This is a genomic window from Arthrobacter sp. DNA4 (assembly GCF_024362385.1).
GTDB lineage: Bacteria > Actinomycetota > Actinomycetes > Actinomycetales > Micrococcaceae > Arthrobacter.
Map to the genome: position 1 here is coordinate 2,619,678 of NZ_CP101466.1, position 57,671 is coordinate 2,677,348.

The 57,671-nt window shown below is 65.1% G+C and carries 47 protein-coding genes, 2 tRNA genes, 3 pseudogenes and 1 riboswitch (2 of these 53 cut by a window edge); of the genes and pseudogenes, 12 read left to right on the top strand and 40 right to left on the bottom strand.

All coding sequences use genetic code 11. From position 1 onward, the window contains the following. Both NMQ03_RS12040 and NMQ03_RS12045 read right to left on the bottom strand, forming a co-directional pair. Positions 1-130, bottom strand: partial view of a DUF4352 domain-containing protein gene (locus NMQ03_RS12040; RefSeq protein ID WP_255172404.1) — the start only. The gene continues 530 nt to the left of window position 1, outside the view; the window shows 130 of its 660 coding nt (coding positions 1-130); its start codon is at positions 128-130; the stop codon falls past the left edge of the window. Between the two features lie 51 nt (positions 131-181). Beyond that, the gene (locus NMQ03_RS12045; protein ID WP_255172405.1) at positions 182-844 is read right to left on the bottom strand and encodes a hypothetical protein; all 663 of its coding nucleotides are present in this window, start codon (positions 842-844) and stop codon (positions 182-184) included. Positions 845-1,108: 264 nt separating this feature from the next. Between NMQ03_RS12045 and NMQ03_RS12050 the strand changes: the two genes are divergently transcribed. The 6 genes and pseudogenes from NMQ03_RS12050 to NMQ03_RS12075 all read left to right on the top strand — a co-directional run bounded on the left by NMQ03_RS12050 (position 1,109) and on the right by NMQ03_RS12075 (position 12,104). Then, the gene (locus tag NMQ03_RS12050; protein ID WP_255172406.1) at positions 1,109-3,139 is read left to right on the top strand and encodes a hypothetical protein; all 2,031 of its coding nucleotides are present in this window, start codon (positions 1,109-1,111) and stop codon (positions 3,137-3,139) included. Next, positions 3,139-4,767 (top strand): class I SAM-dependent DNA methyltransferase, encoded by a 1,629-nt coding sequence (locus tag NMQ03_RS12055; protein WP_255172407.1) that lies wholly within the window; start codon positions 3,139-3,141, stop codon positions 4,765-4,767. The genes NMQ03_RS12050 and NMQ03_RS12055 overlap by 1 nt, the downstream gene beginning before the upstream one ends. Beyond that, a complete protein-coding gene (locus NMQ03_RS12060) occupies positions 4,764-5,990 on the top strand; it encodes a restriction endonuclease subunit S (protein WP_255172408.1) in 1,227 nt (408 codons plus the stop codon). The genes NMQ03_RS12055 and NMQ03_RS12060 overlap by 4 nt, the downstream gene beginning before the upstream one ends. Positions 5,991-6,072: 82 nt before the next feature. Next, positions 6,073-9,264: pseudogene (locus tag NMQ03_RS12065) on the top strand (type I restriction endonuclease subunit R). Between the two features lie 162 nt (positions 9,265-9,426). Further along, entirely contained in the window at positions 9,427-10,887 is a 1,461-nt protein-coding gene (locus NMQ03_RS12070) for a hypothetical protein (protein ID WP_255172409.1), read from the top strand. Then, positions 10,884-12,104 (top strand): hypothetical protein, encoded by a 1,221-nt coding sequence (locus tag NMQ03_RS12075; RefSeq protein ID WP_255172410.1) that lies wholly within the window; start codon positions 10,884-10,886, stop codon positions 12,102-12,104. The genes NMQ03_RS12070 and NMQ03_RS12075 overlap by 4 nt, the downstream gene beginning before the upstream one ends. Before the next feature lie 325 nt (positions 12,105-12,429). On the opposite strand, the gene nrdF is transcribed toward NMQ03_RS12075, so the two are convergent. The 8 genes from nrdF to NMQ03_RS12115 all read right to left on the bottom strand — a co-directional run bounded on the left by nrdF (position 12,430) and on the right by NMQ03_RS12115 (position 20,880). Next, positions 12,430-13,404, bottom strand: a complete 975-nt coding sequence (gene nrdF, locus NMQ03_RS12080) for a class 1b ribonucleoside-diphosphate reductase subunit beta (protein WP_255172411.1) — start codon at positions 13,402-13,404, stop codon at positions 12,430-12,432. Between the two features lie 89 nt (positions 13,405-13,493). Then, entirely contained in the window at positions 13,494-15,614 is a 2,121-nt protein-coding gene (gene nrdE / locus NMQ03_RS12085; protein WP_255175597.1) for a class 1b ribonucleoside-diphosphate reductase subunit alpha, read from the bottom strand. Between the two features lie 20 nt (positions 15,615-15,634). Continuing rightward, the gene (gene nrdI, locus NMQ03_RS12090; protein WP_255175598.1) at positions 15,635-16,105 is read right to left on the bottom strand and encodes a class Ib ribonucleoside-diphosphate reductase assembly flavoprotein NrdI; all 471 of its coding nucleotides are present in this window, start codon (positions 16,103-16,105) and stop codon (positions 15,635-15,637) included. A 104-nt stretch (positions 16,106-16,209) separates the two neighbouring features. Then, positions 16,210-16,455 carry a glutaredoxin-like protein NrdH gene (nrdH, locus tag NMQ03_RS12095; protein ID WP_013601222.1) on the bottom strand — a complete coding sequence of 82 codons (246 nt, stop codon included), beginning with the start codon at positions 16,453-16,455 and terminating at the stop codon, positions 16,210-16,212. Positions 16,456-16,823: 368 nt separating this feature from the next. Then, positions 16,824-17,345 (bottom strand): TspO/MBR family protein, encoded by a 522-nt coding sequence (locus NMQ03_RS12100; RefSeq protein WP_255172412.1) that lies wholly within the window; start codon positions 17,343-17,345, stop codon positions 16,824-16,826. Between the two features lie 36 nt (positions 17,346-17,381). Then, a complete protein-coding gene (locus NMQ03_RS12105) occupies positions 17,382-18,758 on the bottom strand; it encodes a class I SAM-dependent methyltransferase (RefSeq protein WP_255172413.1) in 1,377 nt (458 codons plus the stop codon). Then, positions 18,755-19,486, bottom strand: coding sequence for a DUF1365 domain-containing protein (locus tag NMQ03_RS12110; protein WP_255172414.1), 732 nt, complete (start codon positions 19,484-19,486; stop codon positions 18,755-18,757). The genes NMQ03_RS12105 and NMQ03_RS12110 overlap by 4 nt, the downstream gene beginning before the upstream one ends. Further along, positions 19,483-20,880 (bottom strand): NAD(P)/FAD-dependent oxidoreductase, encoded by a 1,398-nt coding sequence (locus NMQ03_RS12115; protein ID WP_255172415.1) that lies wholly within the window; start codon positions 20,878-20,880, stop codon positions 19,483-19,485. The genes NMQ03_RS12110 and NMQ03_RS12115 overlap by 4 nt, the downstream gene beginning before the upstream one ends. Positions 20,881-20,976: 96 nt before the next feature. Here NMQ03_RS12115 and NMQ03_RS12120 point away from each other — a divergent pair, with 96 nt between their 5' ends. The 3 genes from NMQ03_RS12120 to NMQ03_RS12130 are packed head-to-tail and all read left to right on the top strand — an operon-like array spanning position 20,977 to position 23,208. Continuing rightward, positions 20,977-21,894, top strand: a complete 918-nt coding sequence (locus tag NMQ03_RS12120) for a LysR family transcriptional regulator (RefSeq protein ID WP_188573030.1) — start codon at positions 20,977-20,979, stop codon at positions 21,892-21,894. A gap of 45 nt (positions 21,895-21,939) precedes the next feature. Beyond that, positions 21,940-22,446, top strand: coding sequence for a DUF2004 domain-containing protein (locus NMQ03_RS12125; RefSeq protein WP_255172416.1), 507 nt, complete (start codon positions 21,940-21,942; stop codon positions 22,444-22,446). A gap of 45 nt (positions 22,447-22,491) precedes the next feature. Then, the gene (locus tag NMQ03_RS12130; RefSeq protein WP_255172417.1) at positions 22,492-23,208 is read left to right on the top strand and encodes a DUF4386 family protein; all 717 of its coding nucleotides are present in this window, start codon (positions 22,492-22,494) and stop codon (positions 23,206-23,208) included. Positions 23,209-23,230: 22 nt separating this feature from the next. Here NMQ03_RS12130 and metE read toward each other — a convergent pair whose 3' ends face one another. The 8 genes from metE to NMQ03_RS12170 all read right to left on the bottom strand — a co-directional run bounded on the left by metE (position 23,231) and on the right by NMQ03_RS12170 (position 32,001). Next, positions 23,231-25,561: a 5-methyltetrahydropteroyltriglutamate--homocysteine S-methyltransferase gene (metE, locus tag NMQ03_RS12135; protein WP_255172418.1), complete on the bottom strand. Its 2,331-nt coding sequence runs from the start codon at positions 25,559-25,561 to the stop codon at positions 23,231-23,233. 80 nt (positions 25,562-25,641) lie between these two features. Then, entirely contained in the window at positions 25,642-26,607 is a 966-nt protein-coding gene (locus NMQ03_RS12140) for a methylenetetrahydrofolate reductase (RefSeq protein WP_255172419.1), read from the bottom strand. Between the two features lie 325 nt (positions 26,608-26,932). After that, positions 26,933-27,127 (bottom strand): hypothetical protein, encoded by a 195-nt coding sequence (locus tag NMQ03_RS12145; protein ID WP_255172420.1) that lies wholly within the window; start codon positions 27,125-27,127, stop codon positions 26,933-26,935. A gap of 195 nt (positions 27,128-27,322) precedes the next feature. Further along, positions 27,323-27,646 carry a hypothetical protein gene (locus tag NMQ03_RS12150; protein ID WP_255172421.1) on the bottom strand — a complete coding sequence of 108 codons (324 nt, stop codon included), beginning with the start codon at positions 27,644-27,646 and terminating at the stop codon, positions 27,323-27,325. Then, positions 27,643-29,628: a VWA domain-containing protein gene (locus tag NMQ03_RS12155; protein ID WP_255172422.1), complete on the bottom strand. Its 1,986-nt coding sequence runs from the start codon at positions 29,626-29,628 to the stop codon at positions 27,643-27,645. Before NMQ03_RS12155 ends, NMQ03_RS12150 begins: the two co-directional genes overlap by 4 nt. Next, the gene (locus NMQ03_RS12160; protein WP_255172423.1) at positions 29,619-30,095 is read right to left on the bottom strand and encodes a hypothetical protein; all 477 of its coding nucleotides are present in this window, start codon (positions 30,093-30,095) and stop codon (positions 29,619-29,621) included. Before NMQ03_RS12160 ends, NMQ03_RS12155 begins: the two co-directional genes overlap by 10 nt. Then, entirely contained in the window at positions 30,085-30,987 is a 903-nt protein-coding gene (locus tag NMQ03_RS12165; protein ID WP_255172424.1) for a DUF58 domain-containing protein, read from the bottom strand. The genes NMQ03_RS12160 and NMQ03_RS12165 overlap by 11 nt, the downstream gene beginning before the upstream one ends. A gap of 6 nt (positions 30,988-30,993) precedes the next feature. Beyond that, entirely contained in the window at positions 30,994-32,001 is a 1,008-nt protein-coding gene (locus NMQ03_RS12170) for a MoxR family ATPase (protein WP_255172425.1), read from the bottom strand. A 109-nt stretch (positions 32,002-32,110) separates the two neighbouring features. Here NMQ03_RS12170 and NMQ03_RS12175 point away from each other — a divergent pair, with 109 nt between their 5' ends. Next, positions 32,111-32,338 (top strand): hypothetical protein, encoded by a 228-nt coding sequence (locus NMQ03_RS12175; RefSeq protein WP_255172426.1) that lies wholly within the window; start codon positions 32,111-32,113, stop codon positions 32,336-32,338. Here the strand turns inward: NMQ03_RS12175 and NMQ03_RS12180 are convergent. The 6 genes from NMQ03_RS12180 to NMQ03_RS12205 form a co-directional block, all read right to left on the bottom strand. Next, positions 32,335-33,165 carry a carbohydrate ABC transporter permease gene (locus NMQ03_RS12180; RefSeq protein WP_255172427.1) on the bottom strand — a complete coding sequence of 277 codons (831 nt, stop codon included), beginning with the start codon at positions 33,163-33,165 and terminating at the stop codon, positions 32,335-32,337. The two genes, NMQ03_RS12175 and NMQ03_RS12180, sit on opposite strands and share 4 nt — an antisense overlap. Beyond that, positions 33,162-34,043 (bottom strand): carbohydrate ABC transporter permease, encoded by an 882-nt coding sequence (locus NMQ03_RS12185; protein ID WP_255172428.1) that lies wholly within the window; start codon positions 34,041-34,043, stop codon positions 33,162-33,164. Before NMQ03_RS12185 ends, NMQ03_RS12180 begins: the two co-directional genes overlap by 4 nt. A 2-nt stretch (positions 34,044-34,045) precedes the next feature. Continuing rightward, complete coding sequence (locus NMQ03_RS12190; protein ID WP_255172429.1) at positions 34,046-35,398, bottom strand: extracellular solute-binding protein; 1,353 nt, start codon at positions 35,396-35,398, stop codon at positions 34,046-34,048. A 7-nt stretch (positions 35,399-35,405) separates the two neighbouring features. After that, on the bottom strand, positions 35,406-36,605 hold the full coding sequence (locus tag NMQ03_RS12195; RefSeq protein WP_255172430.1) for an ROK family transcriptional regulator: 1,200 nt from the start codon (positions 36,603-36,605) through the stop codon (positions 35,406-35,408). Between the two features lie 181 nt (positions 36,606-36,786). Beyond that, positions 36,787-37,959, bottom strand: a complete 1,173-nt coding sequence (locus NMQ03_RS12200) for a class I SAM-dependent methyltransferase (protein WP_255172431.1) — start codon at positions 37,957-37,959, stop codon at positions 36,787-36,789. 50 nt (positions 37,960-38,009) lie between these two features. After that, the gene (locus NMQ03_RS12205; RefSeq protein ID WP_255172432.1) at positions 38,010-39,092 is read right to left on the bottom strand and encodes an FAD-dependent oxidoreductase; all 1,083 of its coding nucleotides are present in this window, start codon (positions 39,090-39,092) and stop codon (positions 38,010-38,012) included. A 46-nt stretch (positions 39,093-39,138) separates the two neighbouring features. Here NMQ03_RS12205 and NMQ03_RS12210 point away from each other — a divergent pair. Further along, positions 39,139-40,525, top strand: a pseudogene (locus NMQ03_RS12210) (class I SAM-dependent methyltransferase). A gap of 93 nt (positions 40,526-40,618) precedes the next feature. Here NMQ03_RS12210 and mctP read toward each other — a convergent pair. From mctP to NMQ03_RS12285, 15 genes and pseudogenes are all read right to left on the bottom strand, one after another. Then, a complete protein-coding gene (mctP, locus tag NMQ03_RS12215) occupies positions 40,619-42,295 on the bottom strand; it encodes a monocarboxylate uptake permease MctP (RefSeq protein WP_255172433.1) in 1,677 nt (558 codons plus the stop codon). Then, the gene (locus NMQ03_RS12220; RefSeq protein WP_255172434.1) at positions 42,292-42,663 is read right to left on the bottom strand and encodes a DUF3311 domain-containing protein; all 372 of its coding nucleotides are present in this window, start codon (positions 42,661-42,663) and stop codon (positions 42,292-42,294) included. Before NMQ03_RS12220 ends, mctP begins: the two co-directional genes overlap by 4 nt. 192 nt (positions 42,664-42,855) lie before the next feature. Continuing rightward, positions 42,856-42,931: transfer RNA gene (locus tag NMQ03_RS12225), tRNA-Ala, on the bottom strand. Positions 42,932-43,170: 239 nt separating this feature from the next. Further along, positions 43,171-43,243, bottom strand: a tRNA-Ala gene (locus NMQ03_RS12230). A 114-nt stretch (positions 43,244-43,357) separates the two neighbouring features. Further along, the gene (gene rsfS, locus NMQ03_RS12235; RefSeq protein WP_224026297.1) at positions 43,358-43,759 is read right to left on the bottom strand and encodes a ribosome silencing factor; all 402 of its coding nucleotides are present in this window, start codon (positions 43,757-43,759) and stop codon (positions 43,358-43,360) included. A gap of 41 nt (positions 43,760-43,800) precedes the next feature. Continuing rightward, a pseudogene (locus NMQ03_RS12240) lies at positions 43,801-45,052 on the bottom strand (hypothetical protein). Between the two features lie 7 nt (positions 45,053-45,059). Continuing rightward, positions 45,060-45,674, bottom strand: a complete 615-nt coding sequence (gene nadD, locus NMQ03_RS12245) for a nicotinate-nucleotide adenylyltransferase (RefSeq protein WP_236561008.1) — start codon at positions 45,672-45,674, stop codon at positions 45,060-45,062. A 55-nt stretch (positions 45,675-45,729) separates the two neighbouring features. Beyond that, the gene (locus tag NMQ03_RS12250) at positions 45,730-45,969 is read right to left on the bottom strand and encodes a hypothetical protein (protein ID WP_159631808.1); all 240 of its coding nucleotides are present in this window, start codon (positions 45,967-45,969) and stop codon (positions 45,730-45,732) included. A gap of 78 nt (positions 45,970-46,047) precedes the next feature. Further along, entirely contained in the window at positions 46,048-47,430 is a 1,383-nt protein-coding gene (locus tag NMQ03_RS12255) for a glutamate-5-semialdehyde dehydrogenase (RefSeq protein WP_255172435.1), read from the bottom strand. Positions 47,431-47,456: 26 nt separating this feature from the next. Beyond that, positions 47,457-48,608, bottom strand: coding sequence for a glutamate 5-kinase (gene proB / locus NMQ03_RS12260; RefSeq protein ID WP_255172436.1), 1,152 nt, complete (start codon positions 48,606-48,608; stop codon positions 47,457-47,459). Beyond that, positions 48,598-50,187, bottom strand: coding sequence for a GTPase ObgE (gene obgE, locus NMQ03_RS12265; protein ID WP_255172437.1), 1,590 nt, complete (start codon positions 50,185-50,187; stop codon positions 48,598-48,600). The genes proB and obgE overlap by 11 nt, the downstream gene beginning before the upstream one ends. Before the next feature lie 117 nt (positions 50,188-50,304). Further along, positions 50,305-50,568 carry a 50S ribosomal protein L27 gene (rpmA, locus tag NMQ03_RS12270; RefSeq protein WP_009372867.1) on the bottom strand — a complete coding sequence of 88 codons (264 nt, stop codon included), beginning with the start codon at positions 50,566-50,568 and terminating at the stop codon, positions 50,305-50,307. Between the two features lie 61 nt (positions 50,569-50,629). Next, entirely contained in the window at positions 50,630-50,938 is a 309-nt protein-coding gene (rplU, locus tag NMQ03_RS12275) for a 50S ribosomal protein L21 (RefSeq protein WP_255175599.1), read from the bottom strand. Between the two features lie 263 nt (positions 50,939-51,201). Then, entirely contained in the window at positions 51,202-52,722 is a 1,521-nt protein-coding gene (gene thiD, locus NMQ03_RS12280) for a bifunctional hydroxymethylpyrimidine kinase/phosphomethylpyrimidine kinase (RefSeq protein WP_255175600.1), read from the bottom strand. A 7-nt stretch (positions 52,723-52,729) separates the two neighbouring features. Then, positions 52,730-52,827: riboswitch (TPP riboswitch) on the bottom strand. A gap of 183 nt (positions 52,828-53,010) precedes the next feature. Continuing rightward, positions 53,011-56,445 (bottom strand): Rne/Rng family ribonuclease, encoded by a 3,435-nt coding sequence (locus tag NMQ03_RS12285; RefSeq protein WP_255172438.1) that lies wholly within the window; start codon positions 56,443-56,445, stop codon positions 53,011-53,013. Between the two features lie 438 nt (positions 56,446-56,883). Here NMQ03_RS12285 and NMQ03_RS12290 point away from each other — a divergent pair, with 438 nt between their 5' ends. Beyond that, positions 56,884-57,552 (top strand): vitamin K epoxide reductase family protein, encoded by a 669-nt coding sequence (locus tag NMQ03_RS12290; protein WP_255172439.1) that lies wholly within the window; start codon positions 56,884-56,886, stop codon positions 57,550-57,552. A gap of 98 nt (positions 57,553-57,650) precedes the next feature. Here NMQ03_RS12290 and ndk read toward each other — a convergent pair whose 3' ends face one another. Beyond that, positions 57,651-57,671 carry the 3' end of a nucleoside-diphosphate kinase gene (gene ndk, locus NMQ03_RS12295; RefSeq protein ID WP_255172440.1) on the bottom strand. Its footprint extends 396 nt past the window's final position, so 21 of the gene's 417 nt are visible here — the last part of the coding sequence; the start codon falls outside the window, past its right edge; it ends in the stop codon at positions 57,651-57,653.

Below are 57,671 nucleotides of genomic sequence, written 5' to 3' on the forward strand. Positions count from 1 at the left end.
AGCAGGAGCCCATGAGAATGCCCACCAAGAGGACGCCTGCGGGGACGACGAAGCGCTTCTTCTTGTAGAACGGTCGGACTGCCGGCGTCTGGGCAGCCAGCGGGACAGGGGCAAAGTTTTGGTTGGTCATGATGGTGCCTTTCAAGTGATGCGATTGGATGATGCTGCGGAGTAGCAGTGGCTACTGCTTTTCCCATTTGCCGCAGCGGGTTGAGTTGAAGTCCTGCCCTGCCGAGAGGGTGACGACGGGCCGGCCGCCGCCGGGGATGTCGTTTTCGATGATGTCGCTGCCGTTGCTGCCGCTGCGGTAGATCCCCCAGTAGCAGGTGGAGCCGACGGACGCCGCTGCCCGGTACGTGCCGGGTTCGATGTCCGTGCCCACCGTCCAGGTCCCGTCGCCAACCGTGCGCGCCGCTTTCGCCTTTTCGGCCCCGGTCACGGCGTCCTCCCGGACCTTGACCGCTGCCTCAGCCGTCTTCACGGCAGCATCTGCCTTGCCGACTTCGGCTTCCCGGGCCGCGACCTTGGATTCACGGGAAGCCATGCCGTTCTCAAGCGTGTCGTACTTGCCTTTCAGTGAGGCGTAGCTGGCAAGTGCAACGTCCCGCTCGGTCTCGACTGTGGACTTCTCGCCAGCGAGGGACTTATACGCGGTGCTTTCCTTAGGATCCGGCAATGCCGTTCCAAGCGCCGTTCCGCCGTCAAACAGCACGACGGCGGCCGCCGCCAGAAGGGCAGGCTTCTTCCGGCCACGCTTGGCCACCTGGGCAGGAGTCGCATGCCCGGCTTGGTACACCTGATCAGTGTCCTGGATCTCCCCCGGTCCGATGTCGTTGTTCAACACTTAGTTCTCCCCATTTCACGAGTGCTGCAGGTCGGCGGCGGGATACCTCCCCCCAATGTGCGGTTTCCCGCCACCGCCACAGCTCCGGAGGATCACCTCCTGGCTGCAGGAAAAAGCTATTGCCTGCTTGGTCACTGCCACTCCAAAGAAGCTGATAAGGGGGGTTATCAGGCTCAGTCCGCAAATGTCTGTCCACTCAGTTAGGCTCTCGGACGAACCAACGAAAAGGGGGCAGCAATGGACACAGCGACGACAACAATGCGAATGACATTGTCGGACGTGGCATCCCTCGCACAGGTGCAGCGCCCCGTTGTCTCCATGTGGAGGAGGCGCAGCAGCGCAGGGCCCCTCCCATTCCCGGTACCCGCGGAAACGGTAAACGGCGTCGAACTCTTCGACGCCGACGAAGTCACCGCATGGCTGCAGGCCACCGGCCGGGGCAACAATCCTGAGGCAAGGAACGACGTCGCCGTCCACGCGAAACCTACGGCCAGCGGCTCGCTAAAGGACGGCCGCAAGACCTTCGACGGCCTGACAGCACTGCTCGCACTGAAAGTCATCACCGGACACGCGCTGGGCAACCGGAGTGCATCCGGTCTCCTAGACGAGGCCGATGAGGCAGATCCTGATGACCTGTTCCTGTACTCCGAGCTGGAGGCCCTGGGCTCCGCACTTCCTGGGCTGGCCAGCTTCGCCGACAGGCTGGTGGACAGCGCCTACAGCGCTCCGGCGGCGTTCGAGAAACTTCTGACCCACCGCTTCAAGGAGGGCCTGAGGGAGCATGCGGACACCGCTCTCACGGCTGCTGCCCTCAGCCTCGTCAGCGCAGCAGCCATAGAACTTGCGGCCACGCTGGAAAGCCGGCCCGTCTTCGTGGACGCCACACCGGGCGGGAGCGACGTTATGCTCAGCATCTCCCAGCAGTTCAGCGAGTCAGAGTCCGTCACCTTTTTAGCAGCGGATCACGACGGCGGCGCCTCGCGTCTGGCGCGCCGGCGCCTGGCTGTGCACGGTACGGACAGTGGGCCCGTCAAGGTCGATGGCAAGGGCGCTTTCGCCGTCACCGGTTCCGCAATCCATGTGGCGCAATATCCCGCGCCCGGCGAACCCGGCCTGAACACCAAGGGCATCCTGTCCGGCATCGAGAACATCGTGCTGCAAATGGACGACTTCCAACGGGCGGTTGTAATGGCTCCAGCCCGGGTCCTGACCGATGCACTTGCCGGTGAAGCGGACAACATCCGCGCCGACCTGCTGCGGTCCGGCCGCGTGCGGGCCATCATCCGGCTCACCCCCGGGCTCCTTCGGGCAAAACCACGCGAGCCGCAGGCGCTGTGGGTGCTGGGGCCGTCCTTTGCCAACGTACCCATCGCAGACCGCTGGACCATGGTGGCAGATCTCAGCACTTCCCCGCTGACCGTCGACGTAATCCAGGACCTGATCAGCGACATCGTCGCGTCGATGGGAAACCGGGCCACAATCCGCGCTCACTCCTTCCGGTTCGCCCGGCTGGTACAGACTCGGATTCTGCTCGCGGGAGTAGCGCCCTGGTCACCGGGCCTGGCCAAGAGGAGCCCGGCGGCGGTGCCGGACGCAGAGGCCGCGCTCCGCGTCGACGAACTCGTCCGGGCCCTGGCCACAGGGGCAGGTAGTGACACCAGGCTTGTCGGTGTGCAGCCCGCGCCTGCCTACTCATCCCCCGCTCCAGCCTCGGTACGGGAACTCATGGGCTCTGGGCACCTGAAGTATGTGAAGGGCATCCGGGTCGAAGAGCAACACACCAACACGACGGCGGGAAGCAGGATCCTTGGCCGAGAGGAACTGCTGGACCCGGACAATGCCCCACCCCGCTTCATCACCCTGCTGGAGTTCGCCGCCAACTACCCCACCGGGCGCCTCACCGAACCCGGCGACGTTGTCTTCTGTACCAGCCCGCGGCCCCTGGCGATGGTGGACGAGGAGGGCGGCGGCGTCGTCGTCTTTCCCGCCCGGATCCTGAGGATTGACCAGGGTGACCCGGGTGGCCTGCTGCCCGCCGTCGTCGTACGTGACATCAACGGCCTCAACCCGGCGGACAAGTCCTGGCGGAGCTGGCAGCTGCGCCGCGCAGTCGAAGCCCAACGCCAGCCGCTCACCGACGCCCTGCAGAGCCTGCAACACGAGCAGGCCCGGGCACGGGAACGACTCAAACAGCTGGAAGAACTCGCTACCCTGATTACGGACGGCGTAGCGGGCGGAAGCCTCACCCTGACAGACCCTATTACCCACGCCGTGCCAGAAGAAGGAACTGCATAATGCCCCCGAAAGTGAAGGTGGTCCTCGCCCCGTCCACCATGAAGGAACTCAAGGACACGCTTTGGAAGGCGGCGGACAAGCTCCGCGGTTCGATGGATGCCTCGCAGTACAAGGATGTGATCCTGGGGCTGGTGTTCCTGAAGTACGTGTCGGACGCGTTCGAGGAGCGGCAGGAGCAGATCCAGGCCGAGCTGGAGGCGGACGGGCTCAACGAGGAGCAGATCGCCCAGCTGATCGACGACGTGGACGAGTACACCGGCCGCGGCGTGTTCTGGGTCTCGCCCCGCGCACGCTGGACCTACCTGGCGGAGCATGCCAAGGGCCTGGATGCGGTGGACGGTGCGGCGCCCAAGTCCATCGGGCTGCTGATCGACGAGGCCATGGAGCTCATCATGGCCGACAACAAGTCCCTGGCTGCCACGCTTCCCAGGATCTACAACCGCGACAACGTGGACCAGCGCCGCCTGGGCGAGCTGCTGGACCTGTTCAACTCCGCGCGATTTACCGGGCAGGGCGCCAGCAAAGCGCGCGACCTGCTGGGCGAGGTGTACGAGTACTTCCTGGAGAAGTTCGCCAAGGCTGAGGGCAAGCGAGGCGGCGAGTTCTACACTCCGGCCGGCGTAGTCCGGGTGCTGGTGGAGGTGCTGGAACCGCACCGCGGACGGGTGTATGACCCGTGCTGCGGTTCCGGCGGCATGTTCGTGCAGGCCGAGAAGTTCCTGGCCGCACATAACATGGAGGGCTCGGACATCTCCGTCTACGGCCAGGAGCTCAACGAGCGCACCTGGCGGATGGCAAAGATGAACCTGGCCATCCACGGGCTCAACGCCAACCTGGCGTCCCGCTGGGGCGACACGTTCGCCCGCGACCAGCATCCGGAGCTGACAGGCAACAACGGCGCGGACTTCATCATGGCCAATCCGCCGTTCAACATCAAAGACTGGGCCCGCTCCGAGTCCGACCCGCGCTGGAAGTACGGCGTCCCGCCGGCCGGCAACGCCAACTACGCCTGGATCCAGCACATCATTTCCAAGCTGGCGCCGGGTGGTTCTGCGGGTGTGGTCATGGCCAACGGCTCCATGTCCTCCAACTCCGGCGGCGAGGGTGAGATCCGTGCCCAGCTGGTCGAGGCCGACCTCGTCTCCTGCATGGTGGCCCTACCCACCCAGCTGTTCCGCAGCACTGGCATCCCGGTGTGCACGTGGTTCTTCGCGAAGGACAAGACCGCCGGACCGCGCGGCTCCGTCGACCGGACCGGGCAAGTGCTCTTCATCGACGCGCGGAACCTGGGCCACATGGTGGACCGCGCCGAACGCGCCCTGTCCGATGACGACATCGCCAAGATCGCCAACACCTACCACGCCTGGCGAGGCACAGCTTCGGCGGTTGAGGCCGGGTCAAGGTACGACGACGAGGCGGGCTTCTGCTATTCGGCCAGCCTGGCGGAGGTCAAGGCTGCGGACTATGCGCTAACGCCGGGACGGTATGTGGGTGCTGCTGATGTTGAGGACGACGGTGAGCCGATCGAGGAAAAGATCGTTCGACTGTCGAAGGAATTGTTCGAGCAGTTCGAAGAGTCCGAAAGGCTGGCGGCGATTGTGCGCGAGCAGTTGGGGAGGGTTTTGTGAATGACTGGAAAGTTGCTCGTCTGGGTAGCGTCGCACATGTTGTGCATGGCTGGGCATTCAAAGGAGAGGGGTTTGCGCCCGATACCGACGCCAGCCTCCCGATCGTCGTATCGATCGGTAATTTCGATTACGGGGGAGGTTTCCGCTTTTCCGACTCTGCAGTGAAGCGTTATGCAGCACAGTATCCACAGGAATACGAACTAAAGGCGGGCGATCTCCTTTTGGTCATGACGTGCCAGACTGAGGGAGGCGAGATTCTTGGCGTACCCGCTATGGTCCCAGACGATGGTCGCACCTACCTCCACAATCAACGACTAGGAAAATTGGTCATAGATCGGCCGGACCTGTTAGACCACCAGTTCATGTATCAGTTGGCACGAACTCCTGACTTTAACCGGCAACTCTTCGTGACTGCGACCGGCAGCAAAATCCTTCACACTTCGCCGAACCGGATCGAGGCGACGACATTCCCTTGTCCGCCGCTTGGCGAGCAGCAGGCCATTGCAGAGGTCCTAGGCGCCCTCGACGACAAGATCGCCGCCAGCACCAAACTCACTACCACCACAGCTAACTTAGCGACGTCACACTTCTCTCACGCAAATCAGTACGCAGATCGGTCATTCTCGCTTTCGGATTTGGTTTCAACGCAGTACGGGATCACGACGTCAGCCCACGATGAACCGGGTCCGAAATTTTTGCGCGTCACGGACATCAACAAAAAGCCATGGATCGAGTGGGATAGCACCCCCAATTGCACAGTTAGTGACGCGGAGCTGCACAAGTATAGAGTTTCCGCTGGAGACATTTTGGTGGCGCGTATGGCAGACCCAGGCAAGGCGGCTTTCATCGACGTCGGCGATCCTGAAGCCGTTTTCGCGTCTTACCTCGTTCGTCTTAAGACACTCGATCCTGATCAAGCCCTTTATCTTTACTACTTCATGCGGTCTCCGCAGTATCTGGAGTATGCCCAAGGAGCAATGAGTGGATCCGTCCAGAAGAACATGAACGCAAAGGTCATCGTTGCGACGAGTGTAGGACTTCCCGAGCCAAGCCGAATCCTACAATTCAACGAAACCGTCGTGCCGTTGCGCAGACTGATCCAGTCATATCTAGACGAAAATCGGAGGCTAACGTCCACACGCGACGCGCTGCTCCCCCAACTCATGTCCGGGAAGCTCCGGATAAAGGACGCGGAGAGAGTTCTGGAAGACGCCGGGGTGTAGGCGCGTAGCACTCTTGTAGTGGTCAGCCGGGGATAGCCGTCCTGAGTATGCTGAACAACAAATCGATTGTGGGGGAATCACCGTGACAGCACCAGCAGTAGCCTTTTCAGAAGCTGACTGGGAGGGCGCCGCGAAGGAGCGGCTTGGCGAGCTTGACTGGAAGCCGTTGGAGGGCCATTCGATTGCACCCGGCACGGGGGAACGCGAATCCTGGGCCGAGCTCCTCATCCGGCCCCGGCTCCTCGCCGCCCTCCAGCAGCTCAACCCAGATGTTCCCGCCCAGTACCTCCAGCAGGCTCTAGCGGAGATCGCTTCACCGAAGTCGAACGACGCGATGGCCGAGAACCACCGCATCCACAACTGCCTCGTCGACGGGTACCGGCTGACCTATATCGATTCCGACGGCAACGAAGCCAATCCCACCATCCGTATCCTGAGCCAGGCGCCGGACCAGAACGACTGGCTCGCCGTCAATCAGGTCACCCTGGTGCAGGGCGACTACAAACGTCGCTTCGATGTCGTGCTCTACTGCAACGGCATGCCCGTCAGCATCATCGAACTCAAGAAGGCCGGCAGCGCCCATGCCGACCTGCCCGGCGCCCACGCCCAGCTCCAGACCTACCTCCATGAATTCCCCACGGCGTTCCGCTTCTGCGTCTTCACCCTCGCCACCGACGGGATCCAGGCCAAGTACGGAACGCCGTTCACCTCCTTCAACCACTTCTCGCCATGGAACGTTGACGACGACGGCGTCCCTGTCCCTCAGGGCTACATGGTCGATGGCGATGCGGTCACCGCCCTGGACACTGCGCTGGATGGCCTCTACAACCAGGAACGCTTCCTGCAGCTGGTCCGGAACTTCACCGCGTTCGACCAAGGATCCGGCGGACTGGCCAAGCGGATCGCCAAGCCGCACCAGTACTACGCCGTCACCAAGGCCGTGGCCAGCACCATCGAGGCGGTAGAGAGCAATGGCAAGGCCGGTGTCGTTTGGCACACCCAGGGCTCCGGTAAGTCCATGGAAATGGAACTGTATGCCAACATGGTGGCGCGGGCGCCCAAGCTGAAGAACCCCACCGTCGTGGTCATCACGGACCGGAACGAGCTCGACGGTCAGCTGTTCGAGGGCTTCGACCGCAGCCTGCTGCTCGCCGAATCGCCCCGGCAGATCAGGAAGCGGTCCGAACTGCGGGACGAGCTGAGCAACCGGACCACCGGCGGCATCTACTTCACCACGCTGCAGAAATTCGGCCGCAGCAAGTCCGAGAAGGATGCCGGCGCCGACCACCCGCTGCTGTCCGCCCGTCGGAACATCATTGTTGTTGTGGACGAGGCGCACCGCTCGCACTACGACGACTTGGACGGCTACGCCCGGCACCTGCGCGACGCACTCCCCCACGCCACCCTCATTGCTTTTACTGGAACTCCGATTTCCTTCGACGACCGGAACACGCAGGACGTCTTCGGCGAGTACATCGACATCTACGACCTCTCGCGGGCGGTGGAGGACGGCGCCACCGTGCCCGTGTACTTCGAGCCGCGGCTGATCAAGGTGGGGCTTTCCGAAGGCGTCACGGAGGAGGACCTGGACAAATCCGCCGATGAACTGACCCTCGGGCTCGACGACACGGAACGGGCGCGCATCGAGGCGAGTGTCGCCGTCGTCAACGCTGTCTATGGTGCGCCGCAGCGCATCGCAGCACTGGCCGAAGACTTGGTGGCGCACTGGGAAAACCGGCGCGAGCGGATGGGCAAGTTCATCGAAGCGCCGGGCAAGGCGATGATCGTGGGCGGGACGCGGGAGATCTGCGCGAAGCTGTACTCCGCGATTGTGGAGCTGCGCCCGGACTGGCATTCGGAGGACCTGTCGAAGGGCAAAATCAAGGTGGTTTACTCGGGCGACGCGACCGATGTGCCGCCGGTGTCCGACCATGTGCGCCGGGATTCGCTGAATGCTCAGGTGAAAGAGCGGCTCAAGAACGTTGACGACGAGCTGGAGCTGGTGATCGTCAAGGACATGATGCTCACCGGCTACGACTCTCCTCCGCTGCACACCCTGTACCTGGACCGCCCGCTCAAGGGCGCGCTGCTGATGCAGACGCTGGCACGCGTGAACCGTACGTTCCGCGGCAAGGAGGACGGGCTGCTGGTGGCATATGCGCCGCTGGCGGAGAACCTGGCGAAGGCGCTGGGCGAGTACACGCAGTCGGACCGGGCGAACAAGCCAGTGGGCAAGAACATTGATGAGGCTGTTGGTCTGACGGTGTCACTGGTCGAGACCCTTCGGTCCCTTCTTGCCTGCTTCGACTGGAAGTCAGTGTGGATGAAGGGCGGGCCGAAGTCATTCCTGAACGCCGTAACCGGCGCGGTCAGCTACCTGCGCAATCCTGGGACCCCAGGCAACCAACCGGCTGAGGGCGAGGAATCGCTTGCGGCGAAGTACCGCAAGTTCTCCAGCCAGCTGTCGCGTGCGTGGGCGCTGTGCTCAGGTTCCGAGACGCTGGCTGAGTTGCGTCCGGAGATCCAGGTGTACGAAGAGGTCCGGGTCTGGATGGCGAAGTACGACGCCGCGGACCGGCAGGCCAGCGGTGAGCCCGTCCCGGAGGACATCCAGCGGCTGCTGGGGAACCTGATTGCGTCGGCGACGTCCTCCGGCGAGGTGTTGGACATTTAGGATGCCGCCGGCATGCCCAAGCCGTCCCTGGATGACCTGACGCCGGAGTTCATCGCCAAGACGCAGAAGGCTCGGAACCCGCAACTTGCCATCGAGGCTCTCCGGAAGCTGATAGCCGACGAGTCTGCATCTTCCACCCGGAACAACGTGATCCGGCAGCGGGCGTTCTCGGAGCGGATCACCGAGCTGATGAAGAAGTACACGAACCAGCAGTTGACGTCCGCTGAGGTAATCGCGGAGTTGGTTGAGCTGGCGCGTGAGGTCGCTGCGGAAGGTAAGCGTGGGGAGCACTTCACTCCCCCGCTGAACTCGGATGAACTGGCGTTCTACGATGCGGTGGCCCAGAACGAGTCAGCAGTGGAGGTCCAGGGCGAAGGCGTCCTGGCTGACATTGCCCGGGAACTGGTCTCGGTGATGAGACGGGACGTGCGGACTGACTGGACCGTTCGCGACGACGTCCGGGCGAAGCTTCGCTCCTCGATCAAACGGCTTCTGGTGCGGTTCGGCTACCCGCCGGACAAGCAGCCGGAGGCCATCAAGTTGGTTATGGAGCAGATGGAGTCGATGGCTCCGCGCTTCGCTGACGCCCGTGGACTCTAATGGAAGCATTGCAATACAACGATTCGAGCGGGTGATCAGATAGTGGCAGATTTCATTGATCGACTGCGCGCGCAGCCATTTATCCTTCGAAACGAGGACACGCTCCGGTATGTAAAAAGGATGTGTAAGGACTTTCCGGCCGCGGCTTTCCACCGTTCTGTAATGGCTATTCTTGGATGCGACTACTCCTACGCCAGGAAAGACGAGCAGACTGGTGTCTGGCATGCTGTTATGGAACTGAACGCGCCTCTCCAACTTATGCTCGGGCTGAACTCCGGAATACACATCGCTTTCACTCCCTATCATGAGCTGCAAAGCAGGACCATAGAGGGTATGAGGTCAAAGGACATCGAGAGACCTCGTAACGACGCGATTTACTTGCTGCACACGAAGGACATATACGCACAGCGGAAACTGGACGACTGGACCTTTCGAGAGACTTATTCTGTTCTAACGCTCAATACTGGCGGGAGTCCAGAAGATGCGGCTCAAGACTTGTTAGCGCGGATCGTAATAGCGTCCGCACGCAATAATCCCTATGACAGGACCACCCCTGTTTCAGGTGATGAATTCTTCGGTCGACACGAGACGCTGCGCGGGCTCGTCACGGAGCTTAGATCAGGCCGAGTGTGCGGAGTGTTCGGATTGAGGAAGACGGGTAAAACAAGCCTCTTGAGCGAATTGGGGAGGCTGTTTGTCTTGGGTGACCCTCAAGGCAGTCTCTACGTTCTACAAGACCTCGAGGTTCTACCCAGCGGAGCCGAACAAAAAATTCCTCAGCTCATCTCTGATGTGGCCAATCAGCTGAAGATTTCGTTTGGCAAGCACGGCATGCGCACGCATGAACTGGCTTCGATAACCAATTGTTCGACGGTTGGAGATCTCCGCCAAGCCATTGGTGCGGCGCTTAGACGTGGAGTTGGCCCTACAAAATCAGTGGTACTAGCTTTGGACGAGGTGGAGTCTCTAGTCGGCGCGGAGACTCAAACGTCCGAGGTGCAAACTGGTGTTCCGGAGTTTTTCGGTGCTCTTCGCGCCCTCGTCCAAGAGAACAGCAACTTCAACGTAGTACTGTCAGGCATAACGACGGCCCCGATAATGTACCCGACACTGTATGGGAGAGAAAATCCTCTCTTTGCCTGGGCGAAGCCTACTTTCCTAGCTGAGATCTCTCGGACTGAGTCTGATCGCATGATACAAGCGTTGGGCTCCAGAATGGCCGCTCGGTGGACACACGACGCACTGAGCCGGGTATACACAGCCACAGGTGGGCAGGTTTTTCTTACAAGGTCACTTGCCTGCTTTGCCGCTGCTAAGTTGTCCAATGACATCGCCAGCCGAGAAATTTCCGGTGCGCTTGTACAAGAATGCTTTAGGCAGTGGAGAAGGACCGCCGTCAGTCTCGTTGATGGAATGATTGACAGCCTGAACCGATTCTACCCATACGAGCTTTCAGTACTAGAACTGGGTCTCGAACTCCCAAATTTCAACGAACTGGAAGACGACTTTTCGAACGAAATCTCGAATTTGATAAATCTTGGCGTTTTGATCGATGACGGCCAGAACATCGCTTTGGCGCAGTGGACACAATTGGGTTCGAAATTCAGGGGGAAAAGCAAATGAGCATTCCCTGGTATCAGCCACTCCTCGAATCCGTAGAAGTGAAGAGACACCTCTTCTGGCATTCATCGCCCCTAAATGCTACCGAGGACTTTATCCAGGGTCTAAACAACTCAAACCTTGGGAACCACGAAATCAAGATCATCGACTGTTTGAAGCTTCCAATATTGCCTAGTCATGACCTAGATGCCTCATCAATTCAACGTATGGAAGCAGATATTCTGATCGTAACCAACTTCGACGTCTTGTTGAGCCTGACCCATGGCAAGACTTGGATGAGACAGCTACGGCCAGTTATGGTTGACCATCTTCGACGAGGTTCACGATTGGTCGTCGCAAGCAATTCCCCACAAAGTCATTATCCCGCCATTGACGGTTCCAGCCTTGCCACGGACTGCGTGCAGCACATAGGAGACCGCTGGAGGGCGGATCAACTCCGGCACCACGGTTCTGATCAAGACATGAAGAAACTCATGTCACTGTCGGCGGGTATGCCCGGACCGGCATCAGAAATCTTGAAACAGTACCCCGACATAGCCAAAGCCAATACCAAGGACGCACTTCGGCGCCTCAGGAAACGAATCACAGACACAATGATTCAGTGCGGTTCGGATTGCATTTCTTGGCTTGAGACTGCCGTTCTTCTCAGAGGAGTTCGAACGACGCCTTACGAAGAAATTCCGGCAAATGTTGCGACTACCCTTTATGCTGCGGGACTGGGCAGCGTTGATTTCCAGAGTGATTGTTTCCAATTGCTGCCTGGTGTTTCTGATACAACCGTCAAAGATTGCATCGAAATTGCAGAGCGAAGCTTCCTTGACGCCCCCCCACAATGGGTCACTATCGCTGGGTCACTATTCAAGTTCGAGAGAACAGCCCGAGCGCTTTTGGTGGAATCGACGCCCTCAGCCGAGGCACTTGTTGAGCTACTTGAAGCGCACAGTGAGAAGATTCGTCGGAATTTCACTGCCGAGCATGGTGCGCCCAGCCCGGACCTAAGCTCACTACCAAATCCGGCGAGGTGGATCGATTTGTCCGATTTGCTCGATCTACTTATACAGGTTTCTAAGACTTCCAGGGTGGGAGGTCTAACTTCCAAGCAATGGACCCTCGCGAAGCTGGAAGTTCTTCCTATTCGTAACAAAATTCAGCACATGCGCTTACCGTCCGTAGGCGATAAGCGCACAATTGAGAAGCACATTCGCGCTATCACGCGCTAATGGGCGTAGGTTGATGCGATAGTTTCAAGGGGCGCCATGGCCCCCGGTGAGCCCGTGGCCGTAGCCGCCCCAGCAGTCAGCGGCAAACTTAGACATCCAGTCCGCCGAGGTACCTCACGGACGGCGGCCAACAACTGCTGATCACCTACTTGGCCAGCTGCATAAACAGCTGGCCAAGTACCGTGAATTGTGAACACCTATCTCGAGAAATGGCCAGGTTCCGCGGAACCTCACGCTCAAGCACGACTGAGCAATGCTCACATATGAAGCCGCTTTTGCTCAGAAACCGCGACATTGCTCAGTTACGTCGGAGTCTCACAACCTGTTAGAAGTCCCAGTCCTCGTCTTCGGTGTTAACGGCCTTGCCGATCACGTAGGAGGAACCGGACCCGGAGAAGAAGTCGTGGTTCTCGTCCGCGTTCGGGGACAGGGCCGAGAGGATGGCCGGGTTCACGTCCGTGACGGAGGCCGGGAACATCGCTTCGTAGCCCAGGTTCATCAGGGCCTTGTTGGCGTTGTAGTGCAGGAACTTCTTGACGTCCTCGGCCAGGCCCACGCCGTCGTACAGGTCGTGGGTGTACTGGACCTCGTTCTCGTACAGCTCGAAGAGCAGCTCGAACGTGTAGTCCTTGATTTCCTGGCGGCGTTCCTCGGAGACGGTCTCCAGCGCACGCTGGAACTTGTAGCCGATGTAGTAGCCGTGCACGGCCTCGTCGCGGATGATCAGGCGGATCAGGTCAGCCGTGTTTGTCAGCTTGGCGCGTGAGGACCAGTACATGGGCAGGTAGAAGCCCGAGTAGAAGAGGAAGCTTTCCAGCAGCGTGGAGGCAACCTTGCGCTTCAGGGGGTCGTCGCCCTGGTAGTAGTCCATGACGATCTGCGCCTTCTTCTGAAGGTTCGCGTTCTCCGTGGACCAGCGGAACGCCTCATCGATCTCCTTGGTGGAGGCCAGGGTGGAGAAGATGGAGGAGTAGCTCTTGGCGTGCACCGACTCCATGAAGGCGATGTTGGTGTACACGGCTTCCTCGTGCGGGGTCAGCGCATCCGGAATCAGTGAGACCGCACCGACGGTGCCCTGGATGGTGTCCAGCAGGGTCAGGCCGGTGAACACGCGCATGGTGAGCTGCTGCTCGGCGGTGGTCAGCGTGTTCCAGGACTGGACGTCGTTGGACAGCGGCACCTTCTCCGGCAGCCAGAAGTTGTTCACCAGGCGGTTCCAGACCTCCACGTCCTTGTCATCCTGGATCCGGTTCCAGTTGATGGCCTCGACGTGGCTCAGCAGCTTGACCTTCTCGGTCATGTCATCCCCTCAATGTTGGGTAATTCTCTAAGTTAAAGCGTACGACGGCGGGCGGGCGCCCGCCGTCGTACGTCAAGGTTCAGTTGGAGCTACAGCATGCAGCTGACGCAGCCCTCAACCTCGGTCCCTTCCAGCGCGAGCTGGCGGAGACGGATGTAGTAGATGGTCTTGATGCCCTTTTTCCAGGCGTAGATCTGGGCCTTGTTGATGTCGCGGGTGGTGGCCGTGTCCTTGAAGAACAGCGTCAGGGACAGGCCCTGGTCCACGTGCTGGGTGGCCGCGGCGTAGGTGTCGATGACCTTCTCGTAGCCGATCTCGTACGCGTCCTGGTAGTACTCCAGGTTGTCGTTCGTCAGATACGGCGCCGGGTAGTAGACGCGGCCGATCTTGCCTTCCTTGCGGATCTCGATCTTGGACGCCACCGGGTGGATCGAGGAGGTGGAGTTGTTGATGTAGGAGATCGAACCGGTGGGCGGAACAGCTTGCAGGTTCTGGTTGTAGATGCCGTGCTCCATCACGGAGGCCTTCAGCGCCAGCCAGTCAGCCTGCGTGGGGATGTGCACGTTCTTGAACAGCTCGCGGACCTTCTCGGTCTGCGGCACCCACTCCTGCTCCGTGTACTTGTCGAAGAACTCACCGGAGGCGTACTTGGACTTCTCGAAGCCGCCGAACGTCTGGCCGGTTTCGATGGCCAGCAGATTGGAGGCGCGGACGGCGTGGTACACCACCGAGTAGAAGTAGATGTTGGTGAAGTCCAGGCCCTCTTCGGAGCCGTAGTGGACCCGCTCACGGGCCAGGTAGCCGTGCAGGTTCATCTGGCCCAGGCCAATGGCGTGGCTCTGGTCGTTGCCCTTGGCGATGGACGGCACCGAGGTGATGTTGGACATGTCGGACACTGCGGACAGGGACCGGATGGCCGTCTCGATGGTCAGGCCGAAGTCCGGCGAGTCCATGGTCTTGGCGATGTTCAGCGAGCCCAGGTTGCAGGAGATGTCCTTGCCGGTCTCGTCGTAGGACAGGTCATCGTTGTACGTGGTGGGCTGGGAAACCTGGAGGATTTCCGAGCACAGGTTGGACATGATGATCTTGCCGTCGATCGGGTTGGCCCGGTTCACAGTGTCCTCGAACATGATGTACGGGTAGCCGGATTCGAACTGGATCTCGGCGAGGGTCTGGAAGAACTCGCGCGCCTTGATCTTGGTCTTCTTGATCCGGGAATCGTCCACCATCTCGTAGTACTTCTCGGTGACCGAGACGTCGGAGAAGGGCATGCCGTAGACGCGCTCCACGTCGTAGGGCGAGAACAGGTACATGTCCTCATCCTTCTTGGCCAGTTCGAACGTGATGTCCGGGATGACGACGCCCAGCGAGAGGGTCTTGATGCGGATCTTCTCATCCGCGTTCTCTCGCTTGGTGTCCAGGAAGCGGTAGATGTCGGGGTGGTGCGCGTGCAGGTACACGGCACCGGCACCCTGGCGGGCACCGAGCTGGTTGGCGTAGGAGAAGCTGTCTTCGAGGAGCTTCATCACGGGGATGACGCCGGAGGACTGGTTCTCGATCTGCTTGATGGGCGCACCCACCTCGCGGATGTTGGTCAGTGCGAACGCCACGCCGCCGCCGCGCTTGGACAGCTGCAGTGCGGAGTTGATGGAGCGGCCGATCGACTCCATGTTGTCTTCGATGCGGAGCAGGAAGCAGGAGACCAGCTCGCCGCGCTGCTTCTTCCCGGCGTTGAGGAAGGTGGGGGTGGCCGGCTGGAAGCGGCCGTCAATGATCTCATCCACCATCTGCAGGGCCAGCTGCTCGTTGCCGCGCGCCAAGTGCAGGGCCACCATGCAGACGCGGTCCTCGTAGCGCTCCAGGAAGCGCTTGCCGTCGAACGTCTTCAGCGTGTATGAGGTGTAGAACTTGAAGGCGCCCAGGAAGGTCTCGAAGCGGAACTTCTTCTTGTAGGCGCGGTTGAACAGGTCACGGATGAAGTTCATCGTGTACTGGTCCAGCGTCTCGCGCTCGTAGTACTGGTTCTTCACCAGGTAGTCGAGCTTCTCCTCCAGGTCATGGAAGAACACGGTGTTGTTGTTCACGTGCTGCAGGAAGTACTGGTGGGCGGCCTCGCGGTCGGCGTCGAACTGGATTTCGCCGTTCGGGCCGTAGAGGTTCAGCATGGCGTTCAGCTCGTGATAACCCAAGCCCTTGTAGGCGGCGGGCATCTCAGGCTTCTGGGCCCTGGTTACTTCTGTGTCTGCGACAGTCGTGTCCAAAACGTGTCCAATCCTTGGTTGACCCGGGTGACGTCTTCCGGCGTTCCCATAAGTTCAAATCGATAAAGGTGGGGTACCTGGCATTTGGCGGCGATGATGTCCGCGGCCATGCAGTAGTTTTCCCCGAAGTTTGTGTTGCCGGCGCCGATGACGCCGCGGAGCAGTTGCCTGTTCTGCGGGTTGTTCAGGAACCGGATGACCTGCTTGGGAACGGACCCCTCTCCCCCGGTGCCGCCGTAGGTTGGCACCACCAGCACGAACGGCCGGGTGGCGAGGAGGGGTGCGTCCTTTGCATACAACGGGATCCGGGCCACCTCACGGCCAAGCTTCGCGACGAAGCGGCTGGTGTTCTCGGATGCCGAGGAAAAGTAGATGAGCCGGCTGTCCGTGACAACCTGCTCCGGTTGGTGGTGCGAAGTGGCCGGCGGGGACACCTCCACGCGCTGAGCCGCGTGGTGTTGCGAAGCGCTTCGCTGTGCTGTTGGTGCTGCCATGGGAGTCACCTCAGCTGGTTGATGGTTGCCGTCAGGAAAAGCTGTGGCTCCTAGGCCACGGAGGAAACGGCCGAGAGCGCGAGTTCCTCGATCTTGTCGGGGCGGAAGCCGGACCAGTGGTCCTGGTCGGTGACCACAACGGGAGCCTGCATGTAGCCCAGTGCCTTCAGGCGCTCGAGTGCCTCGGCGTCCTGGGAGATGTCAACGCTCTGGTAGGTGATGCCCTTCTTGTCGAGCGCGCGGTAAGTGGCGTTGCACTGAACACAAGCAGGCTTCGTGTAAACCGTTACGGTCATTGTCCCTGTCCCCTTAGTTGAACTCTTCTGCTGGGTCGGTGTCCCCGTCCAGCTGTATGTAGATACTACATGTAGTGCAGACGCCTCTTTGGAACCCCAAGATGATGTATTACAAGTATGTCATTTAATGCACCGTTAATCCACAGGCAGGGATCGGAAAAATGCCCGCGATCACGGGATTTTTGCGGGCTGGGTCCACACCCTGTGGATGGAGTTGAACACATTTGCACACTCCGCGTGTCGTGATTTCCGGCGTGTCGCCGTGCTCCTGCCGCTAACAGGAAAGGGTCCGCAACCACTACATGTAGTGGTTGCGGACCCTTTGGCTGCGTGCTTGCTGCCCGGCCTCCCCCGGTCAGCCCGGCCGCCTACGGCCTGGCTGGATTGAGCCTGGCTATTGCGGTGGACAGTGCAGTGGCGAAGCCGCACCATGCCGCGTACGGAGCCAGCGATGCTCCGGCAACCCGGTTCAGCCGGTACGTCCTGCGCACCAGGTCCGCACTGCTGGCCGCCAGCACCGCCGCCTCGGCAGCAGCCAGCCACGGCCGGCGGGAGCGCCAGAAGAACCAGCTCCAGGAAGCGTTGAGGACCAGGTTGGCGGCCAGCGCACCCCGGTAGGCGCGCAGTTCCCGGCTGTGGTCCTTCCTGACCGGACCCGGACTGTCGGCAGCCCTGTCCTGCTCCGCCGCGCTGTCGAGTGCGGCGGCGGACGCCACGGCAAGGTCCGCATACAGGGCCGTCCACACCACGGGAAAGGCAATCGCGGGCGGCTGCCAGTCCGGCTTGCGGAGCTTCAGGTACCAGCCGCTCCGGGGATCCGTCGCAACACCGCCCGCCGCGGCGGTGGCCACCGTCGCCGCGGTGGTCCATGCCAGAGTCTTCAGTTTCATGTGTCCTCCTTGTTCCCCGCTGGGTACAGGTGAAACCTACAGCTGCGCCTCCCGGCGGTCCAGCACAATCTGCTGGACGTCCAGGTACCCGGACTGGAACCCGGCGCGGGAGTAGCAGAGGTAGAACAGCCACATCCGCTGGAACACGGCGTCGAAGCCCATGTCCCCTACCTCGCGGGAGCGGGCAAGGAACCGCTCCTCCCACAGCCGCAGGGTGGCGGCGTAGTGGTCTCCCATGCCCATCCTCTCCCGCACCCGCAGGGTGGTGTGCTGCTGGGTCACGCCCTCGATGGCCCGGACGGACGGCAGGAAGCCGCCGGGGAAGATGTACTTGTGCACCCAGGTGTAGGCGTTGCGGGTGGCCAGCATCCGTCCGTGCGGCATGGTGATCGCCTGGATGGCAACCTTTCCGCCGGGGGCCAGGACGCGGTCGATCGTCTGGAAATAGATGGGCCAGTACTCATACCCCACGGCCTCGATCATCTCGACCGACACCACGGCGTCGTACTCCCCTTCCACGGCGCGGTAGTCCTGCAGGGCCACCGTCACGCGGTCCGCGAAGCCGGCTTCCGCAATGCGTTCCTGCGCCAGCACCTGCTGCTCACTGGACAGCGTGACGCTGTAGACGGTGGCGCCACGGGCAGCGGCACGCAGGGCAAGCTCGCCCCAGCCGGTGCCGATTTCCAGCAGCCGGGTACCCTCGCCCACGCCGGCTTTGTCCAGCAGCCGGTCGATCTTGGCCTGCTGGGCCTCCGCCAGGGAATCCCACGCCACTGAGGACAGCGGCCCGGCCCCGCCGGGAAACAGCGCCGACGAGTAGCTCATGGTGGAGTCCAGGAAGTTGGAAAACAGTTCGTTGGACAGGTCGTAGTGCCGCGAAATGTTGCTGCGGGTGTTCTGTTCGGCGTTGCGTTCCTGGCGCGGCGTTCGCGGCAGGTACAGCGAGCGCAGCTTCTGCAGCGGCATGGGGATCAGCGTGTCCACCGAGGCGGCGAAGACTTCCAGCACCGCGGCAAGGTCGGATGCCTCCCAGTCGCCGGCCATGAAGGATTCACCCAGTCCGATCAGCCCGTTGTCGCCGATCCGGGCCTCGAACGCTGCCGGCCTCAGCATGGTCATCACGGGAGCGTCCGGTCCGCCCATCCCCAGGACCGAACCGTCAGGGTAGTCAACGCGCAGCGGAAGCCGCTTGACTGCACCCCTGAACATCAGGCCTGCTGCCTTCCCGGCAACATCGGCCTTGAGGCCCGACGGCGGCTGGGCAACACCGGGCCACAGGGCAGGATCGATGGTGGCGGGCGCAGTGGGGACACCGCCGGTGGTCCAGGCCGCGGGAGTGTGGGTGGCTGCCGGTCCGCGGGTCTTGTTGTCGACGGAAGCTGAAGCAGTTCCGTTGTCGTCAGTCATTGTCATTGAACTGCCTCCTGTGAGGGGTGATGTGGTCTGGCAACGACGGGCAGGCGTCTTGCCCAGAGTTTAATGCCCTGGACCCGGATCAGGGCGGATACCAGCAGTGGCGCGGCAGGCACCGTCAAAGCCGCCGCGAGGACGTTGGAAATGGTGGCCGGTCTGCGGCGGCCATCCATGGTGGCCACGAAGGGGCGCTGCCCTTCACGCTCCAGCACAATGGACACCGCAAGCCTGTCCCCGGGCGCGGGGAGCTTCATCCGGTACTGCCCGTCGACGTCGTTGAAAGGTGAAACGTAGAAGGCTTTCGGCACCGAAGCGCGGCCGCCGGGATCGGTGTGCAGCAGGTAGCAGTGCCGCTCGCCATAGGTGTTGTGGACCTCGGCCACCACGCATTGCAGTTCCCCGGTGGAGCGGTAGCACCAGAACAGGGTGAGCGGATTGAAGACATAGCCAAAAACCCTGGCGCTGGTCAGCATGTGGATGGCGCCGCCGTCGGGCTCTATGCCTTGGGTCCGGAGGTACCGCTCCACGTTGGACCGGATACCGGCCTCCGGATCGCCCAGATGGTCCCCGGCACGGAACACCGCCAGGGGCCGGAGCAGGAAGGGCAGCCGGGGAAGATCATCGACGTCCACGAACCAGCTGTAGCTCCGGTAGGTGAACGCGTTCTTCAACGGGGTACGCCGCACGTGCGAAATGGATGTGCGGTAGATCGAGGCCTCCATGGTCACACGGGTTCTGCCGACAGCAGTTCCCGCTCCCCCTCGCCGGTGGAGTCCACGGGATCGGCGGCCCGGACAACCGGCCAGGTGCGGCCCAGCTTCTCCGCAGCGCGTACCCCGGAGAGGGCGCCGTCCTCGTGGAAGCCCCAGCCAAGGAACGCCCCGGCGTACGCGATCCGGCTGTCGCTTAGCACCGCGATGGCCTGCTGGGCCTTCAGGGAGTCAGGCGTGTACTGCGGGTGCTCGTACACCATCCGTTCCAGTACCGCACTGTCGGAAATCAGCTCCGACTCGCCCAGGCTCACGAGGTAGGGCCGGCCGTCTGCCGGCGCGAGCCGCTGCAGCCGGGTGAGGTCATAGCTCACCAGCACCTTGTCCGGGCGGGCGTCGCAGGCCGGGAGCCGGTAGTTCCAGGACGCCCTGGCGTTCTCCGCCGCGGGCAGGACCGCCGGATCCTGGTGGAATACGGTGTGGTTCACGGAATAGGGCATGCCGGCGAGCGCCTCCTTCTCCTCCGGCGTGGCGTCGGCGAGGAACCCGAGCGCCTGCGCCGGATGGGTGGCGACCACGACGGCGTCAAAGCTTTCCAGGCCGCCGGCCGTTGCGAGCTCCACGCCCTCGGGCAGGCGCCGGATGGCGGTCACGGGAGTGTTGAGGCGCACGTCGGGGAGCGTGGCGGCAAGCTTTTCGACGTACCGTGCCGAACCGCCGGTCACGGTGCGCCACTGCGGTGAGCTCTTGATGCCCAGCATGCCGTGGTGGCCAAGGAACGTGAAGAGGTACCGCGCCGGATAGGCCAGGGCGGTGGTGGGATCGCAGGACCAGACGGCGCTGACCACCGGGGTCATGAAGTGGGAAATGAAGTAGCTGCTGAACTTTTCCCGCGCCAGGAACTCCCCCAGCGTCAGTTCGGGCACGTCAACTTCGTCGCTGACGGCCGACGGCGGCGCCGTCCTGAGCAGTTCCCTCGCCTTCCGGTAAAAGCGGGTGACCTCCAGCAGCATCAGCAGGTAGCGGCCGCGCAGCAGGCTGGAGGGCTTGGCAATGATTCCGCGCGCGCCGTCGCGGGCGCCGGCGTATTCCAGTCCGCAGCCGTCGCAGCGGATGGACATGCTCATCTCGGAGTCCTGGGTTTCGACGCCCAGCTCCGCGAACAACCGCAGCAGGGTGGGATAGGTCCGTTCGTTGTGCACGATGAACCCTGTGTCCACGCCGATGACGCTTCCGTCGGCCTGTGGCATGTCGTGGGTGTGGGCATGGCCGCCCAGCCGTGAATCGGCTTCAAACAGGGTGACGTCGTCCTGCCTGTTCAGTACGTAGGCAGCGGTCAATCCGGCCACCCCGCTGCCGATCACGGCCACGCGCCGCCGGCCGCCTTCACTTACTGCTGGGTCAAGTGACACTTCATGCTCCTCTGCTGAACATTTGCCGCTGTGCTGGTTATACAGAGGGCTATTCGGCGCGGTCGCGGCGGCGGATGGGTGAAGTACTGTGAACTGGTGGTAAATCCCGTGCACCTGAAGACCCTCCTGGAGGTCACGCGGCTGGGCTCCTTCGCTGCGGCAGCCGCAACGCTTGGCTATACGGCCTCCGCCGTCTCGCAGCAGATGTCCGCATTGGAGCGGGAAACGGGCGTCACTCTCTTCCAGCGGTCGGCGCGCGCCGTGATCCCTACGGAAGCCGCCGTCGTCATGACCCGGCACGCCGCCAAGGTGCTCACGGACATCGAAGCGCTGATGGCCGCCGCCTCACGGACGCAGGATACCGAAAGCCAGGAACTGCGGCTGGGGATCTTTCCCAGCCTGGCCACGTACGTCCTGCCGCGGATCCTCAAGAATCCCGCGTGGAAGAAGCTGGGGATCGACCTGCGGGTATCCGTCGCAGAACCGGGCCAGACCATCCAGGGGCTGCGCACCGGAGGCGACCTGGACCTGGCCGTGGTGTTCCAAGTGGGCCAGACCGGCTTCGCGTGGCCCAACACGATCAACCGGCAATGGATCGGCGACGATGACTTCCGTGTGGTGCTTCCCGCCGGCTGGGGCTTCCGGGCCGACGCGAAGGTCGCGGCCGACCACTTGTCGGAGATGCCCTGGATCATGCACCATCCCGGCACCAGCGACGCCATGGTCATCGAGCGCCTCTTCGCCGGCTGCAACCTCCACCCGCGGGTGGTGGCGCACAGCGATGACTTCCATGCCAGCCTGGAGATGGCGGCTGCCGGCCTGGGCGCTGCCCTGGTTCCGGAACTGGCGCTGCGGAACAAGCCGGCAGGCGTTGTGGTGCTGGACGTCCCGGAAATCCGGCTGGCACGGAACGTCTTTGCGCTGCTGATCAATGACCGGAAAACGGCCCGGGTGCAGCTTTTCGTTGACCTGTTGGCCGAAACACTGGCGGGGATGCGTACCGCGGTCAATTAGCCCGGAACGCTGGAATGGTCTGCCCTTCGGGTCTATGTTGAGACTATGAACAAGGTAGCGAGCCAGCACTTTGGGGAGATTGAGCTCAACCACGGCATGGATCACCTCTTCGCCGCCAAACATGAGCTGCGCGGCCATCCGCTGGAACTCGACCTGAACATCGACGCCCACGACCACTTCGATGAAGCCGCGCTGCGCAAAGTCGAGTACCGGCTGCGGTTCCTGCCCGAGCTGGTGGACGAGGTCCGGGAAATGATTGCCGAGGAGCTGGAACAGGAGGGCACCAGCCCGCAGGAGTACCTCCACTTCCACTGCAACGCGCTCAAGGAAGAACAGCTGCACAAGGTCTTCGGCGTCCAGGACCGGAGCCAGCTCACCAACGAGGTATTCCTCAAGGCCCTGAAATTGGGGCATGTGGCCATCTATCCCGGCCAGCCGGAGCGCTACTTCGTCCTGGATTTCACCCTCGGGGAGCACTTCACCGATGAGGTCCTGGTGGCGTCCGCCGACCAGGACGGCGTGGTGGACGACGAAATCGTCTGGGAGTCCTGAAGCAGGGCTCCACGAAACGCCCCGCGCAGAGGATGGTGGGCGGCCATGGATGGGATCCAGGGCAGGCGCAGGACCTGGCGGCTGGCTGCGTCCCTCCTTCTTGCCGGTGTTGTGGCCTCGATTCTTGCCGGTCTGTTTCACGCCGAATCCCACGACGCAAACGACCACGTTGCCTCTTTCACCGCGTACGCCAACAGCGGTACCTGGACCGCTGTCCATCTGGGCCAGTTCGTAGGTATGGCCCTGGTGTGCGCCGGGCTGGTGGCCCTTTGGGCCGCCGTCGATGTCCAGCGTCACGGCTTGTCCTGGACAGCCCGCTTCGGTGTTCTCTCCGCAGCTGCCGCTCTGGCGCTTTATGCAGCCTTGCAGGCGGTGGACGGCGTGGCCCTGAAGCAGGCGGTGGACGCCTGGACCGCTGCGCCTGAGCCGGAGAAGGCCGCACGGTTCGCCACTGCGGAGGGTATCCGCTGGCTGGAATGGGGAATGCGCAGCTACCAGAACTTCCTGCTGGGCGCCGCCCTGGTGCTTTGGGGTGTTGTTGTCGCAGCGGCGCGCGAAGTTTCCCGCATGATCGGCTACCTCATGGCACTGTCCGGGCTGGCCTACCTGGTCCAGGGCTGGATCATTGGGATATCAGGATTTTCGGCGGCAAACTCGTTGCCCACCCTGCTGGGCATTGTGGCGATCGTCGCCTGGACTGTGTGGCTGTTCATCACCGCCGTGAGGATGAAAGAGACGACGACGGCGGGTCGCCCAGAGTGACCCGCCATCGTCGCGCGTTGTCTTACTTCGCCGTTTCCAGCAGGCCTGCGCGGACCGCCTGGGTTGCCTTGACCAGGTTCCGCAGGGACTCTTCAGTCTCGGCGTAGCCACGGGTCTTCAGGCCACAGTCCGGGTTGACCCAGAGCTGCCGGGTCGGGACGTGTTTGACGGCGGTGCGGAGCAGATCGGTGACTTCCTGCTCGCCGGGCACGCGCGGCGAGTGGATGTCGTAGACGCCCGGGCCCACCCCGCGGCCGAAGCCATGGGCCTCGAGGTCGTGGACAACCTCCATGCGGGACCGGGCGGCCTCGATGGAAGTCACGTCAGCGTCCAGGCCGTCGATTGCATCGATGATCACACCGAACTCCGAGTAGCAGAGGTGGGTGTGGATCTGGGTGGAATCGGCGGCGCCGGCGGTGGCCAGGCGGAAGGAGTCAACGGACCACTTCAGGTAATCGGCCTGGTCGGCCTTGCGCAGCGGCAGCAGTTCGCGCAGGGCGGGCTCGTCCACCTGGATGACCTTGATGCCGGCGGCTTCGAGGTCGGCGATCTCGTCGCGCAGCGCCAGGCCCACCTGGTTGGCGGTCTCGCCCAGCGGCTGGTCATCGCGGACGAAGGACCACGCCAGGATGGTGACCGGACCGGTGAGCATGCCCTTCATCGGCTTGCTGGTCAGGGACTGCGCGTACTCCGCCCACTTGACCGTGATGGGGGCGCTGCGGGTGACGTCACCCCAGAGGATGGACGGGCGGGTGCAGCGTGAACCGTAGGACTGGACCCAGCCGTGGACCGTGACGTCGAAGCCCTCGAGGTTTTCCGCGAAGTACTGGACCATGTCGTTGCGCTCGGGCTCACCGTGCACCAGGACGTCGTAGCCCAGCTCTTCCTGCAGGTCCACCACGCGCTTGATTTCGTCCTTCATGAGCTGCCCGTACTGCTCATCACTGAGCTCACCCTTGGTGTTGCGCGCACGGGCCGAGCGGATCTCTGACGTCTGCGGGAAGGACCCGATGGTGGTGGTGGGCAGCGGCGGCAGGTGCAGCGCCTCCTCCTGGGCCGCTTCTCGGACGGCGTAGTCGGACCGGGTGAAGTCGGCTGCGGTCAGGGCTTCGGTGCGGGCCCGGACGTCAGCGCGGTGGACGCCTTCTGCGGTGGCGCGGGAGGCGATCACGGCCGTTGCGTCGTCGATGGCGGCTTTGGCGGAGGCAGGGTTTGCCAGGTAGGAGGCCAGGGTGGCAACCTCGACGGCTTTCTGGTCCGAGAACGCCAGCCAGCTGCGGAGCTGTGCGGGCAGTTGGGTTTCCTCGGCGACGTCGTGCGGGACGTGCTGGGTTGAGGTGGACGTGGAGACGGCCACCTTTCCGGACGCGGCCCTCAGCTCATCGAGCTTCGCGGCGGACGCGGCGAGGTCGTTGCGCCAGATGTTGTGGCCGTCCACCACGCCGGCAACCAGGGTCTTGGTGCCCAGGCTTACCAGTGCTGCCGCGGAGGGAACGGCGCCCTTGAAGACGTCGATGTGCAGGGCGTCGATGTTGGTGGCGGCAAGGGTTCCCAACTGGGCGCCGAGCGAACCGTACGGGGTGGACACAAGGATCTGCGGGCGGCTGGCCGCAGCCGCCAGGACGTCGTAGGCCCGGGCAACGGCTGCTTCGACCTCTGCGGCCGGGGTCTCCTGGTCGACCACCAGGGCGGGCTCGTCGAGCTGGACCCAGCCGGCGCCGGCGGCGGCCAGCTTCTCAAGCAGCTGGACGTACACGGGCAGGATGTCCTCGAGGCGGGACAGCGGAGCGAATCCGGCCGGGGCGTCGTCGGAAGCCTTGGACAGCAGCAGGTAGGTGACCGGGCCAACGATATACGGGCGGGTCTCGATGCCGTTGGCCAGTGCGAAGGCGAACTCGTCGACCTTGGCGGTGGAGGCCAGGGTGAATTCGGTTTCGGGGCCGATCTCAGGGACCAGGTAGTGGTAATTGGTGTCGAACCACTTGGTCATTTCCAGCGGCTGCTGGTCCTTGGTGCCGCGGGCCAGGGTGAAGTAGCCGTCGATGTCCAGCTGCCCGTCGGCGTTGAGGAGCGTGCCGAAGCGTGCGGGCACCGCCCCGAGGTGGGCGGTGGCATCCAGGACCTGGTCGTAGTAGGAGAACGTCCCGGGAACAGCTGCTGCTTCGGTCAGGCCGAGTTCCTGCAGGCGCCTGGCGGTGGTCAGCTGGATGTCCTTGGCTGCCGCGTCAAGGGCTGCGGCGTCGATCCGGCCGGCCCAGTAGGCTTCGACGGCCTTTTTGAGTTCGCGGCGGCGGCCGATGCGGGGGTAGCCGAGGAGGGAGGCGGAGGGGAAGGGCGTGTTGTTTTCAGGCATGGCAAAGGTCCTCAGTTCGGAGGTAGGTCAAAAGGGCGTGGGTTAGTGCTGTGAAGCGTGGAGCGGTGCCGGGTCGGCGTTCAGCTGGCCAGCTGTGGCCTGGCTGCGGCACCCCGGGCGTGGCTGCTGCGGTTATGGCGCGGCAGGGCCAGCTTGTCCAGCACTTCCAGTGCACTCTGGTGCTCGTTGAAGGTGTAGAGGTGGATTCCGGGGGCTCCGGCATCCAGGGCAGCGTTGGCCAGGTCAACAGTGGCATCGACGCCAATGTGGAGCCGTTCAATGTCATTGTCGGCGGCCGCGAGGCGTTCCATCAGCTTGGGAGCCGGTTCCACTCCAGCCAGTTCCCCCAGCCGGTTAAGCCGGCGAAGGCTGGTAAACGGCATGACGCCGGGAATGATGGGAATGGTCACGCCCGCACGGCGGGCACGGGTGAGCAGGTCCTCATACTGTGCAGCTTCGAAGAACACCTGGGTGATGGCGAAGTCGGCGCCGGAACGTTGCTTGGCGAGCAGCACTTCGACGTCGTGGTCCTCGCTGGGTGACTCCGGATGGCGGGTGGGGTACGCCGCCACGCCAACCGCGATCTTTCCGGCGCACAGCAGCGCGGAACGGCGCTGCTCCACCCGGCGGATGAGGTCGATCAGGTCCTGGGCGTACCGCAGGGACCCGGCTGACGGCTGGCCGCCGTCCTTGGGGAGATCGCCGCGCAGGGCGAGGATGCCCCGGACCCCGATGTCCAGCAGCTCGCCGATGATCGCAGCGAGTTCCTGCGGAGTATTCCCCACGCAGGTCAGGTGGGCCAGCGGCCGCAGCGTGGTTTCGACCAGGAGCCGGTTGATGAGCTCGAGGGCGGTGTCCCGGTTTGATCCACTGGCGCCGTACGTCACGGAGACGTAGTCGGGCTCAGTGGTCTCCAGCTCGCGGATAGTGGTCCAGAGGGTCTCCGCTGCCGCCGGCGAACGCGGGGGGAACAACTCGTAGGAGAGCGCTACCGGAGCGGTGTCGGAAAGATGGGGATGTGTGTCAATAAGGCTTGGAGGTGACATTTGCGTCCTTGGCTTTGGGCCATTGGGGGTGCCTGCCTGGAGGCGGACAACCGGCAATGAATTTGAGTTTGGGGAACACGGAGGGACTCCACGAGGACGCAGCCGCGACTGTTACGCCTGGAATGAAGTAGTCCGTGAGCAAATGTCAGGCCCACATGGGGGCACCCACACCCTCCGGAACGGAGGATCGCTGACACGTTACCGCGGTAACTTGTTTAAGACTCTATGGCTGCTTACGGCGCAGGTACAAGTCGACGCCGAATTAAGACGCAGTTTTACAGGTGGTTTCTTCCGGCAACAGAATTTCCTTCGCCTGCAGCCGTTCCTACCAGGGCCGCTCCGGGACGGTCCCGCCGTTGCTGTCCAGGTACTCCCCGCGTTCGCGCCCGCTGTTCCGCTCACGTTCGGCCTGCCGGGCACTGTCCTGCAATTGGTCCAGCTGGTTCTGCCGGCTGTCACCGGATGGGCCCGGAGAAGGTTCCTCCGCCGGTGCCGGCGCCTGGTCCGGAGCTGGTCCCATGGCCTGGAGTTTGTTCTCCAGCCGCTTCCCGGCATCCGCCAGCTACCAGCCGCACCACCCTCCGCGTCCGCCGACAGGCAGCCTTCGGGCGCCTCCCGGGCAACGTCCAGCGCCTGCTTGAAAAGGGAACCGGCCGACGCCGGGTCGCCACCTGGAAACGCTGGTCACCCATGCGTTCAATCACCAGGACCAGGTTCACCCGAACCAGGCATTCGTCGCCGGAGTAGCCGGGACCATCTGAAGTGACTGTTCAAACAGGGCCTTGGCAGTTCCGTCATCACCGGCCAGCACGGCAGCGTCCCCCGCGGCGAACGGCGCCTTGTGCGGCTCCACCAAGTTGGCGATCCCCAGTCCGCCGGCCGCAGTGCCCACCGTGGACGCGTTTCCGGCTTCGAAACCGGCGGCGGCCTGACGGGCGAGGACGCCCACGCTGAGCAGCTTGGCGGCGAGGCACAGGATGAGGAGCACCGGCAGGGCGGACCACAGCAGCAGGCGGCGCCTGCGGACCTTGGCGTTCACTGCAGCCCCCTGCCGCCGGGAGGAGTCCGAAGCCCGCGAAGCTGCCGCAGGATGCCCACCGCTTCCGGCAAGGCCAGCAGGAAAACTCCGGCGGCGAAGATCCAATACAGTTCAGTGGCGGCGGCCAGCGAACCGTCCTGGTCTGAACGTTCGGCCCTGCCGGGGTGTGCCTGCTGCAGCATGGCTGCCACCGGGTCGCCGGCGGCACGGTGGACGTAGGGCACGCCCAGCTGGGAGGCGATGGTCCGCAGCCGGCCTTCGTCGATGATCGATAGTGCGTCCCCTGCGCTGCCGGCCCGGGTGTCCTGCACGTACTCCGCCGGCGCCGGCGGAACGTTCCCTCCGCCGGTGCCCCCGCTTTGTGAAGCCTGGCCGGTGTTCTCCTTCATCCGGCCGCCGCCGGACGTCCCGTAACCCAGCACCGCTCCCCCGGCGACCAGTCCGCCGTCGACCTTCATGGCCTCCGGCTCTTTGCCGCTGGTTTGCTCGCCGTCCCCCAGGTAGTACACCAGCCTGGGCTTACCGGGCTGGCTGTCGCGCGCGGCGGCCAAACGCTCGGAGAGCACCTGCGTGGCGGCGGTGATAGTGCTGCCCTTGGCATAGGCGGTCACTTGGGGTTCCATGACGTCCGTGATGGTTTCCAGGGCCAGGGTGTCGGTGCTGAGCGGCATCCGGACGTGCGCGGTGGTGTCGAAGGTGATGACGGAAAAACGGGCGCCGGGCAGCCGTTCTGCGATGGCCTTGATGTCTTTGCGGACGCCCTCCAGCCGCGGAGCCCCATCGCCGTAGTCCTCGGCCACCATGCTGGTGGTGGTGTCCACCACGAAGAACACGTTGAGGTCGGCAGTGGCCGCCTGCACGGAGCCGCCGGGCAGGCTGGGCCGCACCGCTGCTGCCAGGAGCAACAGGACAATGGGCCCCCGCCGCAGCCACGCCCTGCTGCGCAGGGGTCTCCGCTCCAGGCGCCACAGGATTGTGCACAGGACCAGCCCGGACAACAACGCAACACCCAACGGCAGGACCGGAACTTCCGAGAACACGGCCCGTGGCGCGCCCTGGATCCCCGCCGTTTCGGTTTGCTCCACGGCGGCGACAATTCCCGGCACAGCATCGGGACTGTCCAGGGCGTGGTACGAGCCGCCGGTTGACTCCGCTGCAGCACGCAGCTGGGCACCGGGCTGGTCGGAGCCGCTGCCGTAGTCCAGGTCGCCTGGATTCAAGGCGTAGACGCGCACGGACCGTTCCTTGGCCAGCTGCGCAGCCTGCTCCAGGGTCATGATCGGCTTGCCGGAAAGGAAGTTGTCCGTAGCCAGCACCACCGACCGCGAACGCGTGGGCGCACTGCCCCTGCCTGCGGCGTCCCCGGCAGCAGCCGAGGATCCGCCGGTGGCACCAGGGAAGCTGTTGAGGCAGGATGCCAGGCCGTCCCCGATCAGTGACGATCCCCTGCCGCTCCACGTGCCGTCCAGGAATCCTGAACTGCCGGGTTCGCCGTCGAAGGCGTCTTTGGCGCCCTTGAGCTGCTCCTGGGCGTAGGCGTAGTCGTCGGTCAGCGGAAAAACCTGGATGGCGCTGCTGTCGAAGATGGTCAGGCCGATCCGCTCGCCGTCGAAGTCTTTCGCCAGGCCGGCGAAGACGTCCACGACCGCGGCGTCAGCACTGCTCATGGAGCCGGACGCGTCCAAACAAAGCATGATGTCCCGGTTGTGCTGCTCCGGGCGGATGGTGGTCACGTCAGCGGGCCGTGCTGCCGCAACAGCCGCCGAGGCCAGCAGCACCGCGCAGGCGGTTCCGGCCGCTGCCAGCAAGCGGCGGTGCCGCCTGAGGGCTGCCTGGTATTCCGGGAGCCCCGTAAGCCTGTCGGCGTGCGCCACGGGCCGTCGTCGTTCATGCGGCCACCGGTTCCTGCGCAACGCAATCCATGCCGCCGCCCCGGCAGCAACAGCGGCGGGCGGCAGCAGCCACCAGAAGATCAGTTCCACGCCCGCACCGCCTCGGAAGCCCTTGCCGCGGACGCAGTTACGGATGGCAGCGGGCCGGGCCCGAATTCGGCAGGGTAAAGGGCTTCGATGACGTCGGCCGCCGCGGGCAGCGGGTGCCGGGCCAGGTCCTGGTGCGTCATCCGGGTGGCATCGACACCTGTTGCGTCCCGGACAAACCCGCGCAGCAGGAGGCTGATCTCCTGGTGCGCGGCACGTTCCGCAAGGTTTCCCGCCGCCACCTCCCGGTCCACATCATGGATGCGCTGCAGGTACGCCGCCTTGAGTGCAGGCAGGTCCGTCAGGGCGGACCGGGAGCCGGCGCTGCCGGGTTTGGAGCGGGCAGCCGGGCCGGTGGTGGCAAGCACGAAGACGTACCACCCAACCACCAGGGCCAGAAGTGCCGCGCCGCACCACATCCAGGCGGGGCTGTATTGCAGCGGGCCGTAGAAACCGGGATCAGCCTGCACGCCGGTGCCTCTCGAGAAGGGCGAACAGGCCGGTGATGACGTCCCCGCTCCCGGCCACTTCGCCCTCCGTGATCCCGGCCGCGCGCAACATGGCCTTGCGGCCTGCGTCGCGTTCCGCGGCGGCTGTGGCGTAGGCGGCCGCCACCGCGGCGGACGTAGCCGGCTGCCAGGCCAGGAAGGAGGAATCGGCCACGCTGTAGGAGTCACTGCCTGTGTTTGGACTTGCCCCGGCCACGGGTGATGGCACCAGTTCCGCGTCCCTGACCGTCAGCCAGAGGATCTCGTGCTGGGCGCGCAGCCGGCGCAGGAGCCGACCGGTGGAATCGTCCGCGGCCAGTTCGTCAGCGACGACGAAGAGCAGATGTCGGCCCTTGATGTTGCGCGCCACGTAGTCGAGCTGGTCCTCGATGCTGCTGGCTGCCGCTTCCAGGCCGGTGTGGGAGTCCACGTGCCGCAGCAGCCGTTCCAGGTGGGCCTCTCCACTCTTTGCCGGGAAGGAACGGGTGGCCGATGAGTCACCGCACACCAGCCCCACCACGTCGCCGTGCCGGTGGGCCAGGTAGCCCAGGACGCCGAGGGACAGCACGGCGATGTCCTTTTTCACTTCCCCGGACAGCGCCTCCGCGGCCATGTTGCGCCCCGTGTCGGTGACGAGGAGGACAGTCTGGCGGCGGACAGCGACGTAGCGCCGGATCAGGGGTGAGCCGTGGCGCGCCGACGCTTTCCAGTCGATATCGCGGACCTCGTCGCCGGGCACGTAGGCGCGCAGGTCATCGAAGTCCAGGCTGCGGCCCCTGAACACCGAACCGTATTCGCCGTCGAGCACGCCGCGGGCCTTGCGGTGCGCGAAGATGGCCATCTTCGATTTCACGCGCTGGAGGAGGCTGGCCATGCGGGGTCAGGGAGTCTGGACGGCGGCCACGACGGCGTCGATCACCGATTCCACGGGAACCTGCTCGGCCACCGCATCGAAGTTCAGGATAAGCCGGTGCCGCAGCACCCTGTGGGCCAACGACCTGACGTCCTCTGGGATGACATGGTCCCTGCCGTTCAGCAGCGCCACCGCACGGGCTGCCCGGCTGAAGGCGATGCTGGCACGGGGACTGGCGCCGAACTCGATGAACCCGGCAAGTCTGGCATCGATGTACTGGGACGCGTTCCGGGTCACGTACACCAGCCCCACGATGTAGTTGATGACGGCCGGATCGATGTAGATGCGGGTGGCCAGTTCCTGGATCTCGGTGACGGCATCCAGGGAGGCGGCCGCAGCGGGTTTCTGTTCGGGCGCATAGACGCCGGCGTCGATCCTGCGGATGATCTCGGCCTCTTCCGCGGGACTGGGGTAATCCAGGACGTCCTTGAGCATGAAACGGTCCATCTGGGCCTCAGGCAGCTGGTACGTGCCCTCCTGCTCAATGGGGTTCTGGGTGGCCAGTACCAGGAACGGGGAGGGCAGCCGGTAGTCCTGTCCGCCAATGGACGTCTGGCGTTCCTGCATCGCCTCGAGCATGGCGCTCTGGGTCTTGGCGCTCGAGCGGTTGATCTCATCCAGCAACACGATGTTGGCGTGGACCGGGCCGAGCTGGGTGTGGAAGCTGCCCTTGGCGGCGTCATAGATCTGGGTTCCCACGATGTCGCTGGGCAGCAGGTCCGGGGTGCACTGGATGCGGCGGAATTCACCGCTGACGGCGTCGGCCAGGGTCTGCGCGGCGGTGGTCTTGGCCAGTCCCGGGACGCTCTCCAGCAGTATGTGGCCGCCGGTCAGCAGCCCCACCAGAAGCGATTCCCGCAGCCGGGACTGCCCCACCACCTTCGCGTCGAAACTTCGTGAAATGTTGGCGGCCACTTGCTGCGCCCTGGCCAGCTCCGCAGGCTGGATTCGTGCGGGCACGCTGGTCGAAAGCACTGGTTTCCCCCTGGTGACGGTGTTGGGCGCGCGGTCCGGGCCGGTCGTGTCCCGCCCGCCATCCTATCCAAGCCCGGCAGCCCAAGACCGGCAATGGGCACCCCTCCCCATGAGGGGTCCGCGGGTCTATCCTTTTGCCATGATTGAGCTTCCAGCCAGTTACAAGGAATATCTCGCCGACAAGAGCCAGATGGTCATCGACACGGTCAGGCCCGTCCTGATGCAGTCCGCGGCCGAAAAGCTGCACGGCGTCCGCGTGGTCAACAACCCCACCGGCCACCAGGCCCACCTGGACGACACCCTGCCGTTCGGCGTGGTGCTTGAGGACATCGATTAGCCCCTGACAGCTCCCGACAGGGCCAGCGAGTTGCCGGACGCGCGCGCCACGATGGCGTACAGGGCCAGGACCGGAACCGAATAGAGGATTGAGAATGCGGCCAGCTGGCCGTACGCCACTGCCCCGTGCTGGCCGAAGAAGCTGAAGATCGATACTGCTGCCGGCTGCCTGCCCTCGGAGAGCAGCAGCACGAACGGGACGAAGAAGTTCCCCCAGGCCTGGATGAACACGAAGATGAACACCACGCCCAGGCCCGGGCCCATGAGGGGAAGCACGATTGAACGCAGGCCGGCGAGCCTGGAGGCGCCGTCCACCCAGGCTGCTTCCTCCAGCGCCAGCGGTACAGCGTCCATGAAGTTCCTGGTCATCCAGATCGCCATGGGCAAGCTGGTGGCGGCCAGGAACAGCACCGTGGCCGGCAGGGAATCCAGCAGCCGGAGCTGCACGAACAGACCGTAGACCGGCACCATGATGGCCGTGATGGGCAGGCAGGTGCCGAACAGGATGCCGTACATGAAGGGCGCAGTGAAGCGTGACCGGTAGCGGGACAGGGGGTAGGCGGCAAGCACGGCCGCTGCCAGCGTCACCAGCCCGGTACCCGCGGACAACAGGAGGCTGTTCCATAGCGGGCGGAAGAGCAGTTCAGGAGTGAGGACGGCGGCGAAATTATCCAGTCCGGGCTGTTGCGGGACCTTGACCGCGTGTCCGGCGGCGGGGTCCACTGAACCGAGGACCAGCCAGAGCAGGGGCAGCAGGAAGCAGGCGCCGGTCAGCAGCAGGGCCACGTCCGCCCAGGTGCTGCGGGCACGTTCGTTCCGGGCGGTCACGGTCTCTGCTCCCTAAGGAGGCGGAGGTAGGCCGCCCCGAACACGGCGCCGATGAGGATCAGGACCGAGGCGACGGCGGTGCCGTAACCGATGTCTCCGAACTTGAAGGCTTGCTGGTAGGCCAGGACGGGCAGCGTAGTGCTGCCGTTGGCAGGGCCCCCGGCGGTCATGACCCAAATCAGGGTGAAGACGGCGAGTGTCTGCAGCGTGACCAGCATCAGGTTGGTGGCAATGCTGTTCCGGATCACCGGCAGCGTGATGAACGCCAGCCGCTGCCAGGCGCCCGCCCCGTCCATCTGCGCGGCCTCGGTCAGCTCGCCGGGGACCCCACTGAGTGCGGACCGGTACACCAGCATGGAAAAGGCGGTCCCGCGCCACACGTTGGCCAGGATCACGGCCGCCATGGGAACCGTATAGAGCCAGTCGGTTTCCGGCACCCCCAGGCGGCCGAGGAGTTGGTTGAGTGTCCCGTCGCGGCTGAAGAAGGCGTAGGCCGCGAACGCCGCCACGATCTCCGGCAGGACCCAGGCGGCCACGACGGCGGTCCCAACGGTTGCGGAGACCACAGGCCGTGCACGCCGCATCAGGACCGCAAGGGCGAGCCCCAGTACGTTCTGGCCCAGGATCGCCGACCCGGCGACGAACAGGACGGTCAGGGCCAGTGAAAGCGGAAGGACGGGGTCCTGCAGCAGCCGCTGGTAGTTGTCCAGCCCCACCCATTCGGGGTTCCGGGCATGCCGGCCGGTGAGCCCGGCGTTGGTGAGTGAGGCGTGGAAAGCCCACAGCACGGGGCCGGCGAGGAACACGAGCAGGAGCACGACGGCAGGCAGTACCGGCAGGTAGCGGAGCACGTGCCGTGTGCGGTGGCTGGCGGGCACCGCTACTTCCGGATGGTTTTGTCGCCGCCTACAATGCCGGCCACAGCCGTGTCATAGTCCGCCGCCGCCTGCTCCGGCGTCCTGCTGCCGGTGATCACGGCCTCGGTGGCCTCCTGGACGGCAGCGGAGATGCGTGGATAGTCGGACGTCGCGGGCCGGTATTTGGTGACGGCGACCAGGCTGGACACGTCCTTCACGAACGGGTTGGCCGACTGGTAGCCGGGGTCGGATGCGACGTCGGTACGGACGGCGATCTGCGAGCTGTCCACCGTATACGCCAGGGAGTTCTTTGCGTTCAGGGCGGTAGTCAGGAAATTGAACGCGAGGTCGGGCTGCTTGGTTTCCGCGCCAAGGGCCAACGTCCACCCTCCGGACATGCTCACTGCACCGGGCGCGGCCCCGGTCTGGGTTGGGAACGGGGCCACTGCCATGTCCTGCCCGTAGCCCGGCCAGGCATAGCTTCCGCCGTCCTGCCAGAACGACGGCGCGTAGGAGCCTTCCACGGTTGCGCCAAGTTTTGCCTTGGGGAACCATTCGCCGAACACCTTTTTCCAGATGTTCGGGTCCAGCGCCTCGGCCGGGGGCACTGCGAGCTTTTCCCCGTAGAGGGTGTCGAGGAAGGTCAGCGAATCCTTGAAGCCGGCCGAGCCAACGACCCACTTTTTCGAATCCTGGTCATAAAGGGCCGCCCCGGTGCCGTACAGGAGCTCGTAGAACCCCTGCATCACGCTTCCTTCACCGGTGCCCTTGCCGTCATACATGTTGAAGGGGATCACATCCGGCTGGGAGGCTTTGATCTTCCTGGCGGTGTCCAGGATGTCCTGCCAGCTGGACGGGCGCCACGGCAGGCCGATGCCGGCAGCCTCAAAAACCTTCTTGTTGTACCAGATGGCGCGCGTGTCGGTGCCCAGCGGCACCGCGTACGTGCCGCCGTCGTCCGCTTTGCCCGCTTCCTTGGCGCCCGCGTCAAACTTGTTCCAGTCCCCCCACCCGGACAGGCGGCTGTCGAGGTTCAGGAGGTAGCCGGCGTCCACATCGGAGCGGACCTTGAACGTGTCCTCGTAGAAGACGTCCGGGGCGGTGGAGGGCGACCGCAGCGCCAGGGCCAGCTTGGTGCCGTAGTCGTCGTCATTGGCCTGGATGGGCTGCAGTTCGATCGTGACGCCCTGGTTTGCGGCTTCGAACTCCTTTTTCGCGTTCTGGAACATGGTGTCCAGTGCGGTGAACGAGTCTGTCTTCTGGTATGCCACCTTGATGGTCCTGTTTCCGCCCGAAGGATCGGCAGGCGTGCAGGCTGCGAGGACCATGACCGCGGCGGCCACCACGGATAATGTCTTGGATGCCCGGCGAAACATGTCGCGGTCAGCTTTCCAGCAGCAGCCGTTGGGCGCGGGGCGCGAGCGTATGTTCAAGGACCAGCGAGGCTGCGCCGATGGCGCCCACGTCCTCCCCCACCCCTGTGCCCACAACGTCGATGGGGTGGATCAGGCGGGTGGCGCTGTTGGCGTCCAGCAGCGGCGGGACCAGTTCGAGGTAGCGCTGCGACAGGCAGGTCCAGAACGGGCCGCCGAAGACCACCCGTTCAACATCGAGGGTGTTGGTGACCACTGAGACCGCCCGGGCCACCAGGGCGGCAGACTTGTCCAGGATGGCCGCGGCACCTTCGTCCCCTGCGTACGCACGGGCGCAGAGCTCGGAAAAGCTCTGCTGGATTTCTGCGGCGCTCCCGGCCTGCGCGCCCTCCAGGATTCCCGCGGCCACTGCTTCCGCCACCAGGACCTGGGGAATGGCGGAGGATTTGACGCAGCCGCGCTGTCCGCAGTCGCAAAGGGGTCCGCCCGGGTCCACGATGATGTGGCCGATTTCGCCGGCGTTGCCGGACGTCCCCCGGACCACTTCATCGTTGAGGACGATCCCGCAGCCGATGCCGGTCCCCATGTACATGAACACGAAACTGCCGGCACCGCTGGGGCCGCCCGCCCACGTTTCCGCTACGGCGGCGCTGGTCACATCCTTGTCCACCAGCACGGAGTAGCCGGTGGCCTTCGCCAGTGCGTCCCGCAGTTCCACCCGGTCCCACCCGGGAAGCAGCGGCGGGTCCACCACGGTGCCGTGGTCCAGGTCGATGGGGCCGGGAGCGGCCACTCCGAGTCCTGCGATGCGGCCCTGGTCCACGCCGGAATCCTCCACGAGCTGGGCCAGCTCCGCAGCGATGGTGGCAATGACGGCGGCCGGATCGTTTCCGCCGGGGGTCTTGATCCGTGAGTGGCGTACCACCGCTCCGACGAGGTCCAGCACCACGAACGTTGTCACGGCCGGGTCCAGGTGGACCCCAAGGGCATACATGCCACCGGGGTTAAGGCGCAGGATGGTGCGCGGCTTGCCGGGGCCGCTGCCCTCCTTGCCTGCCTCAACGATCAGGTGCTGGTCCAGCAGCCGGCGGGAAATGTTCGAAATGGTCTGGGGCGACAGGCCAACGATTTGGGCGAGTTCCACCCGGCTAAGTCCCCCGGACGTCCTGCGGATTGCGTCGAGGATGACGGTGAGGTTGAAGTCCCCCATCCTCGGCAAGTTGGTTCCGCGCCTCGGAGAGGATTGGCGGATCTCAGACACTGTGTCCCCTAAACGTCTTCGGCTACCTGGCGGTGGTGATGCTTTGAATCGTACGTTAAGCGTGCGCCCGCGCCCACCTGCACAGGAAGCGGCGCGGCGGATGTTTTGGCCGGTGAAGCCGAGGATTGGGTCAGCGGGAGCTGCGCGTGCTGCGGGTGACCGTGAACTTCGGGTTCCGGCCCTCCACCACCGTGGGTCCTACGTGCCGCTCCAGGGCCGCGAGGTAGGCCAGGTGGCGGTTGTAGACCGTCCACAGCTCGCCACCGGGAGCCAGGACACGTCCCGCCGCTTCGATCATCTTGAGCCCTGCGCCGGCGTGCACACCGGCACCAACGTGGAACGGCGGGTTCAGGAGTACGGCATCCAACGAGCCGTCAGGGAAAGTGCTGAGCGCATCGTCCTGCAGCACCGTGATCCGGTCCGCAAGACCATTCAAGCGGGCGGTGGCCAGCGCGGACTGCACGGCGGCCGCCGATTGGTCCGTTGCCGTGACGGCGGCGGAAGGGAACTGCCTGGCATACATCGCGGCGAGGATTCCGGTGCCGCAACCGAGATCGACGGCGTGCTGCGCCGGCTTCATGGCAGGCAGGAACGTCAGCAGGAAGCGTGTGCCGATGTCCAGCCGGGCGCCGGCAAAAACAGCGCCATGCGCAGCCACATCCAGGTCCAGCCCGTCAAGGTGCTCCACCACGGGAAAGCGCGGGGAGGCCGTGGCGGTCTTGGGGCCGGCAGCAAGGAGAACCCGCGATTTTTGCCGTGCGAGCTGTGGCTGCACGGAAACGAAGTAGCGTTCAAGGACCGCGTTCATGCCCAGTGACATGTGCTTCACCCGGCCACCCGCCAGCAGGCGGACGTCCGGTGCGGCGTGCCTGGCCACGGCGGACGCGATCTCCTCGAGCTCCGCCAGGGTCTTGGGGAGCTGCAGCAGGACGGTGTCCGCTCCGGCTAGCAGTTCGGGGCCCAGGGGCAGCTGCACGAAACCGGACCCGGCGTTGTCCGCCGGAAGCCCGGCAGCCTCACGCCTGGCTGACAGTTCGGCCGCATTAAGCCGCAGCGCCCGTTCCCCGGTGACCAGGTCCTGGTGTACGCGCAGCGAGTCCGGGGCAAGCAGTTCGGAGGCGCCGAGCGTCAGCGCCCCGTAACGGTCCCCGATGACGGCCACGGCAGTGCCTGCCCGCCCAAGCTGCACCGCAGTCTCCAGCAGCAGCCTGTCAGTGGCGTCCCACGCCTGCAGGTTGGGTGCCTCGACATCGGGCCGGCGGCGCAGCACGTCGAAGATGTCCGCCAGGGTGTTTACTGCCACCGGTGTCCTGCCGCCTTTTGTCGCTTTTGCCGGCCCCGGGCCCCGGGGCATCACCCCAACGTTACCGTTTCCGCTGCCACCGCAATGCCCGGCAGCTTCAGGATCGCAGCCACTGCTGCGCGCCCCGCCCGGTTGGCGCCAATGGTGGACGACGACGGGCCGTAACCCACCAGGTGGACGCGCGGCTCGGCTGCCACCTGTGTTCCGTCCATGGCGATCCCGCCGCCCGGCCCCCGCAGGTGAAGCGGCGCCAGGTGTTCCAGTTCGGCCCTGAAGCCGGTGGCCCAGAGGATGACGTCGGCCCTCAGCAGGCTGCCATCGGCCCGGCGGACGCCCTCGGGTTCGATGGAGGTGAACATCGGCTGCCGGTTCAGGGCGCCCCGCTCCCTGGCTGCTCGCAGCGCGGGCGTCCAGATAAGGCCCGTCACCGAGACAACGCTTTGCGGCGGAAGCCCCTGGCGGACCCGCTCCTCCACAAGCGCCACGGCGTCGTGGCCTGCCCTGGCATCAAACTCAGCGTCGCGCCAGACCGGTTCCCTGCGCGTGAACCAACTGGTGGTGGTGGCGCGCGATATTTCCTCCAACAGCCCCACGGCGGAGATGCCCCCGCCCACCACAATCACGTGCCGGCCGCGGAACTCCTCCGCTGAGACGTAGTCGGCCACGTGCAGCTGGCTGCCGCGGAACGTTGACTGACCCGGATAAATGGGCCAGAACGGACGGGTCCACGTGCCCGTGGCATTAATGAGTGCCTTGGCGCTCCAGACGCCGTCGGACGTTTCGATCCGCAGCCGCCCCGCCGGATCGCCGTCTTCGCGCCTGACGGCCCGGACCTTGACGGGCCTGTGGACGGTAAGGCCCAACTCAGCCTCATAGGCCCCGAAATAGCGGGTCAGGAAGTCGGAGCTGGGTTCCGCAGGGTCCACGTCGGGTTTGGCGATGCCGGGCAGGTCACTGATCCCATTGACTGTGCCCATGCGCAGGCTCTTCCAGCGGTGCCGCCACGCACCCCCGGGACCTTCCTCGGCGTCGAGCACGGCATAGTCCAGCCCCCGGCGCTGCAGGTGGTACGCGGCCGACAGGCCTGCCTGGCCCGCCCCGATGACCACCACATCGGTTGGGTCAGGAATCACTCCCCCATGATAGTCGTGGAGGGCAGCCCGGCCGTAGGGTGGGCGCATGGACACTGAAGCAGCATCAGCGGGAACCGGAACCACTGGGCACGCCGCCCGGCTGGAAAAGGCCCTGGGAGTGGTTTTGGGGACCGGACAGATACCCCTTCGGTTGCGGGCGTGGGACGGCTCGGAAGCCGGGCCGCCGGACGCGCCGGTGCTGGAGTTCAAGTCCCGAAAGGCATTGCGGCGCATGCTCTGGTCACCGGGGCAGCTGGGACTGAGCCGGGCGTACGTGGCAGGCGACATCGAGGCCCCCGGTGACATCTTCGCGGCCTTCACGGCGTTGAGTTCGGCGGGCAAGTTCGCGGAGCCCGGTCCGTTCCGGCCGCTGTCCGCCGGTGAGCTCTGGCTGCTGCTGCGCACCGCAGTCCGGCTTGGCGCCATTGGACCCAACCCTGCTCCGCCGCCCGAGGAGGCGCGTGTCGCGAAGAAGGGCAGGATGCATTCCCGGCGGCGGGATTCGGCCGCCATCTCGCATCATTACGACGTCGGCAACGACTTCTATGCCCTGGTGTTGGGACCGTCCATGGTCTATTCCTGCGCCGTGTGGCCGGACGGGCCTGCCACCGGGGGCCCGGCTGCCGGGTCGGGGCTGCAACCGGAGGCCGGGCCGGATGATGGCCTGGATGATGGCGCGGGTGATGTCCTCGACGCAGCGCAGGAGGCCAAGCTGGACCTTGTCTGCCGCAAGCTTGGCCTCCAGCCCGGAATGCGGGTCCTCGACGTGGGATGCGGATGGGGCAGCTTCGCTCTCCACGCGGCAGCCAGGTACGGCGCCACGGTGGTGGGCGTGACGCTGTCAACGGAGCAGGCCACCCTGGCGCGTAAGCGTGCAGCAGACGCCGGCCTCACGGACAGCGTCGAAATCCGGGTCCAGGATTACCGCGACGTGCAGGACGGGCCGTACGACGCCATCAGTTCCATTGGCATGTCAGAGCACGTGGGACGGGCCCAGACCCCTGAGTACGCCGCCGCGCTCTTCGGGCTGCTGCGCCCGGGTGGACGGCTGCTGAACCACGCCATCTCCTGGAACGCCAAGCCCCACCGCCCCCGATCCCGACTCGTTCATCCCCCGGTACGTCTTCCCGGACGGCGAAATGATCAGCCTCGGCGAGATGGTGTCCGCCCTGGAAACTGCCCGGTTCGAAGTCCTCGACGTGGAGGCCCTGCGGCCCCACTACGCACTGACCCTCCGGGCCTGGGTCAGGCGGCTGGAGCAGAACTGGGCGGAAGCGGTGCAGCTGGCCGGTGAGGGGCGCGCGCGGGTGTGGCGGCTGTACATGGCAGCCAGCGCCATTGGCTTCGAAAACGGACTCACCGGAGTCAACCAGGTCCTGGTCCGCCGGCCGGGCGGGGAGGAACCGCCGTTGCGCCGCACTTCCTGGCTGTGACGAGAGCGGTTGCTGTGACGAAAGCGCCCTCCTGCCGGGACGTAACCCGGCAGGAGGGCGGCTTGGTGACCCCAGGGTCAGGCCTCGTTTCGGCTAGGCCACCGGGGAAGGCCCGCCAGGCTGGGTGAAATGCTGGGTCTTTTCGATCTGCACCACTTTCGGATCCGTTTCGTCTGCGTCGTAGTCCGTGGGCCGGGTGAGGTCTTCGCCGGTACGGACCTTGAGGGCCCGCATCACCAGGGTCAGCACGGCGGCGACCACCAGGTTCAGCGCGAACGCCGACACAGCAATGTAGACGCTGAAGTCGGTGCCGGGGATGGGCGCCACCGACCCGCCGAAGTGCGCCTTGGTCACCGGGTTGACCACGTTGTACGCGGAGACGGTACCGAAGATGATGCCCACCGCCCAGCCGACCAGGAGGGCCCAGCGGTCAAACCACCGGGTGTAGAGCCCGGCCACCACGGCGGGGAAGGTCTGCAGGATCCAGATGCCGCCCAGCAGCTGCATGTTGATGGCCGCCGACTGGTCCATGGCGATCACGAAAACCAGGGCGCCCACCTTCACCACCAGGGAGACGATCTTGGACACCTTCGCCTCGGTCTTTGGATCGACGTCCGGGCGGATGAAGTCGCGGTAGATGTTCCGGGTGAACATGTTGGCGGCGGCAATGGACATGATCGCCGCCGGTACCAGGGCCCCGATGGCGATCGCAGCCAGTGCGATGCCGGCAAACCAGGCCGGGAAGTGGTCGAGGAACAGCTGCGGAACCACCAGCTGCGGATTGACCGATCCGTCCAGGTCGATCGGCTTGGTACCCGCCTTGATGGCCACGAATCCCAGCAGTGCCAGGAAGCCCAGCATCAGCGAGTACAGCGGCAGGATGGCGGCGTTGCGGCGGATGGTGTTGCGGGCCTTTGAGGCCAGCACCGCCGTCACCGAGTGCGGGTACATGAACAGCGCCATGGCCGAGCCCAGTGCCAGGGACCAGTAGGCGGAGTAGTTGGCCGCGCCGGGGACAAAGACACCTGCCGGCTTGCCCGTGGCCTGGTTCACCGTTCCCAGTTTGGTCTGGGCTGCGCCAAAAATGCCGTCCCAGCCGCCGAACTTGATGGGCAGGTAGATGACGGCCACAATGACGGCGAGGTAGATCAGCAGGTCCTTGACGACGGCGATCATCGCCGGGGCGCGCAGGCCCGAGGTGTAGGTGTAGGCGGCCAGGACCACGAAGGCGAGGATCAGCGGCAGGTCGGTCAGCAGGACATTGCCGGAGCTTCCCAAACCAAGCACGGTGAGCACCGCCTTGATGCCCACCAGTTGCAGCGCGATGTAGGGCATGGTGGCCACGATCCCGGTGACGGCGACGGCCAGGGAGAGCCAGCGGCTGCCGTAGCGGCCGCCCACGAAGTCCGCTGAGGTGACGTAGCCATGGCGGTGCGAGACGGACCACAACCGGCTCATGATGATGAAGATGATCGGATACAGGACGATCGTGTACGGCACGGCGAAGAAGCCGCTCACTGCGCCGGTGGCCCACATTGCCGCCGGCACTGCCACGAAGGTGTAGGCGGTGTAGAGGTCCCCGCCCAAAAGGAACCAGGTGATCCAGGTACCGAAGCCACGGCCGCCCAGGCCCCACTCGTCCAGGCTGTGCAGCCCCTCCACTTCGGTGCTGCGGCGCCACTTGGCGGCCAGGAAGCCCATCACGGCCACGATGACGAAGAGCAGCACCACAATGATCAGGGCTGTCCAGTTGATCTCCCGGGTATTCATGGCCGGTCCCCTCCCAAACCGGCCCCGGCGGAGGCAGTGCCTGCCTGGGGCGGGCCACCTGCACGGGCCTCGGCCCGCCGTCGTCGGTCCTCCCTGGTGACCAGCCAGTACGCGCTCCCGGTCAGGATCGCAGAGACCGGCACCCACAGCAGCTGGTACCAGTAGAAGAACGGCATCCCGCCCAGCCGCGGCGCGTCAAAAGCGTAGAGCTGCGGCATCAGGGGAAAGAGAATGGCGGCGGCCAGCAGGATGCCGGCGCCTATGTAAGGAGCGGGCCTGGTAAGCCCCCGGATGGCGGTGTCCCGCGTCAGGCGGGATTCTTCGGGAAAGGCTTCGCCGTCCGGCCTGTAGCCGTCTGCGTGGGACATCTGCGACCTCCTCGTCAGCCCGTCCCGCGGCCGCCGCCTTGGATGAAAGCAGTCCGGAGGCGGGACGATGTGCCCTCAATCACAGTTGTACCGCGCTTTGACCTGCGCCGGAAGGGTTAGGGCCACTATCGGTTGCCAGTGGCAACAAAAAAGGGAACCATCACGTGGTGATGGTTCCCTTTTCCGGTGTATTGGTGGAGCTGAGGGGACTCGAACCCCTGACCCCCTGCATGCCATGCAGGTGCGCTACCAGCTGCGCCACAGCCCCGTACTCTTGTCTTTTCCGGTCGAATTCCCCGGAGCAACCTGACCAGAGTAATGCACTTTTCCGCTGGACGCCAATCGGCCGTCAACTGCCGCTGCCCAGGCCCTGAACGCACCCGTTCCTGGACAAACCACCGGGGAACGCGCGGGTGCCAAGTCCGGATGCCGGTGCAATCCGGAGCATCCGGGCTGCGGGCACAAAAAAGTCCGCCGGAACCAAAGTGGTTCCGGCGGACTTACCGGTGGAGCTGAGGGGACTCGAACCCCTGACCCCCTGCATGCCATGCAGGTGCGCTACCAGCTGCGCCACAGCCCCGGATTGTTGCTGCTCTATGCTGCTTTCCCCGGGGTCTCCCCCGAAGCAACTCAAATATCTTAGAACAGCAATTCCGAAAATTCCAAATCGGGAATATTCACTGCCGGGCGGAGGCTACTCGCTGTCGGAAACCGCAGCGGCCTTGGCGGACGAGTCATCGCCGAGCTGCAGGTCCACCACGGGGCAGTCCTTCCAGAGGCGTTCCAGGGCGTAGAAGACCCGGTCTTCCTCGTGCTGGACATGGATCACGACGTCGGCGTAATCCAGCAGGACCCAGCGGCCGCCGGACCTGCCCTCGCGGCGGACCGGGCGAAGGTCCTGCTTGGCGAGTTCTTCCTCGATGCCGTCCACGATGGCGTTGACCTGGCGTTCGCTGGGCGCCGACGCGATGAGGAAGACATCAGCGAGGGCCAGGCGTTCGCTCACATCCATGGCGACGATGTCCTGGGCGATCTTGTCCGCGGCAGCTTTGGCAGCCGTACGGGCTATGGCGATGGACGATTCTGTTGCAGTCACGGGACTCCTTGTTTGGGTTAAGTGTTGATGCCGCCGGCGGGTCAGCGGGACATGCCGCTGACGATCAGGATGATGCCGGCGACGAGGGCCAGGATCCCGAACGCGAGGATGCAGAACTGGAGGATCCGGTTTCGGCGGGCCCGGCTCAGGCCCGCGGTGGCGGCATCCAGGGGATCCAGTCCGTAAGCGGACCGGGCAGGAACCCGGGGAAGGTCCTCGAAGAGGTCCTCCGACTGGACTTCCGGAGACGATACCGGTTGGGGACGGGGCGGCTTTGGCGGCTGCCTCGGCGCGCGCGATGACCTGGGAGCGGCCGGTCGCGGAGTCCGGGGCGGGTGCCTTGGGCCGGGGAGCAGGCCGCCGTTTTCCGGCGCCGGGGACCTTGGTCCCGGGGACCTTGGTTCCGGGCCGGGTGGTGACCGGGACATGGGAGGTGGCCGGCGGCTTCATGACTGGCCGCTCGACGCCGGGCACCTGCACGAACTCCAGCGGCGTCACCATGGCCAGGTTGTTGGCGGTGGACGGACCGGGCTTGTCCTTGGGTGCGGAATCCCTGCCCGGGGCAGCGGGGCTGCCCGGGGCGGTGGGGGTGCCGGCCTGTTCGGCAAGCTTCTGCCGCGCCATGGCGCGGCGGTTCATAACCGCGGCCCGTTCGGCAAGCGCAATCTGTTCCGCCAGGATTTCGGGATCCACGACTTCCGGATCCAGGGAGGCAATGTGCTCCATCTTGGCGATCTGGTTCCTGGCCTGCGCGGCGATGAGTGCGCGCGCCTCCAGGGCCTGTTCCACCGTCATGCCCTCCGGGGCGGTTCCGGGCGCAGTCTTTACCTCGTCCGTCTTCTTCCCCACCACGCCACCTTCACGTGGAGGCGCGGCTTTCGGGGCCGGAGCAGCGGCGGGCGGAACGATGGGATTGGCTGCAGTCAGCGCCTGCTCTTTGAGTTGCTGCAACCGCAGCTGGCGCCGGGTAGGCGGCCCTCCCGCGGCAAGCTGCCCTTCCTTTTCCTCAAGCTCCTTGATGGTGCGCAGCGCGGCGCGGTCGCGGGCCCGGATCTGGGAGGACCGCTGCGTGGCCGTGGGGTCCGGGGCTGCCTGCGGGCGCGCTGCAGGGGCGGCTCCCCCGGCGGGACCGGGACGGGCGGCCGGATCCTGGCCGTCCCGTGAGGGCGCGCTGTCAGCCGGCCGGTTCGCGGCAGGCGGGCGCTGCTCCGTGGTAAGCAGGGCAGCCTGTTGGGCGTCCCTGGCCTTCCGGAGTTCCCGGCGGCTGCGGATTGGGGGCTGTTCCTGACTCATTGAGAACTCATTCAGTACTGGCTGGTTCGCGTGCTTCGGAAGTTGGGTCATCCGCGCCTGCGGGTGCGTCGGAATACAGGCCGTACTTGGCGATGTACTGGACTACCCCGTCCGGGACCAGGTACCAGACCGGGTTATTCGCGGCCACGCGGGCACGGCAGTCCGTCGACGAAATGGCCATGGCGGGCACTTCGAGCAGGCTGACATCGTCACGGCCCATGCCGTCAAGGACATGGCCGGGCCGGGTGACGCCCACGAAGTGCGCCAGCGACCACAGTTCGTCGATGTCCTTCCAGGACAGGATCTGCGCCAGGGCGTCCGCGCCGGTGATGAAGAACAGGTCGGCGTCGGGGCGCTGGGCCCTCAGGTCGCGGAGGGTGTCGATGGTGTAGGTGGGACCCGGGCGGTCAACATCGACACGGCTGACGGTGAAGCGCGGATTGGACGCCGTGGCGATGACGGTCATCAGATACCGGTGCTCGGGCTCGCTGACCTGTTTATGGGACTTTTGCCATGGTTGCCCGGTGGGGACGAAGACCACCTCGTCGAGGTCGAACTCCGCCGCGACTTCGCTGGCAGCCACAAGGTGGCCGTGGTGGATGGGATCGAAGGTTCCGCCCATCACGCCCAGCCGCAGCCTCCCCCGGGCCCCATTGCGTTGCAGGTTGTGGGAAATCTTAGTGGCCCTGCCCGCGATCGTGCTTGTTGGGGTGCTGGCGGTGCGGATCCGCGTGCTCGTCCGTGGCGGCGTGCCGGTTGCCGAGGTTGTTGTAGGACCAGGCGATGAGCATCAGCACGACCAGGATGGCGAACATGGATACGCCAAAGACCCACGGCTCGGCCCACAGCGGCGCAAGCTCCTCATGGCCTGATTCACCTGCGGCGGCGACGGACGTGGCAATCTGCTGGAGCAGCATTTTCTCCCTTTGTTCAAGGATTCAGAGGCAGCGGAACTTTCCATTGCCTTCCGGGTTCTGGTCTATGTTACCGCGTTGCTACCCGCGGACCTGGCCTTCGCCCTGGACGATCCACTTCGTGGTGGTGAGCTCGGTCAGGCCCATGGGGCCGCGGGCGTGCAGCTTCTGCGTGGAGATGCCCACCTCGGCACCCAGGCCCAGCTCCCCGCCGTCCGTAAACCGGGTGGAGGCGTTGACGATCACGGCAGCGGAGTCAACCTCAGCGATGAAGCGCTCGGCGTTGGCAAGGCTGTTGGTGAGGATCGCTTCCGTGTGTCCGGTGGACCAGGTCCGGATGTGCTGGACGGCTTCGTCCAGGCTGTCCACCATGGCCACAGCCAGATCCAGGTCCATGTACTCGGTTCCCCAGTCCACGTCCGTCGCCGGCTGGGTTTCGATGGCGGGAGGCAGCGCCGCGCTGATGCGCCCGTCCACGTGGAGCCGGACACCGGCGCTGCGCAGGGCGGCAGCGACGGCGGGCAAGACGGTTGAGCCCGAGTGGACCAGCAACGTTTCCACGGTATTGCACACACTGGGCCGCTGCGTCTTGGCGTTGAGCAGGATCTCCACGGCCATGTTCTCGTCGGCGGACTCATCAATGAAGATGTGGACGTTCCCCTCTCCCGTTTCGATGACCGGCACGGCGGAGTTGGTGACCACGGTCTGGATCAGGTCCCGGCCGCCGCGGGGAATCAGGACATCCACCCTGCCCCGGGCCTTCATCAGGACGGCGGCGCCCGCACGGCCGTACTGGTCCACCGTCTGGACTGCGTCAGCGGGCAGGCCAACGGATTCCAGGGCTTCGCGCAGAATCCGGACCAGCACCTGGTTGGTGGCTTCTGCTGCGCTGCCGCCGCGGAGGATCACGGCGTTTCCGCTCTTGAGGGCCAGCCCTGCGATGTCAACGGTGACGTTGGGCCGTGCCTCGTAGATGGCTGCCACCACGCCCATGGGAACGTTGACCTGGCGGAGGCGCAGCCCGTTGGGGAGCGTCTGCCCGCGCACCACGTTGCCCACGGGGTCCGGGAGGTTGGCCAGGTTCTCGAGGGCGGCCACGAGCCCGGCTACACGCGTTTCGGTAAGGGTAAGCCGGTCCAGGAGGGCGGCGGAGGTGCCGTTGGCCTTGCCCCGCTGCACGTCCATCGCGTTGGCGGCGAGAATGGCCGGGACGTTCTCCTGCAGGGCGGCGCCCACGGCCCGGAGGGCGCGGTCTTTCCAGGCCCGGTTGGCGGTGGCCATCCTGCGGGCGGCGTGGCGGGACCGGTCCGTGATGGCGTGGACAGCTGCCTCCACTTCTGCGGCGGACACCTCCGCACCCGAAACGGGCACCTCAGCCGATGCCGGTCCTGCTGAGGGACCCGGCTGCGCCTGCGCAGCAGTGGTTCCGGAATTTTCAGCAGTATGGATCAGGGCTTCAGTCATGATCCAAGTTTAGGCGAGGCGGCAGCTCAGACCAGCACCAGGTCGTCAACATGAACAACTTCACGGTCATAGCCGCTGCCCAGTGCCTCGCCCAGCTCGTGCGTGGACCGCCCCAGCATCCGCGGCAGTTCCTCCGACGAGTAATTCACCAGCCCGCGCGCAACGACGGTGCCGTCGGCTCCGGCCAGCTCGACGGCGTCGCCCGCTTCAAAGTCGCCGTGCACCGCGGAGATGCCCGCCGGCAGGAGGGACGTGCGGTGGTGCCGCACGGCGCGGACCGCACCGTCGTCCAGAACCAGCCGGCCCTGCACCGAGGCAACGTGTGCCAGCCAAAGGAGGCGGACCGGTTTGCGGGAGCCGTTGACGGAGAACCACGTGCCCACGTCCTCGCCGTTCAAGGCTGCGGCAGCATTGGGCGTGGAGGTCACCAGGGCGTGGATCCCCGATCCTGCCGCCATGCTGGCAGCTTCCACTTTGGTCATCATTCCCCCGGTGCCCACGCCGGCCTTGCCCGCTTTGCCGATGGAGACGCCCTCGAGGTCGTGCGCGCCGGTGACCAGCGGGATGCGCTTGGCACCCTGGGCGGGCGGACCGTCGTAGAGGGAGTCGACGTCGGACAGCAGCACGAGCGCATCGGCGCGCACCAGGTGCGCCACCAGGGCTGCGAGCCGGTCGTTGTCGCCAAAGCGGATCTCGTGGGTGGCCACGGTGTCATTTTCATTGACCACGGGGACCACCCCGAGGCTCAGCAGCCTGTCCATGGCGCGGAGGGCATTGGTGTGCTGGCTGCGCCGCATCAGGTCTTCGGCCGTCAGCAGGACCTGGCTCACGGTGACGCCGTGTGCACCGAAGGCCTGGGTGTACCGCGCCATCAGGAGCCCCTGGCCCACGCTGGCCGCGGCCTGCTGGGTAGCCAGGTCACGGGGACGCTTGGCCAGCCCGAGGGGAGCCAGCCCCGCAGCGATCGCACCGGAGGACACCAGGATGATTTCGGCGCCTGCGTTGCGCTTGGCTGCCAGCGCGTCAGCCAGGGCAGTCAGCGATTCCTCCGAGATGCCGCCCTTGATGCTGGTCAGGGAAGAGGAGCCCACCTTGACCACGATCCGGCGGGCGCCGGTCAGCGCGCTTCTGTCCGCGGCACGGCCGGCCGGTACTGCAGTCATGCCCCTAGAGGTCATCGTCCGCTTCCAGTCCGCTTTCCTTAACGGGTTGGGCGGCACGGCGGCCACTGACGGACTCGGTCCAGATGCCGGCCTTGCGCTCCGCCTCAAGCTCGGCGCGGGCGGCAGCCTTGGCATCGCGGCGCTCCTGCTGCTCTTCGCGCTTCTGGCTGCGGGTGGGGCGGTCGCCGATATCGGCGAACCGGACGTCGGTGCCGCGCGGCGAGGCCAGCAGCTCAGCCCCCGCCATCATGGTGGGTTCCCAGTCGAAGACGACGCCGTCATCGTCACCGATAACCACCGTGTCACCCGGCTTGGCGCCCTGCTTGAACAGTTCGGTTTCCACGCCGAGCCGGGCGAGCCGGTCCGCCAGGTAGCCGATGGCCTCTTCATTGGTGAAGTCGGTCTGCTTGACCCAGCGCTCGGGCTTTTCGCCCAGGACGCGGAACAGCGGCTCCAGGTTCTTTTCCTCGCGTCGGATCTTGAACCCGGCTTCATTGACGGCGCGCGGGCGCAGCACGGCAGGCTGCACCTTGGGCGGGGCAGCCGCTACGGCGTCGCGGGCGGCCTTGACGATTTCCGCCATGGCGAAGCCGAGCTGGCGCAGGCCCTCGTGGCTGGTGGCGGACACTTCGAAGACGCGGTAGCCGCGCGACTCGAGCTCAGGGCGCACGAATTCCGCCATGTCCTTGCCGTCGGGCAGGTCCACCTTGTTTAGCGCGACCAGCCGCGGGCGGTGGTTCAGGGGAACCACTTCGCCGTCCTGGCCCGCATAGCTCATGTCGACGGCGTACTTCTCCAGCTCACGTTCGATGATGGCGAGGTCCGTGAGCGGGTCACGGTCAGACTCCAGGGTGCCGCAGTCAAGGACGTGGACCAGGGCGGCGCAGCGCTCAACGTGACGCAGGAAGTTGTGGCCCAGGCCACGTCCTTCGCTGGCGCCTTCGATGAGGCCGGGAACATCGGCAATGGTGAACCGCACATCGCCGGCCTGCACCACGCCCAGGTTGGGAACCAGGGTGGTGAACGGGTAGTCGGCGATCTTGGGCCGGGCAGCGGACATGGCCGCGATGAGGCTGGACTTGCCGGCGGACGGAAAGCCCACCAGCGCGATATCGGCAATGGACTTCAGTTCAAGGACAACGTCCCGGGAGTCGCCCTCGATGCCCAGCAACGCGAAACCGGGAGCGCGGCGCTTCTGTGAGGACAGGGCCGCGTTGCCAAGTCCGCCCAGGCCGCCGGCGGCTGCCACGAATTCGGTACCTTCACCAACGAGGTCTGCCAGGACTTCGCCGTCCTTGGTCTTGACCACGGTGCCGTCCGGCACGGGCAGGACCAGCGTCTCGCCGTTCTTGCCGCCGCGCCAGTCGCCCATGCCGGGACCGCCGTTGCTGGCGTGCCGGTGCGGTGCGTGGTGGTAATCGAGGAGGGTGGTGGTCTGGTGGTCCACGCGAAGGATCACGTCACCGCCATTGCCGCCGTTGCCGCCGTCGGGCCCGCCGAGCGGCTTGAACTTCTCGCGGTGGACGGAGACGCAACCATGGCCGCCGGTTCCGCCGGATACATGCAGTACTACCCGGTCTACAAAGCTGGCCACGTGGATCTCCTCAGGTGCTGTTTATATGGCGCCCGGGGACGCCACAACGATTGTAATGCTGTTAAAAGAACAGTGGAGCGGACCCTCAGGCCCGCTCCACCGCTTCAGAACTGGTTGTTACTCTGCAGCTGCAGCAGCAACGATGTTGACCACGCGACGACCGCGGCGGGTGCCGAATTCAACGGCGCCCGGGGTCAGTGCGAACAGGGTGTCATCCCCGCCACGGCCAACGCCGGCGCCCGGGTGGAAGTGGGTGCCACGCTGGCGGACGATGATCTCGCCTGCGGAAACAACCTGGCCGCCGAAGCGCTTGACGCCGAGGTACTGAGCGTTGGAATCGCGACCGTTGCGAGTGGAGCTCGCGCCCTTTTTATGTGCCATCTGAAATGCCTGCCTCTAAATTCTGGGGAATCTGTTGAAATACCTGAACAGTAACCGGTGGTTACTTGATGCCGGTGATCTTGACCTTGGTCAGTTCCTGGCGGTGACCCTGGCGCTTCTTGTAGCCGGTCTTGTTCTTGAACTTCTGGATGACAATCTTAGGACCACGCAGGTCCTGGAGGATTTCAGCCGTAACAGTTACCTTGGCCAGGTCAGCGGCGGCGGAGGTGACCTTGTCACCATCAACCAGGAGCAGTGCGGGCAGCTCGATGGTGCTGCTTACTCCACCGGCGACGCGGTTCAGGGTAACGAAGTCTCCAACGGAAACCTTCTCTTGGCGGCCGCCTGCGCGGACAATCGCGTACACCACTTGGGAACTCACTTCTCTCGACGTTTATTACAAAATTTGCGTGCGGAGCCGACTCGGAAAAGCCAGGATTCTCGCTGTGCCTCAACGCCGTGGGGTCATAACCCAAGTGTTGGCGTAAGCACCGAAGATCCAGAATACGCTAAATCCATCTACGGCCGCAAATGAGGCTGGTTCCGGCGGCCCGGCTGTGGTAGTAACCACACCCCGACAAGCTGCACCGCAACCATGCCCCTCCATGATAGCGGCGGTGCTGCCCGAAGGGGTCAGGAATGCAGCCTCGGCGCGTCGAAGAATTCCACTTCCAGGCGGCAGGACTGCTTGAACGCGGTCACCATCGCCGCCCGTTCGTGGTCGGAGGCCTTCCGCCCCGCCGCGTCCACAATGGCGATGGCCCGCCGGGTGGCTTCGGCGAAGCCCTCGTCGGCGTAGGTCCGGAGCCAGGCCGCGTAGGCGTGGCCGTCGGGCTCTCCCGAGGCAAGGAACTGGGCGTGCAGCTTTTCCCCGACCTCGGCGTAGAGCCAGAAACAGGGCAGGACTGCGGCGGCCAGGACGGCGTAACTGCCCGACGCCGACGCTGCGGTGAGGTGGTCAACATACGCCTTGGTGACGGGGCCAAGTCCGCCCTGGGCAGGGCGGGTGCTGAGCCATGAGCGGTGCAGCTCCGACTCCACTTCCAGGCACTGCTGCGAGGATCCCGCCCAGAACAGCTGCTCCGCTTCGGACGGGGCCAGGGCACTCGCCCGGGCGAGGACCCGGGAGTAGCCGTTCAGGTACAGGGCGTCCTGCGCCAGGTAGTAGGCAAAGTCCTTCTCGGCAAGGTCTCCGGAGGCCAGGCCGCGGATGAAGTCCAGGGCGTAGATGTCCGTCAGGTCCTGCTGCGCTTCCGTCCACAGCCGGGCAGCGAAGGCGCCTTCCGCGAGGGCCGGCCGCACATGGTGGAAATGGTGCACGGGGCCGTTTCCCCGGCCCACCTCGAGCTGCTCCGAGTTCTCAAGGGCGCCGGTCAGCCATGGCTTGACCGTCAGGAGCGATGCCTCCCAGTCGCCAAGGCGTGCCTGGACGGTGGCCATCGCGGAGGACAGGGAGCAGCCGGTGCCGTGGCTGTTGCGGGTGGAAATTCGTTTGCCGTGCACTTCCACCACTTCCTGCGACATGAGGCCGGCCGTGTTGACCAGCGCGTCCGGGCAGTCTGCACCTGCGAGGTGGCCACCCTTGACCAGCACGGTGGCCCCGGTGGCATCGGCAAGGCGCCTCCCCTGGTCCAGCGCCGCCGTCCAGGTCCCGGCAGGCTCCCCGCCCACCAGCATGGCAAGCTCCGGGAGGTTGGGAGTGATGAGGTGCGCCAGCGGCAGCAGTTCGCGGAGGGCAGCCTCAGCGGATTCCTTCAGCAGCCGGTCACCACTGGTGGCCACCATCACCGGGTCGAGGACCACGACGGCGGGGCGGACCTTCTCCAGCCATTGCCGGACAGTGCGGATGACGCTCTCGTCGCCCAGCATGCCGATCTTGACCGCGTCGATGGAGATATCGTCGCTGACCGCGTCCAGTTGTTCGGCCAGGAAAGCGGCCGGAGGAACGTGGACAGCCTGCACGCCACGGGTGTTCTGTGCCGTCAGGGCGGTGATGGCAGCCATGCCATATCCGCCGTGGGCAGCAATGCTTTTGAGGTCGGCCTGGATGCCGGCGCCACCGGACGGGTCGGAGCCCGCGATCGAGAGGACCCGCGGGACGTCCCGGCCCAAGGGCAGCGCGGTGGGGACGCCGGAGGCGGCAGGCAGGGGCACGGAAAGGGTCGAAGACAAGAGACATCCCTTCGCCGGTACTAGCCGGACAGGTTCAACGGGTCTGGATCTCAGCCGGCCTTCTGCGCGGCACCCCGTGTCGGTTTCCACCCTAGCCCGTAGGCCGCATCAGGAAAAAGGATGACAGCACCCGGTTCAAGGGAAAAACAACCTCCCGGCAGCAGAAATCCCCGCCACACGGACGATTCCCCCGGTACTTCCCGGGGGAATCGTCCGCAGGACGGGGATTCCTTACTGCGCGGCCGTCCGTTTGACCGGAAACTCCTGTACCTAGAGCTCCGAGGCAGGCACACCCACGCCGAGGATGATGGGCTCCTCAGGCGCCTTGCCCGGTTCCGCCGGCGCCAGCTGGGGCTTCACGGGTTCAGGAGCCTTGGCTGCGTGCGAATGGCCCGCGCCTGCCGCGTGGACGTTTTCGTGTTGCTGGACGGCGGTCTCGTTGGCGGCACCCTGCGCACGGCTGGCGGCACGGTGGCGCCGCGGCCTGCGTTGCCGCGACTGCTCCAGCGTGTGGTCGGAGTAGTCCTTCCCGGCTGCAGCTTCCGTTGCGGCGGAGCGCGCTTCCGCTCCCCCGTCGTCGTGCTGCCGTTCCGGCGCCACAGTTTCCGGCACCTTCACGGCTTCCGCGGTCTTGGCAGGCGCGTTCTCCACAGGGGAAGCCGGCTGGCCGAGGTGGGCGAACGCTTCCGCAAGCCGGTCCAGGGTAAGGGCAGGCTGGGGATGCTGTTCCTCAGCGTGCTCCACGAACGGAAGCGGGACTTCCTCGCCGCCGAACGTCAGGACAGCTGCAGGACGTGCCGGGGCGTCGGCGTCGTGCTTCTCCTCGACGGGCGCCGGCGCAGGCTCCACAGAAGGCACCTGCCGGGCTGCCGCCACCTCGTCGTCATGCAGGTGGGCCGCGTGGGCCGCAGCGGCAATGTTCGCCAGGGCAAGCCTGGTTGCCTCCGCCTTGGCGTGCCGCTCGGCGTCCGACGGGTCCGGCTGGACCGTGTGCACATGGACGGCAGGTGCCGGGGCCGCTTCGGGCTGCTGCCCGCCGCGTCCGCGCCGCCGCTTGCGTTCGGGACGCACGCCGGGCTGGGCATTGTCGCTCCGCTGCCCTTCCGGACGGGCTTCCGTGCGGGTCTCGGGCCGGTTGTCGGTGCGCTGGACGTGGTGCTCGGCCGCAACGATGGTGGCGCGGCGGTGCTCCACGGGGTCGTCGTGGGTCACAACGCCACGGCCGGCGCAGGCCTCGCACTGCTCGCCAAATACTTCCAGCAGTCCGGTACCCATGCGCTTGCGGGTCATCTGGACCAGGCCGAGTGAGGTGACCTCGGCCACCTGGTGCTTGGTCCGGTCACGGCCCAGGCACTCCACCAGGCGGCGCAGGACCAGGTCGCGGTTGGATTCGAGCACCATGTCGATGAAGTCGATGACGATGATGCCGCCGATGTCGCGGAGCCTCAGCTGGCGCACCACTTCCTCGGCTGCCTCGAGGTTGTTCTTGGTGACGGTTTCCTCGAGGTTGCCGCCGCTGCCGGTGAACTTGCCCGTGTTGACGTCCACCACGGTCATCGCCTCGGTACGGTCGATCACCAGGGAGCCGCCGGAGGGCAGGAAGACCTTCCGTTCAAGTGCCTTGTGGATCTGCTCGTCGATGCGCCAGGCGGCGAAGATGTCCTGGTCCTTGGTCCACTTCTCAAGGCGGCCCACAAGGTCCGGCGCCACGTAGGTGACGTAGGCCTCGATGGTGTCCCAGGCTTCCTCACCGGAAACGATGAGCTTGGAGAAGTCCTCGTTGAAGACGTCGCGGACCACCTTGATGGTGAGATCGGGTTCGCCGTAGAGCAGCTCGGGGGCCAGGATCTTGGTGGACGCGGACTGGCTTTCGATGCCTTCCCACTGGGCGCGCAGCCTGTTGATGTCGTGCGTCAGCTCTTCCTCGGAAGCGCCCTCGGCCGCGGTGCGGACAATGACGCCGGCGTGTTCGGGCAGCCGGTCCTTGAGGATGCGCTTGAGCCGGTTGCGTTCGACGTCGGGCAGCTTGCGGGAGATGCCGGTCATGGAGCCGCCGGGTACGTACACCAGGTAACGGCCGGGCAGGGAGATCTGGCTGGTGAGGCGGGCGCCCTTGTGTCCCACCGGGTCCTTGGTCACCTGGACCAGGACGGTATCACCGGATTTCAGCGCGTTTTCGATGCGGCGCTGCTTGCCCTCGAGGTTCACGGCTTCCCAGTTGACCTCACCTGCGTACAGGACGGCGTTGCGGCCGCGCCCGATGTCCACGAATGCGGCCTCCATGGACGGCAGCACATTCTGGACCTTGCCCAGGTACACGTTGCCGATCAGCGAGTCCTGCTGGGTCTTGGACACGAAGTGTTCGGCCAGGACACCGTCTTCGAGGACGGCGATCTGGATTCTGTCGTCGCGCTGGCGGACGATCATCTGCCGGTCCACGGACTCCCGGCGCGCCAGGAACTCGGCCTCGGTGATGACCGTACGGCGCCGGCCGGTGTCGCGGGATTCGCGGCGGCGCTGCTTCTTGGCCTCCAGGCGGGTGGAGCCCTTCACGCTGGTCACGCGGTTGCTCACGGGTGCTTCACTGACGGCACGCGGGGCACGGACCCTGGTCACCGTGTTGGGCGGGTCGTCATCCCCGCCGCCCGTGAGCTCAAGGTCCTGGTCCCCGCGGCGGCGGCGCCGCCGGCGGCGGGAGGTTACACCGTCCTCGAGCTGGCCGTCGGTATCCTCGTCAGCCCCGTCCTCGGCGTCAGCCTCATCGCTGCCGTCCTCGTTGTCCTCTTCCGTCCTGTCGCCAATGCGGCTGCGGCCCCTGCGGCCACGGCTGCGGCGCCGGCGGCGGCTGGAGGAATCGTCGGTGTCTTCGGTTTCTTCCTCGTCAGGCTCCTCCGCGGCGGGAGCGGCGGGACGGACCACGGTGCTGAGGTCCGGTGCCTGGAAGAGCACCGACGTCGGGGACGCCGGTTCCAGGAAGAGGGAGCCAAACGGGCTGGCGGCGGCCCCGCCGTCCTTCGTTCCAGCGGCGTCGGGCGCCTGCTCCTGCCGGGCGGCCTCCGGTGCGGCGGCAGCGGCGGGTGCGGCGGGTGCGGCGGCGGGCTCCTGGGCTTCCGGTTTCTGGGCAGCGGGTTCCTTGGCTTCGGGCTCCTGCGCCTGCTCCACATTCTGCGCTGCGGCCTGGTCCGCGGCTTCGGGCACCACGGCTTCGGGCCCGGCCGCTTCCGGCGCCACTTCGGCGGCGGCTGCCGAGTCCGTCTCCGGTGCGGAAACCGGCGAGGCAGCCTTACGGGTAGCTACCCGACGGCGGCGGACCGGCTTGGTTTCGGCATCTGCCATTGTGTCCGGAGCAGGAACGGCAGCGGCGCTTTCGTCAGCTGCATCCGATGCGGTGGCGGGGGCGCCAATGGGAGCCGCGTCAGCAGGCTCCGCTTCGGCGGCAAAGGCGGGCAGCGGTTCCGCGGCGTCCGCCTTCTTCCGGGACCGGGTGCGCCGGGCGGGAGCCTTGGGCGCTGCGGTGGCCTCTTCAGTGCCGGATTCTTCAGCGGCGGGTGCTTCGGCAACTTCCGGTGCCGTGCTCACGGCATCCACCGGGGCGTCCCCGGCCTTGGGAGCCGTCTTACGACGGGTCCGCGGAGCCCGCTTGGGTGCAGCAGCCCCGGCAGCCGCTGCTTCGTCGTTAACGGCCAGTTCCTGATCATTGTCCATATGTGGCAACACTCCTGCCCCTGACGTACCGCCACATCCGGCACCCATTGGGGCACATATTGTCAACACCCGCAGGCATTGACAGAAGTCAAGTGGATACTCCCAGGTTCGCACCGTCGTTGGGGTGCGGCAGCCCGTGGGAGCCGGTGGATGTTCTGAAAACCCGTTGTTCTGCGTGCCACAACCAGGTGCCGCCCAATGGAGTCGCGGGTGTGCCGGAAGAATCCGAAGCCTGCCCTGATCATCATTGGCGGTCTTGGGAACAAACCACCGGACCGGAGTCCGAATGTGGATCGGCTTCCAGCCACGTTCATTCTCTCATACCCGCGCTGGATCGCCGCGGAAGCGGGCGTTGCTGTTCCCGTTGCTGTGTGGTGGGTCCAGCCACCGGCGTTACAATCAGGCACAGGAGCACCGGACGAAAAGGACGCAACACCCATGCCCAGCATCTCCCCCGTCAGCGCCCATCAAGAGGAACGCGCCGCCGATCCGCGGACCAGTGCCGCCGCCAGCATTCCGCGCATGGCCCGGAACCGGCCCTTCGGCTGGCTGCTGGTCATCACCGGAATCGTCGGCTGGCTTGCCTCCGGAACCCTGGTCCTGGAAAAACTCGAAGTGCTCAAGGACCCCAATCACACCACCGTGTGCGATGTGAATCCCTGGATCTCCTGCGGCCAGGTCATGCAGACCTGGCAAAGTTCGCTGTTCGGCTTCCCCAACATGTTCATCGGAATCGTGGCCTTCGCCATTACCGTCACGGTGGGCATGGCCCTGTTGTCCGGGGCGACGTTCGCCCGTTGGTACTGGCTGGGACTGCAGGTGGGCGTCACGCTCGGTTTCGCATTCGTTGTGTGGCTGTGGTCCCAGGCCTTGTACGCCATCCACATCCTCTGCCCGTTCTGCATGATCGTCTGGGCGGCCATGATTCCGCTCTTCGTGTGGACCACCATCCGGAACATCACGGTAAGCGTCATTCCCATGCCTGCAGGTGCAGCCCGCGTCCTGGGTGACTCCGGCTGGATCATCACCGCGCTGCTGTATGTGGCCGTCATCGCCACCATCTTCTTCGCGTTCATCCAGGTCTTCGCAGGAACCTCGGGGTTCTAGAACGCACTCCCCCAAAATCCCGGCGCTCCCCTGCGGCATATGACAGATAAGGCCAATGTTCACGAAGAACATTGGCCTTATCTGTTATGTCGCGGGGCTTACTGGAACCAGATCTTGAT

What these genes read in the sequence shown, in the direction of transcription:
- NMQ03_RS12050 (WP_255172406.1), top strand. Translation starts at nt 1,109, where the DNA reads ATGACATTGTCGGACGTGGCATCCCTCGCACAGGTGCAGCGCCCCGTT.
- NMQ03_RS12055 (WP_255172407.1), top strand. Translation starts at nt 3,139, where the DNA reads ATGCCCCCGAAAGTGAAGGTGGTCCTCGCCCCGTCCACCATGAAGGAA.
- NMQ03_RS12070 (WP_255172409.1), top strand. Translation starts at nt 9,427, where the DNA reads ATGGCTATTCTTGGATGCGACTACTCCTACGCCAGGAAAGACGAGCAG.
- NMQ03_RS12075 (WP_255172410.1), top strand. Translation starts at nt 10,884, where the DNA reads ATGAGCATTCCCTGGTATCAGCCACTCCTCGAATCCGTAGAAGTGAAG.
- nrdF (WP_255172411.1), bottom strand. Translation starts at nt 13,404, where the DNA reads ATGACCGAGAAGGTCAAGCTGCTGAGCCACGTCGAGGCCATCAACTGG.
- nrdE (WP_255175597.1), bottom strand. Translation starts at nt 15,614, where the DNA reads ATGCCCGCCGCCTACAAGGGCTTGGGTTATCACGAGCTGAACGCCATG.
- nrdH (WP_013601222.1), bottom strand. Translation starts at nt 16,455, where the DNA reads ATGACCGTAACGGTTTACACGAAGCCTGCTTGTGTTCAGTGCAACGCC.
- NMQ03_RS12100 (WP_255172412.1), bottom strand. Translation starts at nt 17,345, where the DNA reads ATGAAACTGAAGACTCTGGCATGGACCACCGCGGCGACGGTGGCCACC.
- NMQ03_RS12105 (WP_255172413.1), bottom strand. Translation starts at nt 18,758, where the DNA reads ATGACAATGACTGACGACAACGGAACTGCTTCAGCTTCCGTCGACAAC.
- NMQ03_RS12125 (WP_255172416.1), top strand. Translation starts at nt 21,940, where the DNA reads ATGAACAAGGTAGCGAGCCAGCACTTTGGGGAGATTGAGCTCAACCAC.
- NMQ03_RS12130 (WP_255172417.1), top strand. Translation starts at nt 22,492, where the DNA reads ATGGATGGGATCCAGGGCAGGCGCAGGACCTGGCGGCTGGCTGCGTCC.
- metE (WP_255172418.1), bottom strand. Translation starts at nt 25,561, where the DNA reads ATGCCTGAAAACAACACGCCCTTCCCCTCCGCCTCCCTCCTCGGCTAC.
- NMQ03_RS12140 (WP_255172419.1), bottom strand. Translation starts at nt 26,607, where the DNA reads ATGTCACCTCCAAGCCTTATTGACACACATCCCCATCTTTCCGACACC.
- NMQ03_RS12145 (WP_255172420.1), bottom strand. Translation starts at nt 27,127, where the DNA reads ATGGGACCAGCTCCGGACCAGGCGCCGGCACCGGCGGAGGAACCTTCT.
- NMQ03_RS12165 (WP_255172424.1), bottom strand. Translation starts at nt 30,987, where the DNA reads ATGGCCAGCCTCCTCCAGCGCGTGAAATCGAAGATGGCCATCTTCGCG.
- NMQ03_RS12175 (WP_255172426.1), top strand. Translation starts at nt 32,111, where the DNA reads ATGAGGGGTCCGCGGGTCTATCCTTTTGCCATGATTGAGCTTCCAGCC.
- NMQ03_RS12190 (WP_255172429.1), bottom strand. Translation starts at nt 35,398, where the DNA reads ATGTTTCGCCGGGCATCCAAGACATTATCCGTGGTGGCCGCCGCGGTC.
- NMQ03_RS12195 (WP_255172430.1), bottom strand. Translation starts at nt 36,605, where the DNA reads ATGGGGGACTTCAACCTCACCGTCATCCTCGACGCAATCCGCAGGACG.
- mctP (WP_255172433.1), bottom strand. Translation starts at nt 42,295, where the DNA reads ATGAATACCCGGGAGATCAACTGGACAGCCCTGATCATTGTGGTGCTG.
- NMQ03_RS12220 (WP_255172434.1), bottom strand. Translation starts at nt 42,663, where the DNA reads ATGTCCCACGCAGACGGCTACAGGCCGGACGGCGAAGCCTTTCCCGAA.
- nadD (WP_236561008.1), bottom strand. Translation starts at nt 45,674, where the DNA reads ATGGGCGGAACCTTCGATCCCATCCACCACGGCCACCTTGTGGCTGCC.
- NMQ03_RS12250 (WP_159631808.1), bottom strand. Translation starts at nt 45,969, where the DNA reads ATGCTGCTCCAGCAGATTGCCACGTCCGTCGCCGCCGCAGGTGAATCA.
- NMQ03_RS12255 (WP_255172435.1), bottom strand. Translation starts at nt 47,430, where the DNA reads ATGACTGAAGCCCTGATCCATACTGCTGAAAATTCCGGAACCACTGCT.
- proB (WP_255172436.1), bottom strand. Translation starts at nt 48,608, where the DNA reads ATGACCTCTAGGGGCATGACTGCAGTACCGGCCGGCCGTGCCGCGGAC.
- rpmA (WP_009372867.1), bottom strand. Translation starts at nt 50,568, where the DNA reads ATGGCACATAAAAAGGGCGCGAGCTCCACTCGCAACGGTCGCGATTCC.
- NMQ03_RS12285 (WP_255172438.1), bottom strand. Translation starts at nt 56,445, where the DNA reads ATGGACAATGATCAGGAACTGGCCGTTAACGACGAAGCAGCGGCTGCC.
- NMQ03_RS12290 (WP_255172439.1), top strand. Translation starts at nt 56,884, where the DNA reads ATGCCCAGCATCTCCCCCGTCAGCGCCCATCAAGAGGAACGCGCCGCC.